This window comes from Enterobacter sp. 18A13 (genome assembly GCF_007035975.1).
Classification (GTDB): Bacteria; Pseudomonadota; Gammaproteobacteria; order Enterobacterales; family Enterobacteriaceae; genus Enterobacter; species Enterobacter vonholyi.
Genome location: NZ_AP019634.1, coordinates 4,283,964 through 4,341,634, shown reverse-complemented (window position 1 = coordinate 4,341,634; position 57,671 = coordinate 4,283,964). Strand labels below are relative to the sequence as shown.

The following is a 57,671-nucleotide window of genomic DNA, read 5'->3' as shown; positions in this document are numbered from 1 at the left end:
CGGGCGAAGTCCTGCGGCGGCAACGGTAGATCGCGCGAAAGAATCAGCCAGCTCAGGGCCGCTTCGGTAATACCGGCAGCGCCCAGCGTATGGCCGGTAAGGTGTTTGGTTGAGCTGCACGGCACGCTTTCCCCGAAGAGATCGTGTACCACCTGCGATTCAATCTGATCGTTAAGCGGCGTGGCCGTGCCGTGCAGGTTGATGTAGCCGATATCCTCCGGCTGCATGCCCGCTTCGTTAAGCGCCTGAGTAATCGCCCTTATCGCTCCTTCGCCCTGCGGATGCGGGGCGGAAATATGGTACGCATCACTGGATTCACCCGTCCCGAGCAGCGCCACGTCGGCGGGCTCGCGGCTCAATACCATCAGCGCGGCGGCTTCTCCGATGGTGATCCCCTTGCGGTCGCGACCAAACGGTTCGCAGAGCGTAGGGGAGAAGGATTCAAGGCTATTAAAGCCGTTGACGGGCATCCGGCTCAGGGTATCTGCTCCGCCGACGATGGCGATGTCAACCAGCCCGGCTTCGATCAGACGTTTGCCGCCGATCATCGCCCGCGCGCTGGAAGAGCAGGCTGTTGAAATCGTATAGGCCGGGCCTTCGAGCTGAAGCCAGCTGGCGAGGAAGCGGGACGGATCGCCAAGCTCCTGCTGCGGATACTGCCAGCGCGTGCTTGCTTCGCCATGGGTCATGCGCTGTACGTGCTCATCGCCTTCATCCAGCCCGGAGGTGCTGGTCCCCAGCACCACGGCCACGCGATCGCGACCGACGCGGGCGATAGCCTCGTCGACGGCTGGCTGAATCTGCGCCAGCGCGGCCAGCAGCAGCTGGTTATTGCGGGTGCGGTGTGCGGAGAAGGTGTCCGGGATGGGCGGCAATTCGCCTTCCACGCCGCCCAGAACGGCTTCGGGTGAGTCCTGCAACCAGCCGGTCCGGGCGTGCATACCCGGCGCCACGCCTGCCACCAGGTTCGCGGCAATCATATCAGGCGAGTTGCCCAGCGCGTTGACCATGCCAACAGCGGAAATATAAATCATCTCAGTCACCCAGATATTGAATGGTGATGTGGTATTTGAATACGTGTTGCTCGATGCTGATCGGCTCGCGTTTGCCTTTACGCTGCAGGTAGACAATCTCCGTCACCAGCTTGCCGCTGGCGTTACGCAGCTCGCGTCGATCGCCATTGTCCGTTAGCGTCCAGCCCTTCGGCAACTGCGGCTGCCAGGCGCTAATTGGCCAGTGGCTTAGCATCACGTCCGCCAGCACCTGGCTTGCGGGCGGCAGCTGCGGCACAACGATCGACTGTTCGGTATGAATACCGGTCTCATCGTACGTCGCCAGGAACAGACGAATGCCCACGGAAGAGAGCCCGGCCAGCGTCACCTTATGCGCATCCGCGTTGAGCATCACCAGCAGAGATTGCGTTTGTCCGTTAAAGCTGCCGGTCAGCAGCTGCTGGGAGCTTACCGCCGGGCTAATGCCGGGCGGCGGGAGCGTCACTCTGGTTCCCGGCTGGAGCCAGGCCTGAGGACGCGTCTCTTTGGTATCGGTCGAATGGCTGCAGCCCGCCAGCAGCAGCGCTGCGGTTAGCGCGACGGCGCGGTAAAAAGCGTTCATTTACGTTTTCTCTCTTTCTTATCCGGCATCGCCAGCGGCGCCAGCAGGAAGGCGGTAAAAATACCGCTCACCAGCACGATACCAAAGCTGCTGATGGCCTGGGTGGCGCTAAAGACGAGCATGCCCAGCGTCAGCAGCGTGGTCATCATGGCCAGCGTAATCGCCAGCATGGAGGTCAGCGGCGTACCGCGCGGGTTGCTGAAAAACAGCGTGTAGTTAATGCCAATGCCGAGCACCAGTACCAGCGCCAGAAGTGAAAACAGATTCACCGGGTGGCCCGTTGCGGCCAGGACCGACAGCCCGCAGGTCAGCGACAGCAAGGACGGCACCAGGCTTATCAGCCCTTTACGCCAGCCGAGGCGCTGCATCGCCCCGCAGGCAATCACCGCCAGCGCCGCAAACAGTAGCCCCGTCAGCAGCGTGCGGTAGAGGGCAAACAGGCTGTCAAAGCTGGCTTTGCGATCGACCCAGACGACGCCGTCATGGCGCACGGCCAGCTCACCGAGGTAAGCGCTGTTTTTCGCACCGTCCACCGGCACAAGCACGCCGCTTTCCCCTTCGGGCAGGGTCAGCCAGAGCAGACGCCAGCCTTCGCTCGCCGGGCTTTTAAGCCACGCGTCCACGCTGACCGGCATGGCGTCGAGATTCGGGGAGACGGCGTTGAGCCCGGCGTTTTTCAGCACGTTCATTACCGCAGGCGCGGCGTTCTGTAGAAGCGTAAGATCGCTTTTCTGGCGGGCCAGCGAGTTCAGCGGCAGGGTGCGCCAGCGGGCAATTTCTCCCGCTTTTTGCGCCTCCGCCAGCGCCGGGGTAAAGGCTTCCAGCCGCTCCAGCGTTTGCTGAGGCGAGGCGCCGTGAACCACAAACCATTTCTGATCGACGCTCTGTCCGGTCAGGGCGGTAATGGCCTTCTCCTGCGCCAGAATATCTTTCGGCAGCGCCTGCAGCTGGGCGATGTCGTCGTCCACCCTCAGCGTACTCATCCCCACGGCGGAGAGCAGCGCCAGCGCGACGGGCAAACCAACGGACAATTTTTTACTGCGCCGCCAGGCGGCCAGCCAGCGCAGCATCAGGACCATAAATGGAACCGGGCGCACCGGTAACCCGCGGCACAGCCACGGATGCCAGAAAATCACCGTCAGGCAGGAGGCGCTCAGCCCCACGGCGGCGAACACCGCCATCTGGCGGATCCCGGGGAAGGGGGCCAGCATCATAATCAGGTAGGCGGCGACCGTCGTCAGCAGCGCCATCAGCAGCGCATTGCGAACTTTGTCCAGGCTTTGCCAGGGGGAAAGCTCCGCGCCGTGCACCATCCGTTCGGTCAGGTAGTAGAGCGTGTAGTCGGCTGAAATACCGATGATGCTCATGCTCATCACCAGCGTCATCAGGTGCAGCTCGCCAAAGAGCAGCAGCGTTACCACCGTGCCCGCCAGCGCGCCGATGGCAATCGAGAGCACGCTCAGCAGCAGCGGACGCAGAGAGCGGAACACCGCCACGATGAGCAGGAACACGCCAAGCAGGGTGGCGATGCCCAGCGTTGAGACGTCGCGTTTGGCCTGCTGGCTGGCGTAATCGCTATAAAACACGGTCCCGCGGGAAAGCAGCTGTGCCTGCGGGTAACGGGCTTTGAGCGTCTCCTGCAGCGCGTTAAGCGTCGTCACGAGCCGGTGGGTCTGCTGCATATCAAATGACGAGCCCGCCAGCTCTCCGTGCAGAAGATACCAGTAGTTTCCCGCCTCATCTTTTGTGACCAGCCAGCCGTCCATCAGCCGTAGCTTCTGGCCGTTTTGCGCCAGAGCGAGCTGCGAGCCGCGCATCAGCATCAGGGGATCGTTTTGCAGCTCTTTGCCGCTGACGCCGGAAAAGGCCGAATAAAGCTGAGATAAAATCCACTGCGCCTGCGCTTCTCCGCCGTTTTGCAGGCGGGCGCGGGTGGCGGGATCGATCAGGCCATTTCGGTGCTGCCAGAAGAACTCTCCCCAGGCCTTTTGCTCTGCGGCGTCCATCGGGCCTTTGACCTCGCTAAGCGAATCAGTGCTTTGCAGCAGCGCCAGCCACTGCTGCGCCACGCGCGGATCGGGCTCTTTGCCGGGGCTGACCAGCCAGACCAGCTGGCGGTCGAGACGCTGCATAAACCCGTCGTTGAGCGCCGGCGGGATCGCCCCCAGCGTCTGCTTCGGCAGCATGGCCAGCACGCTGCTGTTCAGACGCGCGCCGGGCAGCAGCGACAGCAGCACGCCCATCAGAATCAGGCATAGCGTGGCCCACAGCAGCGCCGGGCGCAGGGATTTACGGTGCGGCAAAGCGTTGGCGTTCGTCATCGGTCAGGCTGGCGGGCGTCAGTTGGTGGCGTGAAAGGGCGATATCGGTACGGTCGCCCTGTTTGTCGTTGAGTCGAATCGTCTCCAGATAGGTCGCGCCGCCCAGATCGAGGGTGGCGAAAATCTTGTCCAGCGGCGTCGTTTTTGGCGTAAGCACCAGCGACCAGCGGCCCGCTCCCAGGTCTTTAAAATCAATGCGGAAGTTCTCTTCCAGCACCTTGCGGTCGGCCTGGAACAGGGCGCGCAGAAGATGATTGAACTGGAACATCTGCGGATTATTGTCGGCAGTGATGGTCTGCGGCGGCTGGCCGTTGATTGCCTGAACCATCCGCTTGTCGTCCAGCAGCAGCGTCATCGGAAACGGCGCTTTTTGATCCCACAGCAGGCCGCTGTCGCGGGCGATCAGCATTTCGCCCTGCGAGCGCAGCGGCTGCGGCATATCTTTTATCGTGCGAACCTGTTCGAAGTGCGCGCGCACCACGGGCTGCTCGGTGAAGCGCTGCTGCAGCTCATCCAGCGTCACGGCGCTTACCAGCGGGCTGAGGATTAGCGCCAGTAAAGGCAACCATTTCATGGCGTTACTCCCATACGTTCAAACAGTATTGCCGGGCTCACAAAGCACATTTCGCGGGTGGCTTCTTCCACCGCCACCTGGATGGTGTAACCGGTGGTCGTGCGTTTGCCGGTCTGCGCATCGAAAATTTGATAGGCAATGCGCAGGCGGTTTTCATACTCTTCAACGTGCGCGCGGACGCGAATACGCTGCTCAAAGGTCACCGCATCGCGGTATTTCACCCGCGTGTCGACGACGGGCCAGACGTAGCCGGAGGCCTTCATCTGGCGATAGCCATAGTCAAACTGATTGAGCAGCGCCTCGCGGGCGATCTCAAAGTAGCGGAAATAGTTACCGTGCCAGACCACGCCCATCATATCGACGTCGTGGAACGGAACGGTGATCTCGACTTCAGTCGTAAAGCGGGGATCGGTCAGCACCCTTTACTCCTTTTCACTGGACTCTGGCAGATGCCAGAAATCGAAAAAATTAAACCAGTCGAGCGGCGACATGAGGGCGTAATGCTCCAGCCGCTGCGCGTAGCGATCGACGGTATCCTGCAGCGCCTGCTGGCGTTCACCGCGCGGCAGGTGCAGCGGATCTGCAAACGGTTCACAGTGCAGGACGAGCTTACCCTGCTGGCGCAGGGCAAAAATCAGCACCACAGGGCAGCGCAGGATGGAGGCCAGGATAAACGGCCCCTGTGGGAACGGCGCTGGCTGCCCCATAAACGTACTCCAGATCACCCGCCACTCGCCGCCACGCTGCGGATTCACCGCGATGCGATCGCCCACAATCGCGACCCATTCTCCCCGCTCAAGCTTCTCTTTGATGGCGATCGCGGTGTCCGGGCCGATGTCGGTGACCGACATCAAATTCACGCTGGCCTCGGGCGCCATTTCGCTCATGATCTGCTTAAAGCGCTGGGCGTTCTCGCTGAAGACCAGGGCGGTGATAATTTTGCTGCCGTCCAGCTGGGCCAGGGCCCGGCAGGCTTCTACGTCGCCAAGATGCGAGGCCAGCAGCAGCTTGCCCTGCGGCGCCGCTATATTAAGCGTTTCGCTCGCGCCGGCGGCAAAGACCACGTCGCGATCAAACTTCAGCTCGCCGCGCCAGCTGGCGACCTTATCCAGCATCGCGTTGCCGAAGCGCATAAAATGGAAAAAGCTGTTGAGCCGCGGGGGAACGGGCATGTTCCGCTTATGCAGTTCTTGCTTGACCCTTCCAATCCACTGCCGCGAGGCCTGCCGTGCAGGACGTGCTATAAGCCAGTACACGCCGATCACCGGCCACAGCAGCACGGTAAAGGCCCGCCGACCCAGCAGTTTCCAGACGCGCAGCATCAGGCGCATCCCCCACAGACCCTTGACCTCGTCCTGCTGCGCCCAGTGCTGGCGGCGTCGACGGAAAAGCAGGCCGGGCATGCGGGGCAGCATGCCGAAGAAGAGTCGGGTATGCATCAGGGAGATCCGCACGTTATCTTTTAACGCATCGAAGTGGGACAAGCCGTCCTGCGGGTAGGTGACACGGGTGGGCAAAAAGACGCTGGTGTTGCCCTGCCAGTAAAGACGGACCATCACTTCGGTGTCAAAGTCCATCCGTTTACCGAGCGTTTCACGCGCTGCCAGCCGCAGCGTGGGCGAGACCGGGTAGACCCGAAAGCCGCACATGCTGTCTTTAAGCTGCAGGGATAAGGTCTCAATCCAGACCCAGACGTGGGTTATCCAGCGCCCGTAGAGTCGCGAGCGCGGAATGGAATCATCGTAAATGGGCTGGCCGGAAATCAGCGCGTCCGGGTGGCGCTCCGCCAGCGCCAGCAGTTTGGGGATATCTTCGATGGCGTGTTGGCCGTCCGCGTCCACCTGCACGGCGTGGGTATAGCCCGCGTGCGCGCACTCTTCCAGCCCCCTGATGACCGCGGCACCTTTTCCGGCGTTTTGCGCCAGACGGACCAGCGTCATCTGCGGCTGCTCAGCCGCCAGGCGCTCAAGCTCCTGACGGGTGACTGCGTCGCTGCCGTCATCCACCACCAGGCACGGCAGGCCGAACGGCGCGAGACGTGAGAGCACGCTGGCGATCATGGCGCCGTGGTTGTAGCACGGGATCAGCACGCAGGGGCGGAAGGTTACTGACATAGCCGAATTTTCCCGCTGCTGGCGGTATGGCGCTCAGCCCCTGCGTGACGCTGGTAGCTGAAGGTCAGCATCTGACGTTCAGCATGCCACTCAAGCATCAGCGTCACCGTGGTTTCCGGCAGCAGAGGTGCCTGGAACTTCACGTTTTGAATGCTGTGAAAGCGGTAGCCCGGTGCCAGTAACGTCGTGGCGTAGTGCATCACCCAGTCAAGCTGCGCAACGCCGGGCAGCAGCGGCTGTACGGCAAAATGGCCCTGAAACCAGAACAGCGCCGCGTCGAGATGCAAAACGATCTCCAGCTTCTCCGGCTGTGTCTGGTGGCGCTCAATTTCATGAATTTTCATGAAATAACTCCTCTAACTGCGCATAGACACGCTTGTTCATACTGTTTACCGGCATTTCATCGACAATACGCCAGTAGCGTGGAACGGCGACCGGCTCAAGCCACGGCAGCAGGGCGCGACGCCAGGCGAACTCCTGCGCTTTTTTATCCTGCATATAGCCGCGCTGACGAACCGCTTCGTCCAGGACCAGCAGGGCGCCAATACCCTGACGGCCCCCGCGCGTGACCGGCAGGGCCGCCGCTTCGCAAATGCCGTCGAGCTCCAGCAGGCGACGTTCGATCTCGTTAAGCGAGATGCGCTTTTCTTCAATTTTGACCACCCGCCCGCGACGCCCGGCGATGCTGAAAAGCCCCTCGCTGTCGAAGTGGAGGATATCGTCCAGCTGGAGTCCTTCAGCCTCGTGGATCAGTGGCGACGTGACGCGACAGGCGTCATCTTCCTGATGGAAGATAACGCCGGGGAACGCGAGCCACGGCACGTTATCCTGCTGGCGATGGCGCCAGGCGAGGATCCCGGTTTCGGTGCTGCCATAAATTTCATCCGGCCAGATGTTAAGCCAGTCAGCGGTGGTGGATACGTCGCACCAGGGCAGCATTCCGCCTGCTGAAATCAGCATTCTGACGGGCGGCGCGGGAAGCTCCGTATCCAGGCGCTTCAGGAACGCCGGGCTGCTGATGAACAGGTAATGCCTGTCATGAGGAAGGGCGGCCAGTTGTTCTGCGTAATAGAGCATCGCGGCATGCAGCGGCAGGCCCAGCGCCATCGGCAAGACGATACGGAATGTCAGGCCATACAGGTGTTGCGGTACGACCGAGGCGACAACGCTACAGCCGGTCAGACGCTCGCCGAAGCGGTCTGCCAGCAGACGGGCTTCGCGATCCAGACTGACGATGTGCTTAACCACCCGGCGCGGGGTGCCCGTGGAGCCGGAGGTGAACAGTTCAACAAAGCGGCTTTCGTCAATGTCCGGCAGGGGCGTCCAGTGGCGAGCAGTCTGATGGCTGGAGGCCACCACAATCAGCTTGCCATGGAAATCGAGAGTCCTGTCGCTCAGGACGCCGCTAAACAACGACTGCTGTTCTTCAAGCTGCGAGACGCGGCTATGGCCGGGAATGACTGGCGTTTTACCGGCATGCAGCGAGGCCAGCAGCGCAACGATAAACAGATAGCTGTTTTCAAAGCACAGCGCCCAGCGCTCGCCTTCCTGCTGACGCAGGGTGTCAACCAGCAAGGTCACGTCGTGGCGCAGCTGGCCCAGCGTCCAGGTACGATCGTCAAGCCAGGCAACGGGCATGTCGTCAGGGCGCGGGGCGTTCAACCACTGGCCCAGCGGAAGGGGGTTAGTCATTGTGCATCTCTTTTTTTATCACCCGCTGGCGGACCAGCCACTCGGTCGCCATCAGCGTTCCCATCAGGATATAAGCCACCATACCGTTCCACAGCGTCCACAGATGCAGGTCGCCGTGGAGAACGGTGAACAGCGCCATCGCGCCGTTTCCGATGAAAAAGCCGCACCAGACGAGGGTCACCCTGCGGGTATAGCGCACGCCCTCCGGGGGCAAATCCGGCTCGCGCAAGCGCGCCAGCCGTTCGACCAGCGGCATCGCGGTCCACAGCGAACCGCCAAACACGGCCAGCATCACAAGGTTGACGACCACCGGGTAGAACAGCAGCCACTGGTGGGTTTTCAGCAGGTAGCTTGCCGCGCAGAGCGCAATGCCCGCGAGCGCCACGCACTGCACCACATACCGCATCGGGCCACGGTTCCGCTGTGCCTGACGCAGCCGCAGCAGCAACATCAGCGCCATCACCGGTAACAGCCACTGCAGGCTGTTGTGCGTCAGCCCAAATCCAATCAGAAAAGGCCACGCCAGCAGCATCAGACCCGTCAGCAGTGGGATGAGCGGGAACGTCCGTCCACCACGCACGACGTCTTACTCTTCGCGCAGAAGCTGTTCGACGGCGTCTACCACATCCTGAACGGTACGAACCGATTTGAAGGTTTCCGGCTTGATTTTCTTACCGGTTTTCTTCTGCAGATGAACGATCATGTCCACCGCGTCAATGCTGTCCAGCTCCAGGTCTTCATAAAGACGGGCTTCGGGCGTAATGTCCTGCGGGTCGATTTCAAAGAGCTTGGTCAGAAGGCCGCAGACTTCCTGATAAATGGTTTCTTGTTCAGTCATCGTTCACATCTCAGGCGCGTTGAGCGTTGATAAAGGACGCCAGCGTGGCGACGGAAAAGAAGTGCTGGCGCATCTCTTCGCTTTCGGCAGAAAGCACCACGCCATACTGGTTTTTCACGGCCAGACCCAGTTCCAGCGCGTCAATGGAGTCCAGACCCAGTCCATCGCCAAACAGCGCGGCATCGGTATCAATATCCTCTGCGGTAAGCTCGTCCAGATTCAGCGTGGTGATAATGAGATTCTTAATTTCAAGATAAAGCGCTTGCATCATTAATTCCTGACAAAGATTGAAGGCCTGATGTTAATCGATGCTCCAGATGCCGGTTTAACTGCCTTGCCGCCAGCGCCGGTTCTTGTTCATTTGCATCGTAAAATTCGTCGATGTTCACGCGGTCGCGGACATCCACGGTGAAAACAGGTTTTTCTGGCGGTACATCATACCAGTGACTTTTTTTATCCAGCAGATGTTCGCTACAGTGGATCAGCACCACCCGCAGATCGCTGTTACAGCGCACGGCGATATTAGCCGCGCCGCGCTGGAGGGAGATAGCCTCGCCAAACCGGGTTCGCGTGCCTTCCGGGAAGATCAAAAGCGTGTCGCCCTGAGCCAGACGCTGCTGGCTGGCCGCGAGCAGGGGCTCGGCTTCGCTGTTAATCAGGTAATCCGCCGCGCGGATGACGCCGCTGACAAAGGGATTACGCAGCAGCGCGCTCTTCACCAGACAGTCGGTTTCTGGCATCACCGACGCCAGAATCACGTAGTCAATTAACGTGGGGTGGTTAGCTACCACCAGACAACCCCGATCGCTGCGCAGCGCGTCAAGATTGTGAATGCGATAGTCCAGTACCCCGAGTCCGCGCGCAACGGTCAGGAAGAAACGGAAGCTGGCCGCAATGCTGCGACGCGCCAGACGTCGACGGTTGGCGCGGTCGCGCTGGACGATCAGCAGCAGGTTGAACCAGACCAGCGACAGCAGCAGTCCGCCCACGCCAAACAGCGCGAAGCAGAATCCGGTCATCACCAGACGCCATAACCAGTTGATACGGGCAGCCAGGTGGTTCATGCGCGCGTCCATTGCCACAGCAAACGTTCGCCGGGCACTACAAACTGGCGTTCCTCGCTGAGATAGCGCTGCAGGAACATCAGGCTTTGCGGCAGGGCGGGTTCTTCACCCGCGCTGCCGCTGTGGGTTTCACACTGCAATTCCTGGCCGGATTCAATGACCAGCGCCAGTGCGTAGGGCCAGGTGGGCATCTGCTGCGGTAACGCCGGATGGTAAAATTCCGGCAGCGCGCCGTCAAAATCGACCAGCAAGACGCGGGAGTAGCCGGCATGCAGCAGGCTCAGCACTTCACATAAAGCCTGCTGGAAGGTGTCCAGCCCGGCAGAAATGGATGACGAGACGATGGGCTGGCGTGCGGTAATCGTGAGATTGCCCACCGCCGAGTTGTGCACGGACATGGCGAAGTCGGTGGGCGATACGGACTGGCCGGTTGCCAGAGCATGCAGAATACGGTAGTTGCGCTCCAGCTCACCGTGGCGACTGGAATAGACGACGGCATCAATGGCGTGGTTTTGCAGCATGGCAAGACCAATATCCACCGCCAGCTTGCTGCCTGAATTGAGGCGGCGCGCGGTCATCATGGGTAAAGCGGTCAACCGGGGAAGCGGGGCAGCTGGATCGACGGCCAGCTGCAGGCGAGACCACGCCTGCCACTCTGTGGCATCGCTGAGTCCTGGCGCTCTGGCCTGCCAGTCGATAATGTTCAGTGAAAATTTCATCTACGCGCGTCCGCGAAAAAAACCGTATTCAAAAGGCAGACTGGGCCACCCCGGCAGCTAAGCTGCTCTATTGTTCACGTTTGGTGCATATCAGCAGGGTATGACCGACCCCAAGGTTGTCCAGCCGCTGTTCAACGCTGAAACCTGCGCTCTCCAGGTAGCGATAAAACTTTTCTACGCTGTAAAACCGGCTATTGCCATTCGCCATACAGGTGAAATAGAGCGAGGTGGCATTCAGGCTGAAAGAGGCTGCTTCAAATTTCTGAGCATCCCAGAAAAGCTCCATGATGCACAAACGTGCGCCTGGCTTCATGGCCTGTGCGACGCGCGTCAGCATGGCGACAATCTGATCCGGAGAGAAACAATCCAGGAACTGGCTCATCCACCAGACGTCGGCGTCACCCGGCAATGTTGCTGGGCTAAGCATATCGACAGCATGGAATGCAATACGATGAGAAAAACCTGCTTTTGCGATGTTTTCCTGCGCCAGCGCTATCTGCTGCGGCAGATCGAGGATCGTCACGGCAACATTTTCGTCATAGCGGCAGCAGCGTAACGACCATTTACCCGTATTTCCGCCCACATCGTACAATTTTGTCGGCGAGCTTGCGAATATATATGGCAAAGCCGCGTCAAAAGCGGCGTCGGAATAGTAATGATCAAAGGCGAACCAGCTATCCTTCGCCGGAGCAGGTAATTGGGATAAAGCCGGGTAGATGGTTGGCCAGTTGCCAAACACGGCTAATCCGGCAGGTTTTTCTTCCTGCAGGGCGTCCGCCAGGTGAAATAGCCCCTGGTAACAAACGTCCTGGGTGAAATCCATATTTACGCGGGTCATTTCGTCGTGCAGTAAAAAATGGCCCACTTTCGCCAGGAAATAACGTCCATGCTGTTGGGTTACGATTCGACCGCTTAATCCCATATCCAGCAGTACGCTGACACCATAGCTACCTAGCGTGCTGTGTTCTGTTATTTCCTCAAGGCTGGCACCTTCTTTCCCTTGTTTATCTAGCCAGGCGAGAACGCCTGAGTTACGCAGACAAAGCGCAGTCTGGAATAACATCGGGGCAAAAGCGATGCGTTGCGCTTCGGTAATGGCATCCAGTGCGCTGAGTGTGTCCTTTTCGTACATTACTACGTAACCTTTGAGGATAATAAAGAGAGGTTATCGGGCCATACGCGGCCCGACTTTAGAAAAATATTACAGCGTGGCGCCTGCGGAGAGGTTCAGCTGAATATCGTGGTCGAGGTTATTCACCCAGCGGTTATAATTTTTGTGAATTTTACCGTCTGCCGCTTTCAGATTAAGGCTGTTTTCATAGTTGATTGAATAGCTTGTTGCCGTATACGGAATACTCACCTGGACCGAGTGATCGCGCGACTGCAGACGCCCCTTAATCATTCCCGGGCCCGCTTCCGTCATGATCCAGTCACGTTTTTGGCCTGCTTTCAAAATTGCCGTTTTTACCTGATCGGCAGTATGACCCGCGCTTACAATAGAGTGAACCTGAGCGATTGGGGCGGTACGCGCACAGCCTGCCAGTGCGCCAACGAATACGGCAGCAGCACACCATTTAACGATCTTTTTCATCAACAACTCCATATCAATATTAACAATTAAAGGTAGTGGTATTTACAAATAATATTCATCCGGCTTTCCGTTGGCGCCAGGCGTATTTTTAATCAATATTAATGTTTGCATTACGTTGAAGCGAAGACGGGAGTAATAACATGGAAAAATAAGTAACCATTTCATTTTTTATAATTTGCGTTAAATCATAAATTGCGTTTTAGCGTAATGCGCACGACGTAAATAAAAACAGGATGAATATCGCCTTAACGCAAATAAAATACCGCGACGGATTAAGGACGCGGTAATTTACGGTGTATTACTGATGGTTTAAACCTACCTGTACAGGTAGGTCGGTTATCCGGGTAATCGGCTTTTCGGCCTCCCCGGACCGAGCAGGATCGCCAGCTTGCTGCCGCCTTTGGTGGTTTCCATCCAGATTTTACATACGCTGGTCAGGGGAACCGACAGCAGCATACCGACCGGGCCCAGCAGCCATCCCCAAATCAGTAAGGATAAAAATACCACCAGCGTCGACATGCCCAGACGGTGTCCCATCATGCGCGGTTCAAGAATATTGCCCAGCACCATATGCACGACGAGGAACAGCGCGCCGACCAGCATGCATTCGTAGAAACCGTTGAACAGAAACGCCTGAATCATCGGCGGCACGGCGGAAAGCACCGCGCCAATATTCGGCACGTAGTTCAGCAGAAATGCCAGCACGCCCCACATCAGCGCGAACTGCACGTCCATCAGCATCAGGCCCAGCCAGACAATGACCCCGGTCCAGACGCTCAGAAGCGTTTTCAGCGCCAGATATTTTGAGACGCCCTTCAGTGCCCGGTGTAATCCGGCAATGTGAATTTGTGGGTTGTTCAGTGCAAAGCGCAGCTTATAGGGAACGTGGCGGACTTCGAACAGCATAAACACTACCGTCATGACCAGCAGCAGAATGCTGGCCATCGCGCCGGAAAGCCCCGTCATCAAGGTGGTGGCGTAGGTCATGACCTTCTCGGAGTCCATTCTGCGCAGCATCCGTTCGGGTGAAATATGCAGATTAAGAAAGGGTACCATCTCCTGCAGCGCGACAATTTTACGCGTCAGCTCTTTGTTGTACTGCGGCAGCATGGTGGAGAATTCGCTCAGCGATGCCGCCAGTACGCCGAAGAGCGCCGTCAGGCCAATCAGCATAACAATAACCACAATGGTGATGGCTACCGGGCGGCTGACTCCCCGACGTAAAAACCAGGTGACCAGAGGATTAAGCACAATGGCAAAAAAGAGCGCCAGCAGGAGCTGAACAATAATGTCGGCGGCAGCATGAATACCCGCAAGGATAACCACCAGACAGGCGAGTTTTAATAAGATGTGAAGTCCTGCTTTGTCGGACGGGTTAGCGATCATGCGTGTTCCTTAATATGATGACCCGGTAAGTGTAGTGCCCGGGCTTCGCTTCGTCTGGAGCCGTTAATCTGAAAGTCGGTGCTGATTTTCTTATTGCGCCGTGGTAATAGTGAAACACGGTTGTAAAAAATCCAGGTAAAACCCCATGCCCGAACCTGCCGCTGAACCGGCACTGAGCGGATTGCGCCTCAATCTGCGCATCGTTTCCGTTGTGATTTTCAACTTTGCCAGCTATCTGACCATTGGCCTGCCGCTGGCGGTCCTGCCGAGCTATGTCCATGACGTGATGGGCTTCAGCGCCTTCTGGGCGGGGCTGGTCATCAGCCTGCAATATTTCGCCACGCTCCTGAGTCGCCCCCATGCCGGGCGCTACGCGGACCTGTTCGGTCCAAAAAGCATTGTGGTGGTGGGTTTATGCGGCTGTTTCCTCAGTGGCCTGAGCTACCTGCTGGCTGCCGCAACCAGCCACTGGCCGCTGGTCAGCCTGGCGCTGCTCTGCCTGGGCCGCGTCATTCTCGGCATCGGACAAAGCCTGGCGGGAACCGGCTCGACGCTCTGGGGCGTGGGGGTGGTAGGTGCGCCGCACATTGGCCGGGTGATCTCCTGGAACGGGATTGTCACCTACGGTGCAATGGCGCTCGGGGCGCCGCTCGGCGTGGCCTGCTATGCGCTTGGCGGGCTGTATGGGCTGTCTATCGCTATTATGGCGGTCGCGCTGCTGGCAATTCTCTTTGCGCTGCCGCGTCCGAAAGTAAAGGCCAGCAAAGGCAAGCCGCTGCCGTTTCGTGCGGTGCTGGGGCGCGTCTGGCCGTACGGCATGGCGCTGGCGCTGGCAACCACCGGCTTTGGCGTAATTGCGACCTTCATCACCCTGTTCTACGACGCCAAAGGCTGGGACGGCGCGGCCTTTGCGTTAACCCTGTTTAGCTGTGCGTTTGTAGGTGCCCGCCTGCTTTTCCCTAACGGCATCAACCGTCTCGGCGGGCTGAATGTGGCGATGATCTGCTTTGCGATAGAGATTGTCGGGCTGCTGCTGACCGGAATTGCGATGGTGCCGTGGGTCGCCAAAGTGGGCGTGTTCCTCGCGGGGGCTGGCTTTTCCCTGGTCTTCCCGGCGCTGGGCGTGGTGGCGGTAAAAGCCGTGCCGCAGCAGAATCAGGGGGCGGCGCTGGCGACCTATACGGTATTCATGGATATGTCTTTAGGCATTACCGGCCCGCTGGCGGGGCTGGTGATGGCCTGGGCAGGCGTGCCGGTGATCTATCTTGCCGCGGCGGGTCTGGTTGTTATTGCGCTGCTGCTGACGTGGCGGCTAAAAAAATGGCCCCCGGTGCAGGCACCGGAGGCCACGTCATCGTCGTGAAGCGTTACTGGATCACGATGGTGTTAATGATGTTTTCAGCGGCCGTCTGCGCTTTCTGCTGATCTTCCGCTGGCAGGGTGATCTGCAGGGTCAGCAGTTTGTTATCGACCTTGCCCAGCACGACAGAGGAGTAAGCGGTCTGGCCTTTTGCGGAGATGATGCTGTCGAGCTGCTGCAGCTTATGGCCTTTCAGCTCGATGGATTTATTGGTCACGACCTGCAGCTGCGGGTCGCGGCCGCGCTGCTGATCTTCAAGACGTTTGGACAGGACGGCCAGGTCTTCGCTGGTGTCGTCGCCCACAATCACAATGACCGCTTTCTGCCCGGTTGCGTCGGAGTAAACGTGCATGTTGTTCGCCTGGGTGCCCAGCTTGCCGCTCTGGTCAGTCATATCGGCTGGCAGAGAGAAACTGAGTTTGCCATCCATCAGATTCACCGGCTGGCCGGTCGCATTGCTTTCTGCGGATGCGCCCTGAGCAGGCGTTTTCGTGTCGCTGTTATCACAGGCTGCAAGACCCACAACCAGCAGGCCAATCCCGACATATTTAACCAGATTGCGCATTGACTTCTTCCTTTCGATAAACGGCCATAACGGCTCATTCGCTCATCTTATCACAACTGATAAAGCGAACCCTTAACCAGCCTGCAATGCTGTGATTTCAGATTTATCTGCCAGCCTTTTCAGCAGCATATTGAGCAGCACGCCGTACATCGGCAGGAAGAAAACAATGCTGATGAGAACCTTAAAGCAGTAGTCCACCAGCGCGATTTCCATCCAGTGCTCGGCCATGAACGCATCCGGGCTGCGCCAGAAGGCGATGAAGAAGAAGGCCAGCGTATCGCTCACGTTACCGAACAGCGTGGAGGCGGTTGGCGCCATCCACCAGCGATGATTCTGACGCAGGCGGTTAAACACATGCACGTCGAGGATCTGCCCCAGCGCGTAGGCCATAAAGCTTGCCGCGGCGATACGGGCAACGAACAGGTTGAAGTGGGTTAACGCCTCAAAGCCCTGCCAGCTTCCCATATAAAACAGAGACGAAATCACGTACGAGATGAACAGCGCCGGGAGCATGACCGAAAAAATAATACGGCGAGCCAGCGGTGCGCCAAAAATACGCACGGTCAAATCCGTCGCGAGGAAAATAAACGGGAAACTAAACGCGCCCCAGGTGGTATGGAAACCAAAGATGGAGATCGGGAGCTGCACCAGATAGTTGCTGGAGGTGATCACCAGCAAATGGAAAAGCGAAAGCCAGAACAACGCTTTTACGCGCTGAGATTCAGAAAACTGCGTCATATTGTGACCTTTTTATACGTTGGGGTGAGGGAACCCAATAAAAACCGCAGCATGATACTGCTTTGTCAGGACATTGCAATGGTTAGTTTTTACGCAATCGTTAACCTGGTTTGCATTGATCGCAACCGGGCGTAAACTACAGCCGTTTTTATCAGACCGAGAAGATCATGACCGACCTGTTTTCCAGCCCAGACCACACTCTTGATGCCCAGGGCCTTCGCTGCCCGGAACCGGTAATGATGGTACGTAAAACCGTGCGCAACATGCAGACCGGTGAAACGCTGCTGATCGTTGCCGACGACCCGGCCACCACGCGCGATATTCCCGGTTTTTGTACCTTTATGGAGCATGAGCTGGTGGCGCAGCAGACGGAAACGCTGCCGTACCGGTATTTGATTCGTAAGGGTTGAGTGGGCGCCTCTGCTGCCTGATGCCCTCACCCCGGCCCTCTCCCACAGGGAGAGGGAGAAAGTCATCCCTTCATCCACGCCCGAATGCCGTCCAGGAACATCTGCGTTGCCATCATTACCAGAATCAGCCCCATCAGGCGCTCCAGCGCGTTTACCCCTTTCTCACCCAGCAGGCGCAGGAACAGGGATGACTGCAGCAGGATAATAAACGTTCCGCCCCAGGCAATCAGCAGGGCAATCACCAGATGGCTCATCTGGTTCGGATACTGGTGCGACAGCAGCATCAGCGTGGCCAGAATGGTCGGCCCGGCAACGAGGGGAATCGCCAGCGGCACAATAAACGGCTCTTCACCCGCAGGCAGGCCGCTGCTGCTGCCTTCCGCGCTCGGGAAAATCATCTTAATCGCAATCAGGAAAAGAATAATCCCGCCGGAAATCGACACGGTTTCGGCGCGCAGGTTCAGGAATGCGAGGATTTTTTCACCCGCAAACAGGAAGATAAACATCACCAGCAGGGCGATGAGCAGCTCGCGGATCATGATCGCCCGGCGGCGCTTCGGTTCGGTGTGCTTCAGCACCGACATGAAGATCGGCAAGTTACCCAGTGGATCCATAATCAGGATCAATAAAACCGCCGCGGAAATGATTTCACTCATCTTTAAATTATCCCTGATACTTAGTAGTGTTATTTCGATGATTAGCGCTTTTTCTGATTGCCGGGCAATCATCGATTAATTTCGCTTGCGACTTTGGCAGCATTTTGTAATGTGAAGCATATCCCAGTTCAATACTGGCTTGCACAATCAGCACACACCCTCAGCAGGAAAAAAATGCTATGAAAAACGTTGGTTTTATCGGCTGGCGCGGTATGGTCGGCTCTGTACTCATGCAACGCATGGTTGAAGAGCGCGATTTCGACGCTATCCGCCCGGTCTTCTTCTCCACTTCCCAGCTCGGCCAGGCTGCTCCGTCCTTTGGTGGTACCACAGGCACGTTGCAGGATGCTTACGATCTGGAAGCGCTGAAGGCACTCGACATTATTGTGACGTGCCAGGGCGGCGATTATACCAACGAAATCTATCCAAAGCTGCGTGAAAGCGGCTGGCAGGGCTACTGGATTGACGCGGCTTCTTCGCTGCGCATGAAAGATGATGCCATCATTATTCTCGACCCGGTGAACCAGGGCGTGATCACCGATGGCCTGAACAACGGCGTAAAAACTTTTGTTGGCGGCAACTGCACCGTCAGCCTGATGCTGATGTCCCTCGGTGGCCTGTTCGCTCAGGATCTGGTGGAGTGGGTCTCCGTGGCGACCTACCAGGCCGCGTCCGGCGGCGGCGCGCGCCATATGCGCGAGCTGCTGACCCAGATGGGCCAGCTGCACCAGAGCGTTGCGACCGAGCTGGCAAACCCGGCATCCGCTATTCTGGATATCGAGCGTAAGGTCACCCAGCTGACCCGCAGCGGCGAGCTGCCGGTGGATAACTTTGGCGTACCGCTGGCCGGCGGTCTGATCCCGTGGATCGACAAACAGCTTGATAACGGCCAGACCCGCGAAGAGTGGAAGGGCCAGGCAGAGACCAACAAAATCCTCGCGACCGCGAACACCATTCCGGTTGACGGTCTGTGCGTGCGTATCGGCGCGCTGCGCTGCCACAGCCAGGCCTTCACCATTAAACTAAAAAAAGATGTGTCTATTCCGACCGTGGAAGAACTGCTGGCCGCGCATAACCCATGGGCGAAAGTGGTGCCAAACGATCGTGATATCACCATGCGCGAGCTGACCCCGGCTGCCGTTACCGGCACGCTGACCACGCCGGTTGGCCGTCTGCGCAAGCTGAACATGGGGCCGGAGTATCTCTCCGCGTTCACCGTCGGTGACCAGCTCCTTTGGGGCGCCGCCGAGCCGCTGCGCCGCATGCTGCGCCAGCTGGCGTAATAATTTGTTAACTACCGGGGGTGATTTTCACCCCTTTTTTTTGCGTACTACACGGAGTAACACGCGTATGTCTTATTTTTTATCAGGAGTCATCTAGAGCGTTGGCTATGCTTTAAGGAAGAGTCATTTCTTACCTGAGGTTCGAACGGAGCAGAATGGATGCACATTTTTGTGCTGTCCCGTTCAGGTCACATTAAAAGTCGTCCCGGAGCGCTTAAAAAGGACGACATAAAAAACAGGATGAATACCATGTCCGATCGTGTGGATAGAGACGTGATTAATGCGCTTATTGCGGGTCATTTCGCTGACCCCTTTTCTGTGCTTGGGATGCATCGTACTGAGGCGGGTCTGGAAGTTCGGGCGCTATTACCGGATGCCACAGAAGTCTGGGTGATTGAACCCAAAACTGGCCGCAAGGTTGGTAATCTTGAATGCCTCGATTCGCGTGGCTTCTTCTCGGGCGTAATGCCCCGTCGTAAAAACCCTTTTCGCTATCAGCTCGCCGTTCTCTGGCACGGTCAGCAAAACCTGATTGACGATCCTTACAGCTTTGGTCCGCTCTTAAAAGAGATGGACGCCTGGCTGCTCTCCGAAGGAACGCATCTTCGCCCTTATGAAACGCTGGGTGCCCATGCCGATACCATGGATGGCATTACCGGCACGCGGTTCGCCGTGTGGGCGCCTAACGCCCAGCGCGTCTCCGTTGTAGGCCAGTTCAACTACTGGGACGGTCGCCGACACCCGATGCGCCTGCGCCGGGAAACCGGCATCTGGGAGCTGTTTATCCCCGGGGCGCACCCCGGGCAGCTTTATAAATTCGAGATGATCGACGCCAACGGCAAGCTACGCATTAAAGCCGACCCGTATGCCTTCGAAGCGCAGATGCGCCCGGATACCGCGTCGTTGATTTGCGGCCTGCCTGAGAAGGTCGTCCAGACGGAAGAGCGTAAACAGGCCAACCGCTTTGATGCGCCGATCTCCGTCTATGAAGTTCATCTCGGCTCCTGGCGCCGCCACACCGATAACAACTTCTGGCTGAGCTACCGGGAGCTTGCCGACCAGCTGGTGCCGTACGCCAAATGGATGGGCTTTACTCACCTTGAGCTGCTCCCGGTCAATGAACACCCGTTCGACGGCAGCTGGGGCTATCAGCCCACCGGGCTGTATGCGCCAACGCGCCGCTTCGGCACGCGCGACGACTTCCGCTATTTCATTGATGCCGCGCACGCCGCCGGGCTGAACGTCATCCTCGACTGGGTGCCGGGCCATTTCCCTGCGGATGATTTCGCGCTGGCAGAATTTGACGGTACGAAGCTGTACGAGCACAGCGATCCGCGCGAAGGCTATCACCAGGACTGGAATACGCTGATCTACAACTACGGTCGCCGTGAGGTCTCAAACTACCTGGTCGGGAATGCCCTGTACTGGATCGAGCGGTTTGGCATTGATGCCCTGCGCGTCGATGCGGTGGCGTCGATGATCTACCGCGACTACAGCCGCAAAGAGGGGGAGTGGATCCCGAACGAGTTTGGCGGCCGCGAAAACCTGGAAGCCATTGAGTTCCTGCGCAATACCAACCGCATTATCGGCGAGCAGGTGGACGGTGCCGTGACCATGGCGGAAGAGTCGACCGACTTTGCGGGCGTCTCCCGTCCGCCGTCATTGGGCGGCCTGGGGTTCTGGTATAAGTGGAACCTGGGCTGGATGCACGACACGCTCGACTATATGAAGCTGGATCCGGTTCACCGTAAGTATCATCACGATAAGCTGACGTTCGGGATGCTCTACAACTACACCGAAAACTTCATGCTGCCGCTGTCGCACGATGAGGTGGTGCACGGCAAAAAATCCATTCTCGACCGCATGCCGGGCGACGCGTGGCAGAAGTTTGCCAACCTGCGCGCCTATTACGGCTGGATGTTTGCCTTCCCGGGTAAGAAACTGCTGTTCATGGGCAATGAGTTCGCTCAGGGTCGCGAGTGGAACCACGACGCCAGCCTCGACTGGCATCTGCTGGAAGGCGGCGACAACTGGCACCACGGGGTGCAGCGTCTGGTGCGCGATCTGAACCTGACCTATCGCCACCACAAAGCGCTGCACGAGCTGGACTTCGATCCGTACGGCTTTGAGTGGCTGGTGGTGGACGACCATGAGCGCTCGGTGTTTGTCTTTGTGCGTCGTGACAAGGCCGGTAACGAGATCATCGTCGCCAGCAACTTCACCCCGGTGCCGCGCGAACACTACCGCTTCGGCATTAACCAGCCGGGCAAATGGCGTGAAATTCTGAATACCGATTCGATGCACTACCACGGCAGCAACGCCGGTAACGGCGGGCTGGTACAGAGTGACGCCATAGAAAGCCACGGGCGACCCAACTCCCTGAGCCTGACGCTGCCGCCGCTTGGCACCATCTGGCTGATGCGGGAGGGCGAATGACGCAGCTTACGGCAGGTAAACCCGAACCGCTCGGGGCGCGTTTTGACGGAAAGGGTGTCAATTTCACCCTCTTTTCCGCTCACGCCGAGCGGGTTGAACTGTGCGTGTTTGACGGGGAAGGTAACGAGCACCGTTACGATTTACCCGCGCGCACGGGGGATACCTGGCACGGCTACCTGGCCGGAGGACGGCCAGGCATGCACTATGGCTTTCGCGTACATGGTCCGTGGGATCCGGCGCAGGGTCACTGGTTTAACCCGGCGAAGCTGCTGATTGACCCGTGCGCGCACCGCGTGGACGGCGAATTTAAAGATGACCCGCTCTTCCACGTGGGCTACGGCGAGCCCGACCACCGCGACAGCGCGCCCGTCGCGCCAAAAAGCGTGGTGGTGAACGATCTTTATGACTGGGAAGACGATGCCCCGCCGCACACGCCGTGGGGCAATACCGTCATTTATGAAGCCCACGTTAAAGGGCTGACGTACCTGCACCCGTCGATCCCCAAAGAGATGCGCGGCACCTATAAGGCGCTCGGGCATCCCACCATGATCGCCTACCTGAAACATCTCGGTATCACCGCCCTGGAACTGCTTCCCGTTGCCCATTTTGCCAGCGAGCCGCGCCTGCAGCGGCTGGGGCTCAGCAACTACTGGGGCTACAACCCGCTGGCGATGTTCGCGCTCGAGCCGCGCTATGCCGTCCATCCGGAAAAAGCGCGGGACGAGTTCCGCGATGCGGTGAAGGCTCTCCACGCGGCGGGCATTGAGGTCATTCTGGACGTGGTGCTCAACCACAGTGCAGAAAGCGATCTCGACGGTCCGACGCTCTCCATGCGCGGAATTGATAACCGTAGCTATTATTGGATCAGGCAGGATGGCGATTATGAGAACTGGACCGGCTGCGGTAACACGCTCAACCTCAGCCATCCGGCGGTCACGCATTTTGCGTATGAATGCCTGAAATACTGGGTGGAGACGTTCCACGTCGACGGTTTTCGTTTCGACCTGGCGCCCGTGATGGGGCGCACGCCGGCGTTCAGCCGGCAGGCGCCGCTGTTCGAGGCGATAAAAAACTGTCCGGTGCTCTCGCAGGTGAAGCTCATTGCCGAGCCGTGGGACATTGGCGAAGGCGGTTATCAGGTCGGGAATTTCCCGCCGCTGTTTGCCGAGTGGAACGATCACTACCGCGACGCCGTGCGCCGCTTCTGGCTGGAACGCAATCTGTCGCTGGGGGAATTTGCCGGGCGCTTTGCCGCGTCGAGCGATCTCTTTAAGCGCGACGGCAAACGCCCGTCGGCTACCGTCAACCTGTTGACGGCGCACGACGGTTTTACGCTCAGGGACTGCGTTTGTTTCAATCAGAAACACAATGAGGCAAACGGCGAAGAGAATCGCGATGGCACTAACAATAACCATAGCTTTAATCATGGTATAGAAGGGTTAGGCGGAAGCCTCGACGTCATCGAGCGGCGACGCGCCAGCGTTCATGCGCTGCTGACAACGCTTTTACTGTCGCAGGGCACGCCGATGCTGCTGGCAGGCGATGAGCATGGTCACAGCCAGCACGGTAATAACAATGCGTATTGCCAGGACAACACCTTAACCTGGCTCGACTGGGGGGAAGCCAACAGCGGGCTGATTCATTTCACCGCTGCGCTGATCCATCTTCGCCAGCAGATCCCCGCGCTGACCGCCAACAGCTGGTGGGAAGAGGGTGACGGCAACGTTCGCTGGCTGAATAAAGACGCGCAACCGTTAAGCGCGCAAGAGTGGCAACACGGCGTACCACGCCTGCAAATCCTGCTGTCGGATAAATGGCTGGTCACGCTGAACGCGACGGATGACGTCGCAGAGATTGTTTTACCTGACGGGGAGTGGCGCGCCGTTCCCCCCTTTGCCGGAGCGGATAATCCGGTAGTAATGGCTGTCTGGCACGGGCCTGCGCACGGAGTGTGCGTATTCCAAAGATGATAAAAAAGGAGTTAGTCATGGTTAGATTAGAGAAGAACGATCCCTTAATGTTGGCACGCCAGCTACCATTAAAAACGGTTGCCCTGATCCTTGCGGGTGGGCGTGGTACCCGTCTGAAAGATTTGACCATCAAGCGCGCCAAACCGGCTGTTCACTTTGGTGGTAAGTTCCGCATCATCGACTTTGCGCTCTCCAACTGTCTGAACTCGGGCATTCGCCGCATCGGCGTCATTACGCAGTATCAGTCGCACACGCTGGTTCAGCATATCCAGCGCGGCTGGTCATTCTTCAGCGAAGAGATGAACGAGTTTGTCGATCTCCTTCCTGCTCAGCAGCGCGTTCACGGCGAGAACTGGTACCGCGGTACGGCGGATGCGGTGACCCAGAACCTCGACATTATTCGTCGCTATAACGCGGAATACATCGTGATCCTCGCCGGGGACCACATCTACAAGCAAGATTACTCCCACATGCTGATCGACCACGTCGAAAAAGGGGCGCGCTGCACCGTGGCGTGTCTGCCTGTGCCCGTTGCCGAAGCGACGGCGTTTGGCGTCATGCACGTGGATGCCGACGACAAAATTATCGACTTCGTTGAAAAACCGGCGAACCCGCCAACGATGCCGGGCGATGACACCAAATCGCTCGCCAGCATGGGGATCTATGTCTTTGACGCAGATTATCTTTATGAGCTGCTGGAAGAAGACGACAAAGACGAAAACTCCAGCCACGACTTCGGTAAAGACATCATTCCGAAAATCACGAAAGCTGGCATGGCGTATGCACATCCATTCCCGCTGTCCTGCGTACAGTCCGATCCGAATGCGGAACCCTACTGGCGCGATGTGGGAACGCTGGAAGCTTACTGGAAAGCGAACCTCGATCTGGCATCGGTCACGCCTGAACTGGATATGTATGACCAGAACTGGCCGATTCGTACCCATATGGAGTCGCTACCGCCGGCCAAATTCGTGCAGGACCGCTCCGGCAGCCACGGTATGACGCTGAACTCGCTGGTGTCCGGCGGGTGCATTATCTCCGGTTCGGTCGTGGTGCAGTCGGTGTTGTTCCCGCGCGTGCGGATAAATTCATTCTGTAATATCGATTCGGCAGTCTTGTTGCCGGATGTTTGGGTAGGGCGCTCGTGTCGTCTGCGTCGTTGCGTGATCGACCGTGCCTGCGTCATCCCTGAAGGGATGGTCATTGGGGAGAATGCGGAAGAAGACGCGCGTCGTTTCTACCGTTCGGAAGAGGGGATCGTGTTAGTCACACGGGAAATGTTGCGGAAGCTGCAGATCAAACAGGAGCGATGATGCAGGTTTTACACGTATGTTCTGAGATGTTCCCGTTATTAAAAACGGGCGGACTGGCAGATGTGCTTGGCGCATTACCGGCGGCGCAAATCGCCGGAGGCGTGGATACCCGAGTCCTGCTGCCCGCCTTTCCGGATATCCGGCGCGGTATACCCGATGCAAAAGTGGTGACCCGCCGTGAAACGTTTGCCGGACGCATTACCCTGCTGTTTGGACATTACAATGGCGTAGGGATTTACCTGATCGACGCGCCGCACTTATACGATCGCCCGGGCAGCCCGTATCACGATACGAACCTGTTCGCCTACACCGACAACGTGCTGCGCTTTGCGCTGCTCGGCTGGGTTGGAGCAGAAATGGCGACGGGGCTGGATCCGTTCTGGCGTCCGGATGTGGTGCACGCGCACGACTGGCACGCCGGGCTTGCCCCGGCGTATCTCGCCGCGCGCGGCCACCCGGCGAAATCGGTCTTTACCGTGCATAACCTTGCCTATCAGGGGATGTACTACGCCCATCACATGAATGACATCGATCTGCCATGGTCGTTCTTTAACATGCACGGTCTGGAGTTTAACGGGCAGATCTCGTTCCTGAAGGCGGGGCTGTACTACGCCGATCACATCACGGCGGTGAGCCCGACCTACGCGCGTGAGATCACCCAGCCGGCGTTTGGCTACGGCATGGAAGGGTTGCTGCAGCAGCGCCATCGCGAAGGCCGCCTGTCGGGTATTCTGAACGGCGTGGATGAACAGATCTGGAGCCCGGAAACCGATCTCCTGCTGGCGGCGCGCTATGGCCGTGATTCCGTGGAAGACAAAGCGGAAAACAAACGCCAGCTGCAGATTGCGATGGGCCTGAAGGTGAACGACAAAGTGCCGCTGTTCGCCGTCGTGAGCCGCCTGACCAGCCAGAAAGGGCTGGATCTGGTGCTGGAGGCGCTGCCCGGTTTACTGGAGCAGGGCGGACAGCTGGCGCTGCTCGGCGCGGGCGATCCGGTGCTGCAGGAAGGTTTCCTTGCCGCCGCTGCGGAACACCCGGGGCAGGTGGGCGTGCAGATTGGCTACCACGAGGCGTTCTCGCACCGAATTATGGGCGGCGCGGACGTCATTCTGGTGCCAAGTCGTTTCGAACCCTGCGGCCTGACGCAGCTTTATGGTCTGAAATACGGCACGCTGCCGCTGGTGCGCCGCACGGGCGGACTGGCGGATACCGTATCCGACAGCTCTCTGGAAAATCTGGCGGACGGTATCGCCAGCGGGTTTGTCTTTGAGGACAGTAATGCCTGGTCGCTGCTTCGGGCGATTCGGCGTGCTTTCGTCTTGTGGTCCCGTCCATCACTCTGGCGTTACGTTCAGCGTCAGGCGATGTCCATGGACTTTAGCTGGCACGTCGCGGCGCAGTCATACCGCGATCTCTATCAACGCTTGATGTAACGAGGCGAAGTTACTGATATGAACGCTCCATTTAGCTACTCTTCACCCACGCTCAGCGTTGAGGCGTTAAAGCACTCCATCGCCTACAAGCTGATGTTCACCATCGGGAAAGATCCGGTTATTGCCAACAAGCACGAGTGGCTGAACGCCACCCTGTTTGCCGTGCGTGACCGCTTAGTTGAACGCTGGCTGCGCTCAAACCGCGCCCAGCTCTCGCAGGAGACGCGTCAGGTTTACTACCTGTCGATGGAATTTTTGATTGGCCGCACGCTGTCCAACGCGCTGCTGTCGCTCGGTATTTATGACGATGTCAAAACCGCACTCGAAGAGATGGGGTTAGATTTAGAAGAACTGATCGACGAAGAGAACGACCCGGGCCTCGGCAACGGCGGTCTGGGGCGTCTCGCCGCCTGCTTCCTCGACTCGCTGGCGACGCTGGCGCTGCCGGGCCGCGGCTACGGTATTCGCTACGACTACGGTATGTTCAAACAGAACATCGTCGACGGGCGTCAGAAAGAGTCGCCGGACTACTGGCTGGAGTACGGCAACCCGTGGGAGTTCAAGCGCCACAACACGCGCTACAAGGTGCGCTTTGGCGGGCGTATCCAGCAGGAAGGGAAAAAGTCCCGCTGGGTAGAAACGGAAGAGATCCTGGCCGTGGCCTACGACCAGATTATCCCCGGCTACGATACCGACGCCACCAACACGCTGCGCCTGTGGAGTGCCCAGGCCAGTAGCGAAATTAACCTCGGGAAATTTAACCAGGGTGACTACTTCGCGGCGGTGGAGGATAAAAACCACTCCGAGAACGTGTCCCGCGTGCTGTACCCGGATGACTCGACCTACTCGGGTCGCGAGCTGCGCCTGCGTCAGGAGTATTTCCTCGTTTCGGCGACCATTCAGGACATCCTCAGCCGCCACCATCAGCTGCACAAAACCTACGCCAACCTGGCGGAGAAAACCGCGATCCACCTTAACGACACCCACCCGGTGCTCTCAATTCCGGAACTGATGCGCCTGCTGATCGACGAGCATAAGTTCAGCTGGGATGACGCCTTTGAGGTGACCTGCCAGGTGTTCTCCTACACCAACCACACGCTGATGAGCGAAGCGCTGGAGACGTGGCCGGTGGACATGCTCGGCAAAATCCTGCCGCGCCATCTGCAGATTATCTTTGAGATTAACGACTACTTCCTCAAGACGCTGCAGGAGCAGTATCCGAACGATACCGGCCTGCTGAGCCGCGCGTCCATCATTGATGAGTCGAACGGTCGTCGCGTGCGCATGGCCTGGCTGGCGGTTGTCATCAGCCACAAGGTCAACGGCGTGTCCGAGCTCCACTCGAATCTGATGGTGCAGTCGCTGTTTGCGGACTTCGCGAAGATCTTCCCGACGCGGTTCTGCAACGTGACCAACGGCGTCACGCCGCGCCGCTGGCTGGCGCTGGCCAACCAGCCGCTCTCTGAGGTACTGGACGAGAATATCGGCCGCACCTGGCGTACCGATTTGAGCCAGCTGAGCGAGCTGGAACAGCATATTGATTTCCCGACGGTGAACAAAGCCGTACGCGAAGCCAAGCTGCTGAACAAAAAGCGTCTGGCGGTCTGGCTGGCGATGCACCTCAACGTGGTCGCTAACCCGAAAGCGCTGTTCGACGTGCAGATCAAACGCATCCACGAATACAAGCGTCAGCTGATGAACGTGCTGCACGTGATCACCCATTACAACCGCATCAAGGCCGATCCAACGGCCGAATGGGTGCCGCGCGTGAAGATCTTCGCCGGTAAGGCGGCTTCCGCCTACTACATGGCGAAGCACATTATTCATCTCATCAACGACGTGGCGAAGGTGGTTAACCAGGATCCGGACATTGGCGACAAGCTGAAGGTGGTGTTCATTCCGAACTACAGCGTCAGCCTTGCGCAGCTGATCATCCCGGCGGCGGATCTCTCTGAACAGATTTCGACGGCGGGTACTGAAGCATCGGGTACCAGTAATATGAAGTTTGCCCTCAACGGCGCGCTGACCATCGGCACGCTGGACGGGGCGAACGTCGAGATGCTGGAGCACGTGGGCGAAGAAAATATCTTCATCTTCGGTAACACGACGGAAGAGGTGGAGGCGCTTCGCAGGAAAGGCTACTCGCCGCGTCAATATTACGAAGAGGATGAAGAGTTGCGTCAGGTGCTGACGCAGATCGCGACCGGCGTGTTTAGCCCGGATGAACCGAGCCGCTATCGCGATCTGGTGGATTCGCTGATTAACTTTGGCGATCACTACCAGGTGCTGGCGGATTATCGCAGCTACGTGGACTGTCAGGATAAGGTTGACGAGCTGTACCGTCAGCAGGAGAAGTGGACCAGCGCCGCGATGTACAACATCGCCAATATGGGCTATTTCTCGTCAGACCGGACCATCAAGGAGTATGCCGAGACGATCTGGCATATTGATCCGGTGAGATTGTAAAAGCAAAACGGCAACCTCGGTTGCCGTTTTTAGTGTTTGTTCCCTCTCCCTGTGGGAGAGGGGCAGGGTGAGGGCATCAGTCCGCACCGGTCGAATTACGACGCCAGCGACAGCTCACGCTTCCCCGCATTTTGCAGTAACCACTGCGCCACGCGAGACTGCTGCTCGGCGTTGAGCCACATCCCTTCCTTGGTACGGCGCCAGATAGCATCGTCCAGACGACGCACCCACTCGTGCTCAACCAGGTAACGCAGTTCGGCTTCGTACAGCTCGTGGCCGAAATGCTCGCCCAGATCCGCCATGTCCTTCGCATCGCCCAGAATCAGCTCGGTATTGCTGCCGTAGGTGCGGGCATAGTGGCGCGCCATTCCTTCGGTGATGAACGGGAACCGACGGCGCAGCTTCGCGGCGTAATCATCGCGGTTATCGCCGATATCACCGCCGGGCAGTACCGCGCCCTTGGTCCATGCCGGGCCAATGCCTTTATAGTACGGCGCCAGTTTTTCCAGCGCGTGCTCGGCCAGCTTGCGGTAGGTAGTGAGCTTACCGCCAAACACGGAAAGCAGCGGCGCCTGACCGTCAACGTCGTGAATATCGAGCGTATAGTCGCGGGTAATGGCCTGCGGTGAGTCAGATTCGTCATCGCACAGCGGACGCACGCCGGAGTAGGTCCAGACAACGTCGTCGCGCGACAGCTGTTTCTTAAAGTGCGCGTTATACACTTTGAGCAGGTAGTTCACTTCGCTCTCGTCGATCTCGACGTTCTTCGGATCGCCTTTGTATTCCACGTCGGTAGTACCGATGATCGAGAATTCGTCCATCCACGGGATCACAAACACGATGCGCTTGTCTTCGTTCTGCAGGATGTAAGCCTGCTTCTGGGTATGCACGCGCGGCACCACAATGTGGCTGCCCTTGATCAGGCGAATGCCGTATGGAGAAGGCAGATGCATGCCGTCGTCGAAGAACTGCTTCACCCACGGGCCGGTAGCGTTCACCAGGCCGCGCGCTTTCCAGCTGAATTTCTCGCCGGTATCAATGTCTTCCGCTTCCACAATCCACAGGCCATTTTCACGACGGGCAGCGGTTGCGCGGGTGCGGGTTTTCACCTCGCCACCTTTCTTCTCAACCATCTGCGCATTCGCCAGTACCAGGCGGGCATCATCCACCCAGCAGTCGGAATATTCGAATCCGCGCACGATTTCCGGCTTAAGGACCGATTCTGAGCCAAAACGCAACCCTTTCGAACCCGGGAGGCTGGTGCGTTTACCCAGATGATCGTACATAAACAGACCGATGCGAATCATCCACGCCGGACGCAGATGCGGGCGATGGGGCAGGCGGAAGCGCATCGGAATCGCCAGATGCGGGGCCATTTTCAGCAGCACTTCACGTTCGGCCAGCGCTTCACTGACCAGGCGGAATTCGTAGTGTTCCAGGTAGCGCAGGCCACCGTGAATCAGTTTGGAGCTGGCGGACGACGTCGCGCAGGCGAGATCGTTAGCTTCCAGCATCAGTACGGACAAACCGCGTCCTGCGGCATCGACCGCAATACCGGCACCGTTGATGCCACCGCCTATCACAATCAGATCTTTGGTTTCCATAACACCCTCATGCACTTTCGTTAAAGCTCAGAAATGTTCGATATCGCTCATAATAGCAAAGGAACGCGCTTTTGGTAACATCAAAAAAACAATTTAGAGTGATATGGATAACATAATGGCGTTTACCCGCCGCCAGGACGTACACTACGGGGTAAAATCTTGTCGTTGACCACTGTAAAGAGAACACCATGGATCAGTTTGAATGTATTAACGTAGAAGAAGCCCACCAGAAGATGCACCAGGGAAAAGCGGTGCTGGTGGACATCCGCGATCCGCAGAGTTTTGCGATGGGCCATACGCCGGGCGCGTTCCATCTCACCAACGACACGCTGAGCGCGTTTATGCGCGATAACGACTTCGACACGCCGGTGATGGTCATGTGTTACCACGGCAACAGCAGCAAAGGCGCGGCGCAGTATCTGCTTCAGCAGGGTTACGACGCAGTTTACAGCGTCGACGGTGGTTTCGATGCCTGGCATCGTCATTTCCCGGCGGAAGTGGAATACGCTTTTGAGCGCTGATCCCGCTATACTGTCCTCTTTTGTGTGGAAATAAGCGACCGCTGCCCATGTTGATGATCACCTCTTTTACTAACCCGCGCGTCGCCCAGGCGTTTGTCGACTATATGGCGACGCAGGGCGTTATTCTGACTATTCAACAACATACGCAGACCGACGTCTGGCTGGCCGATGAGAGCCAGGCCGGACGGGTAAACGAGGAGCTGGCGCGTTTTCTTGAGAACCCTGGCGACCCGCGCTATCTGGCGGCCAGCTGGCAGTCCGGCCAGACCGGCAGCGGATTGCACTACAGCCGCTTTCCCTTCCTCGCCACTATTCGCGAGCGCGCGGGCCCGTTTACGCTGCTGCTGATGGCGGCCTGTATCATCGTCTTCATTATCATGAACGTGGTCGGCGACCAGAGCGTAATGATTGCCCTGGCGTGGCCCTATGACTCGTCTCTTGAGTTTGACGTCTGGCGCTACTTTAGCCACGCGCTGATGCACTTCTCGGTGATGCATATCCTCTTTAACCTGCTCTGGTGGTGGTATCTCGGCGGTGCCGTTGAAAAGCGTCTGGGCAGCGGCAAGCTGATCGTTATCACTATTATCAGCGCCCTGTTAAGCGGCTACGTGCAGCACAAGTTCAGCGGGCCGTGGTTCGGTGGGCTGTCGGGTGTCGTATATGCCCTGATGGGCTACGTCTGGCTTCGTGGGGAGCGCGATCCGCAAAGCGGCATCTATCTGCAACGCGGATTAATAACCTTTGCGTTAATATGGCTAATTGCCGGATGGTTTGATCTGTTTGGTATGTCTATCGCCAACGGTGCGCACGTCGCCGGGCTGGCCGTGGGGCTGGCGATGGCCTTTGCCGACACGCTCCATGCGCGAAAACGAACATAATTCTCAGGGATAATTGATGAAACAAACACAACGTCATGACGCCATTATCGAACTGGTAAAAAAACAGGGATACGTCAGCACCGAAGAGCTGGTGGAGCAGTTTGCCGTCAGCCCACAAACCATCCGTCGTGACCTGAACGACCTGGCCGATCAGAACCGTATTCTTCGCCACCACGGCGGCGCGGCGCTGCCGTCCAGCTCGGTCAACACCTCCTGGCACGACCGTAAGGCGACGCAGACGGCAGAGAAAGAGCGCATTGCCCGCAAGGTCGCCAGCCAGATCCCGAACGGCGCGACGCTGTTTATTGATATCGGCACCACGCCGGAAGCGGTCGCCCATGCGCTGCTGGATCACGAGAATCTGCGCGTGGTCACCAACAACCTGAACGTGGCCAATACCCTGATGCAGAAAGACGACTTCCGCATCATCCTCGCGGGCGGCGAGCTGCGCAGCCGCGACGGCGGGATTATCGGCGAAGCCACCCTCGACTTTATCTCGCAGTTCCGCCTCGACTTCGGCATTCTGGGGATCAGCGGTATCGACAGCGACGGCTCGCTGCTGGAGTTTGATTACCACGAGGTGCGCACCAAGCGCGCGATTATTGAAAATTCACGCCACGTGATGCTGGTGGTGGACCATTCGAAGTTTGGCCGAAATGCGATGGTGAACATGGGCAGCATTAGCATGGTGGATGCGGTCTATACCGACGTGATGCCGCCGGCGGGCGTGATGCAGGTAATTAAAGATAATAATTTGCAGTTAGAGTTGTGTTGAAAAGCCGTGCGCCCTCTCCCTGTGGGAGAGGGCCGGGGTGAGGGCGTCAGGCCGCACAAATCTAAACGCCGTACCCCATCATCTTCAACAGCTGCTGTGCATGCTGTACTGCATCCTGACGATGCGCCACGCCCAGCTTCTGGTACAGATTGCGGATATGCGTTTTGATGGTGGTCGCCGCCACCGCAAGCTCACCGGCAATCTGCTCGTTGCTGTAGCCTGAATAAATCAGCCCCAGAACCTGCCATTCGCGCTGGGTGAGCGGGCTGGTGCGGATAAGTTCCGGCACTTCCGGGTGGTTCAGCAGACGTTCAACAAAGTTCTCATCGAAATGCGCGAACTTGTGCCGATGATGCTGGTTAATCTCGCGCAGAATGCGCTGGGCGCGATGCTGATCCAGTTCCGGCAGCGTGTTGAGCTGAATCAGCTGGCGCAGCTGCTGCGCCATCACTTCCCCTTCAATTACAAAGTGGCTGATAAACCCGGTGCGGTTAGCCAGCTGCAGCGCTTCCAGAAGCACACGCTGGGCATCATTTTTACGACCCGCCTGCCAGTAAAGCTGGTTTTGCAGCAGCAGGTTGCGGTTCAGGTCGCTCATCAGGCGCAGGCTGCGCGCGTTCTCGTTCAGCTCCTCCAGCACAATCTCTGCGGGCTCTAATTCACCGAGCAGGATCTGCGCGCGGGCAATATTGCGCCACTGGCTCTGCAGGAAGTGGTTGTTGGCAAATTCCGGTTTTGGCGTCTGGCGCAGCCAGTTGGCGGCGGATTTTTTATCGCCGGTCATCTGCCAGTAAATCACCCGGACCTTGTCGGCGTTTGACACCCAGTCGCTATGATACTGGCCGTTGCCGAGCAGGTTTTCCAGGCGGTTAAGATGGTTGCGGGCGTTGTCGAGATCGCCGCGCGCCAGCGAGCACTGCACCAGCAGCGCCAGGCACTGCAGCTGCTGCTGAGGCTGGAAGCTGGAAAGAACATCCACACCCTGACGGGCGCAGCTTTCCGCTTCATCCAGACGCGACCATGCCCACAGCAGCTGAGCGCGAATACGCAACAGGAACTCGTGCATCGGCAGCTGTTCCAGATGTTGTTCACGAATCAGCTGGAACGCTTTTTCCTGGTTTTCCCAGGCGGCCTGCAGGAACCCCTGCGCGAATAAAATCTCGCTCTGTTGGATAAGGCTCCACAGGGCGTAATGCCAGACATCATGACGACGCGCCATCTGTTCGGTTTGCTGCATCAGTGAAAGCGAACGCGTGAGGTCGCCCTTGCAGTGCAGCACTTCGCCGTGCACGGAGGTCGCAACGATGCGGCTATAGAAGTTGGCCAGCGGCAGTTCATCCAGCGCGACCATCGCCAGCCGTTCAGCTTCGTCCGGGTCGCCATCGTTAATCGCCACCTGAGCGCGCAGCGCGTTGAACTCGCCGTGCAGGGTGGTATCCATTTCGCTTTCCATCTCCTGCTCGGCGCGCGCCAGCAGAGTGTTCACTTCGCTGTAGCGATGCTGGCTCTGCATCAGCCAGGCCTGCAGCAGCACCAGACGCGGATTCTCAAGCAGGCTTTCCCACGGCAGGGCTTTGAGGGATTCTTCCAGCAGCGTCAGCTCGCTGTGGTTAAACAGGCCCCACGCATGATTGAGGAGGATATCGCGCAGCATGCTGGCATCACCGGCGGCCAGCGCGTGGTGGATGGCTTCGCTTGGGAAGCCTTGCGCCATCCAGCTTTCGGCAGCGGCGCGGTGGATCTCCGGCAGTTCAACCGCCAGCTCCCACTGACAGCGCTGGCGCAGGAAGCTGCCAAACAGCGGATGATAGCTAAACCACTCGCCCGGATCGTCCATGCGCGTCAGGAAAAGGCCCTGACGTTCAATCTCTTCGAGCTGCAGCTGGCCGTTTTCACAGCCCGTCACCCGCACGATGAGCGCATCGTTCATGGAGCGCAGCAGAGAGCTTTTCAGCAGGAAATTACGCGTTGAGGGATCGACGCTGTCCAGCACCTCATCCACGAGATAGTCAGAAAGGTGGCTGGCGTTAATGCCCGCCAGGCGCCGCGCAGACTGATGCGCCGGACTGTTGTTTTGCCGGGCAGAGAGCGCGATGAGCTGCAGCGCCGTGGCCCAGCCGGCAACGTCATCACACAGGCGGCTGCTTTCGGCGGCCTCAATCGGTGAGTTCAGGCGGCAGTCAAAGAACTGTTTCGCTTCCTGATGGGTAAAGGCCAGCTGCTGGCTGCCCACTTCCAGGAGCTGATCGCGCACGCGCAGGTTGGCAATACCCAGCTGCGGCAGGTTGCGTGACAGCACTACTAAGGTCAGGTTTTCCGGCTGATGGCGCAGGAAGAAACGCATCGATTCATGAATTACCGGGTTAGTGATGAGATGGTAATCATCAATCACCACGTAAAGCGGGCGATGCCATTCGGCCAGTTCGATAAACAGCTGAGAGAAAAGGGAGGACAGGCTGGCGTACTGGCGCTTTTGCACCATCACCTCACTGGCGACACAGTGTCCATGGGTTGCTTGCTGTATGGCGGCAATCAGATAGCTGGCAAAACGCTCCTGCTGGTTATCGCCCTCGTCGAGAGAGTACCATCCAAGATCGCTCTTACCCGCGGCCCATTGCGAAATGAGCGTTGTTTTTCCATAACCTGCAGGGCTCGTAACCAGCGCCAGTCGGAAATTATGCGCGCCGGAAAGTTTAGCCAACAGACGCTCGCGGACCACTGTATGGTCAAGGCGAACCGGGCGACTTAATTTAGACGGAATCAACATAGGTTTCACTTCACTGTGGGGAACGAGAGATTTTATTTTTTTTGCGCTTCGTAATTAATGGATATAAGGTCGGCCAATAAGTTAACTATTGCAAGTTATGTCTGGATTTGGTGGCTGTGAATTTGCACTCTGTCACAAAACATTCAGGCAGAGGAGGGAACTTTCTGAAAAGGTCTTTGATGCCCCGTCAATGCTGGCTTGTATGGCTGTGCTGCGGCTGCGCTGAAACTGGTTTCAGAAAGGGATAGTGACGTCGAATTTAATATACTTCTGGTAAAGTTAAGGGAGATTAATAATCTCCTTAGCGATTTCCCGATTGCCGAGATATTATTCTACGTAAGTAATTATTTCGGCGGGGTTTAATTTCACCCGAAACCGCATTTCATTTCTTTGACATTCTCCTCGGTTACTTTTTTATCTTCCGGGCACACTCGAACTATGCTCTGAGAGTGGCCTCGATCACACTTTTATGCTCATCCCCGTTACTCCTCCCTGTCTAATCCCCCACAGGAGGAGGAAGAGGGGAAATGAGCCAGGCACACTAGCGCCAACTTGTGTTTTCTTTCTAAAGGATGCCGATCCCCTATGTCACAGCCTACTTTCAACAAAGCTCAATTCCAGGCTGCCCTGACGCGTCAGTGGCAGCGTTTTGGCCTTCATGCTGCAAACGAGATGACGCCTCACCAGTGGTGGCAGGCAGTGAGCGGTGCGCTCGCAGAGCAGCTGGATGCTCAACCCCTGGCAAACCCGGTAAAAGGCCAGCGCCATGTAAACTACATTTCAATGGAATTCCTGATTGGCCGTCTGACGGGCAACAACCTGTTGAACCTCGGCTGGTATCAGGAGGTCGGTGACGTTCTTAAAGAACACGACATTAACCTGACCGACCTGCTGGAAGAAGAGATTGACCCGGCGCTGGGCAACGGCGGCCTGGGACGCCTGGCGGCCTGCTTCCTGGACTCCATGGCGACCGTCGGCCAGTCGGCGATTGGCTATGGTCTGAACTATCAGTACGGCCTGTTCCGTCAGTCGTTTGCCGACGGGCATCAGATGGAAGCGCCGGACGACTGGCATCGCAATACCTATCCGTGGTTCCGCCACAACGCGCAGCTGGACGTACAGGTTGGCATTGGCGGGAAAGTGACAAAGCAGGGTCTCTGGGAACCGGCATTCACTATCACTGGCGAAGCCTGGGATCTGCCGGTGCTTGGCTACCGTAACGGCGTGGTGCAGCCGCTGCGTCTGTGGCAGGCGAAGCACGCGCATCCGTTTAACCTGACCAAATTCAACGACGGCGATTTCCTGCGCGCCGAGCAGCAGGGCATCGATGCCGAGAAGCTGACCAAAGTCCTCTATCCGAACGACAACCACCTGGCCGGTAAAAAGCTGCGCCTGATGCAACAGTACTTCCAGTGCGCCTGCTCCGTGGCGGACATTCTGCGTCGCCATCACCTGGCGGGCCGCAAGCTGGCGCAGCTGCCGGACTTTGAAGTGATTCAGCTCAACGACACGCACCCGACCATTGCCATCCCGGAGCTACTGCGCGTGCTGATCGACGAGCACCAGCTGAGCTGGGATGACGCCTGGGCCATCACCAGCCGTACCTTTGCCTACACCAACCACACCCTGATGCCAGAAGCGCTTGAGTGCTGGGATGAGAAGCTGGTGAAAACGCTGCTGCCGCGCCACATGCAGATCATCAACAAGATTAACGACCAGTTTAAAAAGCTCGTGGATAAAACCTGGCCGGGCAACAAGTCGGTCTGGGCGAAGCTGGCGGTGGTTCACGACAAGCAGGTGCGCATGGCGAATATGTGCGTTGTCAGCGGGTTTGCGGTGAATGGCGTGGCGGCGCTGCACTCGGATCTGGTGGTCAAAGATCTCTTCCCGGAATACCACCAGCTGTGGCCAACCAAATTCCACAACGTGACCAACGGCATCACGCCGCGTCGCTGGATCAAGCAGTGCAACCCGCTGCTGGCCGGCCTGCTGGATAAGATCCTGAAGAAAGAGTGGGCCAACGATCTGGACCAGCTCATCAACCTGGAAAAATACGCTGACGACGCGAAATTCCGCGAGCAGTACCGGGCGATCAAGCTTGAGAACAAGGTTCGCCTGGCGGAGTTTGTGAAAGTGCGTACCGGGATTGAGATCAACCCGAACGCCATATTCGATATCCAGATCAAACGTCTGCACGAGTACAAACGCCAGCATCTGAACCTGCTGCACATTCTGGCGCTGTACAAAGAGATCCGCGAGAACCCGCAGGCCGACCGCGTGCCGCGCGTGTTCCTGTTCGGTGCGAAAGCGGCGCCGGGCTACTACCTGGCGAAAAACATTATCCTCGCCATCAATAAAGTGGCGGCGGCGATCAACAGCGATCCGAAAGTGGGCGACAAGCTGAAGGTAGTGTTCCTGCCGGACTACTGCGTCTCGGCGGCGGAAATGCTGATCCCGGCGGCGGATATCTCCGAGCAGATCTCAACCGCAGGAAAAGAAGCCTCCGGTACCGGCAACATGAAGCTAGCGCTGAACGGCGCGCTGACCGTCGGCACGCTCGACGGGGCGAACGTCGAAATCGCCGAGAAGGTGGGCGAAGAGAACATCTTTATCTTCGGCCATACGGTGGAAGAGGTGAAAGCCATCAAGGCCAAAGGCTATGACCCGGTGAAATGGCGTAAGAAAGACAAAGTCCTCGATGCGGTGCTGAAGGAGCTTGAGAGCGGTAAATACAGCGACGGCGATAAGCACGCGTTTGACCAGATGCTGCACAGCATGGACAAACACGGCGGTGACCCTTACCTGGTAATGGCGGACTTCACGGCCTACGTTGAAGCGCAAAAGCAGGTCGACGTGCTGTATCGCGACCAGGAAGCGTGGACCCGCGCGTGCATCCTGAATACCGCCCGCTGCGGTATGTTCAGCTCTGACCGCTCAATCCGTGATTATCAGGCCCGTATCTGGCAGGCAAAACGCTAAGGAAGCGCGATGGAGAGTAAACGTCTGGACAGTGCCGCGCAGGCGGCGGGAATTAGCCTCAGTTACATCAATGCGCACGGCAAACCGCAGTCTATTGGTGCGGACACCAAAAGACGTTTGCTGGATGCCATGCACAAAACCGACGCGAAAGCGTCGGCTGCTCCGGTGCCGAACGTGAAGGTATTCACCGCAGGCAAAAAGATGCCGCTGGCGGTGGAGGGGCGCGGCGAGTTTAGCTGGCTTCTTACCACCGAAGAGGGGCATCAGCATAAAGGCCACGCCACCGGCGGCAAAACGTTAAACCTTCCGGCAAAGCTGCCGGAGGGGTATCACACCTTAACGCTCACCCAGGACGATCTGCGTTTCCACTGCCGGGTGATCGTCGCGCCAAAACGCTGCTACGAGCCGCAGGCGCTGCTTGAAGGCAAAAAGCTGTGGGGCGCCTGCGTGCAGCTCTACACTCTGCGTTCCGACAGCAACTGGGGCATCGGTGATTTTGGCGATCTGAAAAAGATGCTGGCATCCGTGGGCGAGCGCGGCGGCGCGTTTATCGGTCTCAACCCGATCCACGCGCTCTATCCAGCCAACCCGGAGAGCGCCAGCCCGTATAGTCCGTCGTCCCGTCGCTGGCTGAACGTTATTTATATCGACGTTAACGCCTTAGATGATTTCAAAAACAGCAAAGAGGCGCAGGCGTGGTGGAAACTCAGCACCACACAGCAGGCGCTGAAGCAGGCGCGCGAAGCCGACTGGGTGGACTATTCCACCGTCACGGCGCTGAAAATGGCCGCGCTGCGTCTGGCGTGGAAAGGCTTTTCGCAGCGCGATGACGAGCAGATGGCGGCGTTCCGCCAGTTCGTGACGCAGGAGGGCGAGAGCCTGTACTGGCAGGCGGCGTTCGATGCGCTGCACGCATATCAGGTAAAAGAGGACGAAATGCGCTGGGGCTGGCCGGTCTGGCCCGAAGCGTATCAGAGCGTCGACACGCCTGAAGTGAAAGCGTTCTGTAAAAAAAATGCCGATGAAGTGGACTTCTACCTGTGGCTGCAGTGGCTGGCTTACAGCCAGTTTGCCGCCTGCTGGCAGGTGAGCCAGGGCTATAAAATGCCGATTGGCCTGTACCGCGATCTGGCCGTGGGCGTGGCGGAAGGCGGCGCGGAGACCTGGTGTGACCGTGAGCTTTACTGTCTGAAAGCCTCTGTCGGCGCGCCGCCGGATATCCTTGGCCCGCTGGGCCAGAACTGGGGATTGCCGCCGATGGATCCGCACGTCATGGCGGAGCGCGCCTACGAGCCGTTTATCGACCTGCTGCGCGCTAACATGCAGAACTGCGGCGCGCTGCGTATTGACCACGTAATGTCCGTGCTGCGTCTGTGGTGGATCCCGTACGGTGAAACGGCCGATCACGGGGCGTATGTGCAGTATCCGGTTGACGATCTGCTGTCGATCCTGGCCCTGGAAAGCAAGCGCCATCAGTGCATGGTGATCGGTGAAGATCTCGGTACCGTGCCGGTGGAAATTGTCAGCAAGCTCCGCGACAGCGGCGTCTACTCCTATAAAGTGCTCTATTTTGAAAACGACCATGAGAAAACCTTCCGCGCGCCGCAAGCGTACCCTGAACAGTCAATGGCAGTCGCGACGACGCATGACCTTCCTACGCTTCGTGGCTATTGGGAAAGCGGCGATCTGACCCTTGGCAAAACGCTGGGCCTGTATCCTGATGAGGAGGTGTTACACGGCCTGTATCAGGATCGCGAGCTTTCCAAACAGGGGCTACTGGATGCGCTGCACAAGCAGGGCTGTCTGCCGAAACGTGCGGGACATAAAGCGTCATTGATGTCGATGACCGCGACCCTCAATCGCGGTTTGCAGCGCTATATTGCCGACAGCAACAGCGCGCTGCTGGGGCTGCAGCCGGAAGACTGGATTGATATGGCGGAGCCGGTGAACATCCCAGGCACCAGCTATCAGTACAAGAACTGGCGTCGAAAGCTGTCCACCACGCTTGAGGCGATGTTTGCCGATGATGGGGTGAACAGGCTGATCAAGGATTTGGATAAGCGGCGAAAAGCTGCTGGTAAGAAGTAATAAAAAACCCGCCAGTGGCGGGTTTTTTATTATCAGGCGGTGCTCATGCAGGTCGGGTAAGGCGTAGCCGCCACCCGACTTAGGGTATCAGACCACCATGTTGAGCAGCAGCACCCCGACCAGACCACACACCGAAATAATGGTTTCCAGCGCGGACCAGGACTTGATGGTTTCACCGATCGTCAGGTTGAAGTACTCCTTGAACAGCCAGAAGCCAGGGTCGTTAACGTGAGAGAAAATCACGCTACCGGAACCGACGGCGATAACCATCAGCTCAGGGCTTACGCCCGTGGTCGCAATCAGCGGGGCAACGATACCGCCTGCGGTGATCGCCGCAACGGTCGCTGAACCCAGCGCAATACGCAGAACCGCGGCAATAGACCAGGCCATCAGGAGCGGCGATACGTTGGTTTCATGCATCATGGCGGCGATGTATTTGTCCACGCCGCTGTCGACCAGAACCTGCTTGAATGCACCGCCACCGCCGATGATCAGGAGCATCATGGCAATGATTTTGATTGAAGAGGTCAGCGTGTCGTTGATCTGATCCATGGAGCGGCCACGGTTCAAACCGAAGGTGAACATCGCGATCAGCACGGCAATCAGCGTTGCCATCACCGGGTCACCCAGGAATTCCGCCACGGACAGGAACGCATGACCTTTAGGCAGGATCATCTCCGCCACGGCGCGCATCGCCATCAGGATCACCGGTACCAGGGAGGTCCAGACGCTGACGCCAAAGCCCGGCATCTCTTCTTCGGTGAAGGTTTTGGCGCTGTACAGACCTTCCGGAATCGGCTTATCAATGCCTTTCAGGAAGCGGGCATAAACCGGGCCGGCCAGAATCACCGTCGGGATCGCCAGAATCGTACCGAACAGCAGAGTTTTACCCATATCCGCGTGGAAGATGGTCGCGATAGCGGTTGGACCCGGGTGCGGCGGCAGGAAGCCGTGGGTCACGGACAGCGCCGCAGCCATTGGCACGCCGACATACAGCAGCGGGATGCTCGCGGCAGCCGCAATGGTGAACACCAGCGGCAGCATCAATACGAAGCCCACTTCATAGAACAGCGCGAAACCAACGGTAAAGCCGGTTAACACCACTGCCCACTGAATGTTCTTCTTACCGAATTTGTCGATAAGCGTGGTGGCAATACGCTGCGCGCCCCCGCAGTCCGCCAGCATTTTACCGAGCATGGCGCCGAAGCCCATGATCAACGCCAGGCTGCCGAGCGTGCCGCCAACACCGGCTTTAATCGAGCTGATAACTTTCACCAGCGGCATCCCCTGCATCAGACCGACTGCAAGTGCCACCAGAACCAGAGCGATAAATCCGTTCATTTTGAAACGGATCATCAAGAGCAGTAATAACACAACACCGATAGCAACGATGACTAATGGCATGATTTACCTGGCCTTTGAATTGTTATGGGTAACGTCATTGTTTCAACGACAAATTCCGATTGTCCCAACTGGGAACAGAGAAGTAACGGCACTAATACTGATGCCTTTTAAACGATTAAGTTTAGTCGGCTGTTATGGGTGTGCTTAGTGCCCATGAGAATGATACGGGTAACATGACGTGATTGAGAATCACCCTGGCAGGCAAAATGTGAATTATGAGACGCAGGTCAACATATAGAGGGGAGCGAAGAGGGGGAGCGGGGTTTTGTAGGCCCGGTAAGCGCAGCGCCACCGGGCAATACAGATGGGCAATGAATCAGTAGTAAGAGTGCTCGCCGCGCTGGTGTTCGGTCAGGTCACGCACGCCTTTCAGTTCCGGGAACTCGTTCAGCAGCTGCTTCTCGATCCCTTCTTTCAGGGTGACATCGACCATTGAACAACCGTTACAACCGCCGCCAAACTGCAGAATGGCAAAACCTTCGTCGGTGATTTCCATCAGGGAAACACGGCCGCCGTGGCCCGCCAGCTGTGGGTTGATCTGGGATTGCAGCAGATACTCAACGCGCTCCATCAGAGGGGCATCGTCAGACACTTTACGCATTTTCGCGTTCGGCGCTTTCAGGGTCAGCTGAGAACCCAACTGATCGGTGACGAAGTCGATCTCCGCATCTTCAAGATACGGTGCGCTCAGCTCATCAACATAGGCGGTGAGCTGTTCAAACTTAAGGGCAGTGTCAGTAGCTTCCACAGCGTCCGGAGGACAATAAGAAACACCACATTCTGCATTCGGCGTGCCTGGATTGATCACAAACACACGGATCTGCGTCCCTTCTTCCTGATTTGCCAGCAGTTTGGCAAAGTGCGCTTGTGCAGAATCGGAAATACGGATCATAGCTTTGGCCTAATAGTTGACTAAATTACCTGGGTATAATCATACGCCCATTGAAGAAGGGCTACAAGGTACGGCACAGACACCATACCTGAACCGACGCGGCGCCGCTTTGCAAAAGCAGTCGGGAAAGTTCAGCAACGGTACTGCCTGTGGTGACAACATCATCCACAATCGCGATATGGAGCCCGTCGACCGGCAATTCAAGGCGAAAGGCATTTTTGAGGTTTCTTTTGCGAAGCCGGGCGCTGAGCTGATGCTGGATGGCGGTGGCATGAACACGTGTCAGCGCGCGGGCATCATACCGACAGCCGAGCCACCGTGCGAGGGGACGGCAGAGCAGGTCACTCTGGTTATAGCCGCGCCGCCAGTGACGACGTCGGTAAAGGGGGACACTCACCACCATGTCGATTTTCGGCAGTGCCCGCTGACGTCGCGCCTGCAAAACCGCCAGCAACAGCAGGCGAGCAAGGGGCTGTGCCAGCGAGCTCTGCCCGGAAAACTTCAGCGCATGGATCAGCCTGTTCAGCGGTGGAACATAATCATCCACCGCCACCATCGCGCTCCACGGCGGGGACTTTTTCAGGCAACGGCCACAGGGCAAAGCGGGATTCGTGGCCGGTAAACCACATTGTGGGCAGATCCCGATACGCCATTGCAGCGATCGCGTACAGACGGAGCAGATGCCCCACCCGCCTAGTGCCAGCGGCATTCGGCATAGCCAGCATAACCCAGGTACTGTTAGCATGTGCAACCTCCATGTGAAAAAAGAGAACAGTAACTGATGAAGACGCTGTGGTGGCAGACCGTCGGGACAGGAAATTGCCATCTTGTGCTGCTGCACGGATGGGGACTGAATGCTGAAGTATGGCGTTGCGTAAGCGAGGAACTCGCCTCGCATTTCACGCTGCATCTGGTGGATTTGCCGGGTTATGGCCGCAGCCGCGGTTTTGGGGCCATGTCGCTTGATGAGATGGCGGAGCAGGTTCAGAACGCTGCTCCGCAAAATGCCATCTGGCTGGGCTGGAGCCTGGGCGGGCTGGTGGCGAGCCAGATTGCGCTGTCGAGACCTGACCGCGTAAAAGCGCTAGTGACCGTGGCGTCGTCGCCCTGTTTTAGCGCGCAGGACGCGTGGCCAGGGATAAAACCCGAGGTACTGGCGGGCTTTCAGCAGCAGCTGAGCGACGATTTCCAGCGGACCGTAGAGCGGTTCCTCGCGCTGCAGACGATGGGTACCGAAACCGCGCGTAAGGATGCCCGAACGCTGAAGCAGACCGTGCTTTCGCTGCCGATGCCGGAGGTTGAGGTGCTAAACGGCGGACTTGAGCTCCTGAAAACGGTTGACCTGCGCGAGCCGCTGGCCGCGCTGACGGTGCCGCACCTGCGTATCTACGGTTATCTCGATGGGATTGTGCCGCGCAAAGTGGTTCCGCTGCTGGATTCGCTTTGGCCGGAGAGTGAATCGCAGATCGTTGCCAAAGCCGCACATGCCCCGTTTATCTCTCATCCGACGGAATTTTGTTCAGCGCTGATTGCGTTAAGTCAACGTTTCGACTGATTATTTTCTATCCTGCCTGGAAAAAGTAACACACCGCAACCATACTCCAGATGTCGTTGCGGTTGTTCTGCCTTCGATAATCAAAACAACAATCCTATGGAGAGTCAGGCTATGAAACTTGTTACAGGTATTGTCACTTCTCTGGTTATTGGGTCACTGTCATTTGGCGTCTTTGCGGCAAAAGAGCTGGAAAAAGATAAAGTTGCCAGCATGAATCTGACGAAAATTGGTGAGATTTCTACGTCTGACACCACCGCGCCGATGGATGCTCGCAGAGAGCTGTCGAAGAAAGCGGATGAGCTGGGCGGAACGTACTACGTCGTCACCAGTGCAGAAAAACAGACCAAAAACGTACGCGCAACGGCGGACGTCTACAAGTAATACGATAAAGCCGGGCAGCGATGCCCGGCTTTGTTAACGCAGCGTCCACCACTCCCTGAGGCAGGCCTTTCCTTCCGGACAGCTTTTACAACTGCCGGAGAGACAGCCGTCAGCGTCTTCCTGAATCCGCACGGCTTTCCCCATGGCTTCCAGTCTTTCCAGCATGGCATCGATCATCGGCTGCGGCGTATGCAGGCTGAGGCTCAGCTGTTTCGCCTCCATCCGCCCCTGCAGTGCCAGCATGTCACGAACCTGAATCAACGATGCCATGGGGTGTGCTCCTTAGTGACAGTCGCTCGCCGGGCTGCAGCAGCAGGTCGCGGCGGTTTTACGGTTTGCCAGCAGGTCGATGTCGACGCGGCTGCGTGCCCGCCGCAGCAGACCGAGCACTATCACGTTAAACAGCACAACCGCGAGAATGCAGACCAGGCTGTAGCGCGGGTGCTGGCTGAAATTGACGGTTTGATAAAACAGCGTCGCCAGCGAGTAAGCGATATTCAGCCCCCACAGGATAGAGAAGCCCATCCAGCCGCGGCTGGACTCGCGAGCAATCGCCCCCATCACGGAGATGCACGGAATGTAGAGCAGAACAAAGATGAGGTAGCTATAGGCGGCGGACGCGCTGCCAAATTTCTCGCTCATCACCCCCATGGCACCCGTCGCCATTTCACCGTCGCCTTTGCTCGCTTCAATCGGGTTCGCCAGCACGCTCAGGCTGAAGGTGTCCTTCAGGCTCTGCCAGGTTTCCTCTACGGCACCCAGCAGTTCATCACCGAGATGAAACTCTGCCGGATTAAATTCCTGCTCCTGAATGTTCTCGGCGGTGTAGAGCGTGTTCAGGGTACCGACAACCACCTCTTTTGCCATTGCGCCGGTAAACAGCCCGACGGTTGCCTGCCAGTTATCCTCATGCACGCCAATCGGTTTGAAGACCGGCGTGATGACGCGGCTGACGGAGGCGAGGGCAGAGTCGTTAATGTTATCTGCCGCCTGTCCGCTGAGGGTGAAGCTGTTCAGCGCGCTCAGGAAAATACTGACGATGACAATCACCTTACCTGCGCGCAGGACGAAGCCTTTCAGGCGCTGCCAGGTCTGGATCGCCAGGCTTTTCAGATGGGGGACGTGGTACACCGGCAGCTCCATCACGAACGGTGACGCTTCACCGCGCATGATAGTGTGTTTCAGCATTAAGCCGGTGAGGATCGCCATCACGATGCCCAGCACGTAGAGCGAGAAGACCGCCAGCGCGCCCTGCTGGCCAAAGAAGGCTGCCGCAAAGACCGCGAAGATCGCCAGTCGGGCACCGCAGGACATAAACGGCGCCATCATAATGGTCATCAGACGCTCGCGCGGCGCATCCAGGGTGCGTGCGCCCATCACCGACGGCACGTTACAGCCGAAGCCGACGATCAGCGGGACGAAGGATTTACCCGGCAGGCCCAGCGCCTGCATCAGACGATCCATCACGAACGCCGCGCGCGCCATGTAGCCGGAATCTTCCAGGAACGAGAGGAACAGGTACATCATGCCGATCTGCGGCACCAGCGGCAGAACGGTATTAATACCGCCGCCGATCCCCTGCGCGAGGAAGATGGTGAGCCATTCCGGGAAGTGCAGGGTGTAACCTACCCACTGGATCCCGTGGACGAAGACCGCGACGGAACCGGCGTCAAAAATCGGCTGCAGTGCGCCACCGATGTTAATGGCAAGCAGGAACATCACGTACATCACCAGCAGAAAGATCGGCAAACCCAGGAAGCGGTTAAGCACGACCTTATCCACCGCCGCCGTAAAGCGGCTGGGTTCCACCGTCAGCGCGTTACTCACCACGTCGCAAATCGAGGCGATGGCCTGGTAACGGGCATCAGCGATGTGCAGCGCCGGATCGTCCAGCTCGTCGCTAAGACGAGCCACCGTCGCGTCCAGCTTATCGGCCGCATGCCCGGCGTAAGCGCGGCTGTAGATATCCCCTTCCAGCATCTGCAGGCCAAGCCACAGGCGCTGTTTCGCTGGCATACCGGTGTCCATCTCCTGCGCCAGCACGTTGGCTTCACGCAGGAGGGGCTTCGCGTAATGCACCAGCTCAACGTCGCGATTTCCCGCGTGACGGTCAATGGCCAGCTTCAGCGCATCAATACCGCGAGCCCGCGTCGAAACCAGTGGAACGACCGGGCATCCCAGGCGCGCGGAGAGGGCATCGACGTCGATGCGCAGCTTTTGTTTCTCTGCGATGTCGAGCATGTTGAGCGCCACGATGCAGGGGATACCCAGCTCCAGCAGCTGCAGCGTCAGATAGAGGTTACGCTCGAGGTTTGAGGCATCGACCACGTTGATCAGCAGATCCGCGTCGCCGCCAAGAATATAGTGACAGGCGATTTGCTCATCGAGCGAGGTTTGTGACGAAATGGTGGTTAAGGAGTAGGTGCCGGGAAGGTCAACCAGCGTCACCTTGTTGTCTGTCGTCGTGAACTGGCCCTCTTTACGCTCAACCGTCACGCCCGCCCAGTTGCCTACGCGCTGGCGTGCCCCGGTCAGCTGGTTAAAAAGGGTGGTCTTGCCGGAATTAGGATTGCCAATTAAGCCAATAGTTAACTTTTTCATTTTTTTAGACTCACTGAAACCGCTGGCTTGTTATCGGGATAAGGCTTCGACTTCTATTAACGCGAGGTCTTTCTTACGCAGGACCAGATTCACGCGGCGGGTTTCGATATGAACCGGATCGCCCAGCGGCGCCACGCGCACGACCTGGAATGACGAGCCGGGCAGCATGCCCAGCGACAGCAGCTTTTGCCGATAGGCAGGGCTAATTTCGCGGGTAAAACCGGTAATCTTCCATGCACTGTCTGGAGTGAATTGCATAACGCCTGATTCCACGAAAGGTTAAATTATCTACTATGGGATGATAATGAGAATAGTTTTTATCAGCAATATTAAAACTGTGACGGAATGTTGTTTGCGGTATTAATTTACGGCCTGTTTGACCTTGCTCAATATTTGCTGAATTGCCTGGAAAACGAAAAGGGGAGTATTTGTTAACGGGGTGATAATTAGTGGTTTAAATATGGCTATGCAATCGGTTTCATATATTTCGATATGATTATTCCCCTCATCCCGGCCCTCTCCCTTCTGGGGAGAGGGTTAGGGTGAGGGGCATTTACAACCTTAGCGTTTTTTACCCATCGCAGCCGCCAGCGCATCCATCATCGCGCTGTTGCCTGCAGGCTGAGTATCACGTCCGCGCGGTTTTGCCGCTTTCGCGGCGGGACGCTGCTGTTCGCGGCCTCCGCCATTGCCGCCGCGGCGCGCGTTGGTGTCGCCCGGCTGCTCGTCCAGACGCATGGTCAGCGCGATACGCTTGCGCTGCAGATCCACTTCCAGCACTTTGACCTTCACGATGTCGCCCGCTTTGACCACGGTGTGCGGGTCTTCAACGAACTTGTCGGCAAGGGATGAGATATGCACCAGACCATCCTGATGCACGCCGATATCCACGAACGCGCCAAAGTTGGTGACGTTGGTCACCGCGCCTTCCAGCACCATGCCGGGCAGCAGGTCGTTCATGGTTTCCACGCCGTCGGCAAAGGTCGCCGTTTTGAACTCAGGACGCGGATCGCGGCCCGGCTTTTCCAGCTCTTTAATAATGTCGGTGACGGTTGGCACACCAAATTTGTCGTCGGTGAAATCAACGGCTTGCAGGTTGCGCAGGGCGCTGCTGTCACCCATGAGATCTTTCAGCGCCTGCTGGGTGGCGGCCAGGATGCGTTCCACCACAGGGTACGCCTCCGGGTGCACGGTGGAGGCATCCAGCGGGTTATCGCCGTGGTTGATGCGCAGGAAGCCCGCACACTGCTCAAAGGCTTTTGGCCCCAGACGGCTCACCTTCAGCAGCTGCTGACGGTTCTGGAACTGGCCGTTCTCATCACGCCAGGCGACGATGTTCTGCGCCATCATGCGGGTTAAGCCCGCCACGCGGGTCAGCAGGGGAACGGAGGCGGTGTTCAGGTCAACGCCGACGGCGTTTACGCAGTCTTCCACCACCGCATCCAGCTTGCGCGCCAGCTGAGTCTGGCTCACGTCATGCTGATACTGGCCCACGCCGATGGATTTCGGATCGATCTTCACCAGCTCCGCCAGCGGATCCTGCAGGCGGCGAGCGATAGAAACTGCCCCGCGCAGGGAAACGTCCAGGTCCGGGAATTCCTGGGCCGCCAGCTCGGACGCGGAATAGACGGATGCCCCGGCCTCGCTGACGATCACTTTCTGTGCCGTCACTTTCGGGAACTGCTTCTGCACGTCGAGGTAAAAACGCTCGGTTTCACGAGAGGCCGTACCGTTGCCGATGGCAACCAGCTCGACGTTGTATTTTTCGCAAAGCGCCGCCACCACGACGGCCGCTTTCGCTGCCTGGCCGGTGTGCGGATAAATGGTATCGGTCGCCACCAGCTTGCCGGTGCCGTCAACCACAGCGACCTTCACGCCGGTACGCAGACCCGGGTCGAGACCCATTGTCGCGCGCAGGCCGGCAGGGGCGGCCATCAGCAGGTCGTGCAGGTTACGGGCGAAGACGTTAATCGCTTCATCTTCGGCGCGTTCGCGCACGGTGCCCATCAGCTCGGTTTCGAGGTGCATCAGCACCTTGATGCGCCAGGTCCAGCTTACTACGCCTTTACGCCAGCTGTCCGCCGGGGCGTTGTTCAGGCGCAGGCCGAGATGGTCGATAATGATCTGCTCGCAGTGGCTCTCTTTCGGCGGCTCGTCAAACTGCGGATCGGCGTTCAGGGAGAGCTGGAGCACGCCTTCGTTGCGGCCGCGGAACATTGCCAGCGCGCGGTGGGAAGGGGTGGTGGAAATCGGTTCGTGGTGATCGAAATAGTCGCGGAATTTCGCGCCTTCTTCCTCTTTACCCGCGACGACGGTAGAGACGATGTGGGCATTCTTCCACAGGTAATCACGCACTTTAGCGAGCAGCGCGGCGTCTTCGGCGAAGCGCTCCATCAGAATGTAGCGTGCGCCGTCGAGGGCGGCCTTGGTGTCCGCCACGCCTTTGTCAGCGTCGATAAATTTCGCCGCTTCGGTTTCCGGATCGTGCGATGGCTCGTTCCACAGCAGGTCGGCCAGCGGCTCAAGGCCCGCTTCAATCGCAATCTGCCCGCGCGTGCGGCGCTTCGGTTTGTACGGCAGATAGAGATCTTCTAATTCGGTTTTGCTCAGGGTGCCGTTAATGGCGCTTTCCAGATCGCTGGTCAGTTTGCCCTGTTCGCCGATGGATTTGAGGATCGCCTGACGACGTTCTTCCAGTTCGCGCAGATAACCGAGACGGGTCTCCAGGTTACGCAGCTGCGTGTCATCCAGACCGCCGGTGACTTCCTTACGATAGCGTGCAATAAACGGCACGGTGTTCCCTTCATCAAGCAGGCGAACGGCAGCTTCTACCTGTTCGGCTCTGGCCTGAATATCACCCGCAATAATGCGGCAGAGCGAATCATTCATCATGGCTTTATCATCTGTTGAGTCGAAAAAATCAGGGGATAGTTATACGGGCTGACACGGCAAAATGCCAGCCGGGGAGGGCGCTCTCGGACTATTTTACGTAGACGATCTCATTGACGTACCAGCTGGCTTCACCAGCTGGAGTCTGAACGATGGCCAGATCGCCCACTTCCTTTTTCAGCAGCGCGCGGGCCATCGGGGAGTCGATGGAGATGTAATCCTTACGACCAAAAATTTCATCGTAGCCGACAATGCGAAAACGCAGGGTGTCACCATCGTCGTTTTCAATCTCCACCCACGCGCCGAAGAACACTTTGCCCTCCTGCTGCGGAGAGTAATCGACAATTTTAAGATTCTCGAGGCACTTCGTCAGATAGCGAACCCGGCGGTCAATTTCGCGTAGCCGCTTTTTGTTGTACTGGTAGTCAGCGTTTTCGCTGCGATCGCCCAGGCTTGCCGCCCAGGTCACCTTTTTGGTTACTTCAGGACGCTCTTCGCGCCAGAGGTAATCCATCTCTTTTTTGAGCTTTTCGTACCCTTCGCGGGTGATCAGGGGCGTTTTCATGGTAAAGCCTTTGCTGCCTGCCGGTTAACTGTCTTGCGCACAATACGTACCACACAGTGTAACAGACAGGATTAATAATGATTTATGTGATGAAATGAGCAGATAAGCTGCTGTTAAATATGCTTTGTAACAATTTCGACTAGAATTTATACCAGAATTAACTGGTCGAATACGTGCACTTTTTTAGAATACGCTGTTACAAAGACTATCCGAACCTTTGGGAGTACACACAATGCAAGAGAACTACAAAATTCTGGTCGTGGATGACGACATGCGCCTGCGTGCGCTGCTGGAGCGTTATCTGACCGAGCAGGGCTTCCAGGTTCGTAGCGTCGCGAACGCTGAGCAGATGGACCGTCTGCTGACCCGTGAATCTTTCCACCTGATGGTTCTCGACCTGATGCTGCCTGGCGAAGACGGGCTTTCTATTTGCCGCCGTCTGCGCAGCCAGAGCAACCCGATGCCGATTATCATGGTGACGGCGAAGGGCGAGGAAGTTGACCGTATCGTGGGCCTCGAAATCGGCGCGGACGACTACATTCCAAAACCGTTTAACCCGCGTGAACTGCTGGCACGTATTCGCGCCGTGCTGCGCCGTCAGGCGAACGAGCTGCCGGGCGCGCCGTCGCAGGAAGAAGCCGTTATTGCCTTCGGCAAGTTCAAGCTGAACCTCGGCACGCGCGAGATGTTCCGTGAAGATGAGCCAATGCCGCTCACCAGCGGCGAGTTTGCGGTACTGAAAGCGCTGGTCAGCCACCCGCGTGAACCGCTTTCCCGTGACAAGCTGATGAACCTGGCGCGCGGTCGCGAATACTCCGCAATGGAACGCTCTATCGACGTGCAGATCTCCCGTCTGCGCCGCATGGTGGAAGAAGATCCGGCGCATCCTCGTTATATTCAGACCGTATGGGGTCTGGGCTACGTGTTCGTCCCGGACGGCTCTAAAGCATGAGGCGAATGCGCTTCTCGCCGCGAAGCTCGTTTGCCCGCACCCTGTTACTGATCGTCACCCTGCTGTTCGTCAGCCTGGTGACGACCTACCTGGTGGTGTTGAACTTTGCGATCCTGCCGAGCCTCCAGCAGTTCAATAAGGTCCTGGCCTACGAAGTCCGTATGCTGATGACCGATAAGCTGCAGCTGGAGGACGGCACGCAGCTCGTCGTTCCTCCGGCGTTTCGCCGTGAAATCTACCGTGAACTGGGCATTTCGCTCTATTCCAACGAAGCGGCGGAAGACGCTGGCCTGCGCTGGGCGCAGCACTACGAATTCCTCAGCCAGCAGATGGCGCAGCAGCTGGGCGGTCCAACGGAAGTGCGCGTTGAGGTCAACAAAAGCTCGCCCGTCGTCTGGCTGAAAACCTGGCTGTCACCCAATATTTGGGTTCGCGTTCCGCTGACCGAAATCCATCAGGGCGATTTCTCACCGCTGTTCCGCTATACCCTGGCGATTATGCTGCTGGCGATAGGCGGCGCGTGGCTATTTATCCGTATACAGAACCGACCTCTGGTCGACCTGGAGCACGCTGCGCTGCAGGTCGGTAAAGGGATTATTCCTCCTCCGCTGCGCGAGTATGGCGCCTCGGAAGTCCGTTCAGTGACGCGTGCCTTTAACCATATGGCGGCAGGCGTGAAGCAGCTGGCGGATGACCGTACGCTGCTGATGGCGGGCGTCAGCCACGACCTGCGCACGCCGCTAACGCGTATTCGTCTGGCGACGGAGATGATGGGAGAAGAGGACGGTTACCTTGCCGAGTCCATCAATAAGGACATTGAAGAGTGTAACGCCATCATTGAGCAGTTCATCGACTACCTGCGCACCGGGCAGGAGATGCCAATGGAGATGGCGGATCTGAACGCGGTGCTGGGCGAAGTCGTGGCGGCGGAAAGCGGCTACGAGCGCGAGATTGATACCGACCTTCAGGCCGGTGAAATTCAGGTTCGTATGCACCCGCTCTCCATTAAACGTGCGGTCGCCAACATGGTGGTCAACGCGGCGCGCTACGGCAACGGCTGGATTAAGGTCAGCAGCGGGTCTGAGCTCAACCGCGCCTGGTTCCAGGTGGAAGACGACGGTCCAGGCATCAAGCCCGAGCAGCGTAAGCATCTGTTCCAGCCGTTTGTGCGCGGCGACAGCGCGCGCAGCACCAGCGGTACGGGCTTAGGCCTGGCGATAGTGCAGCGTATTATTGATAACCATAACGGGCTGCTGGAGATTGGAACCAGCGAGCGCGGTGGGTTGAGCATTCGCGCCTGGCTGCCGGTACCGGTGACGCGGGGGCAGGTGAAAGAGAGTTGAAAAAAGGGTGGCACGAGCCACCCTTTTTTGTAGGTCGGGTAAGGCGAAGCCGCCACCCGACATGGACTACAGTTTTGGACCCGCACTCACTAGCGCAGCACCCGCCGGGGTATCGGTATACTTCTCGAAGTTCTCGATAAACAGCTTCGCCAGCGATTCCGCCTTCTCACGCCACTGCTCCGGAGAACCGTACGTATTGCGCGGGTCGAGGATATGCGTATCCACACCCGGCAGCGACGTTGGGATCGCCAGGTCAAACATCGGCAGCGTGAAGGTTTCGGCGTCGTCCAGAGAACCATCCAGAATGGCGTCGATAATGGCGCGGGTATCTTTGATAGAGATACGTTTGCCGGTGCCGTTCCAGCCGGTGTTCACCAGGTATGCCTGCGCGCCGGATGCCTGCATGCGTTTCACCAGCACTTCAGCATACTGCGTCGGGTGCAGCGACAGGAAGGCTGCGCCGAAGCAGGCGGAGAAGGTTGGGGTTGGCTCCGTCACGCCGCGCTCGGTACCCGCCAGCTTGGCGGTGAAACCGGAAAGGAAGTGGTACTGCGTTTGGCTGGCCGTCAGGCGAGACACCGGAGGCAGAACGCCGAACGCATCCGCCGTCAGGAAAATAACCTTCGTGGCATGACCCGCTTTTGACACCGGCTTCACGATATTGTCGATGTGGTAGATCGGATAAGAGACGCGGGTGTTTTCCGTTTTCGACGCATCGTCGAAGTCGATGGAGCCGTCGGCACGCACGGTGACGTTTTCCAGCAGCGCATCGCGACGGATCGCGTGGAAGATATCCGGCTCGGCCTCTTCAGACAGGCGAATGGTCTTCGCGTAGCAGCCGCCTTCAAAGTTGAATACGCCATCGTCATCCCAGCCGTGTTCGTCATCGCCAATCAGGCGACGTTTTGGATCGGTGGACAGGGTGGTTTTACCGGTGCCGGACAGGCCGAAGAAGACCGCCACGTCGCCTTTTTCACCGACGTTAGCAGAGCAGTGCATGGAGGCAATGCCCCGTAGCGGCAGCAGGTAGTTCATGACGGAGAACATCCCTTTCTTCATTTCGCCGCCGTACCAGGTACCGCCGATCAGCTGGATACGCTCGGTCAGGTTGAAGGCCACAAAGTTTTCGGAGTTCAGACCCTGCTCTTTCCACTGTGGGTTGGTGCATTTCGCGCCGTTCATCACGATGAAATCAGGGGTGAAGTCCTGCAGCTCTTCGTCGGTTGGACGGATAAACATGTTTTTCACGAAATGCGCCTGCCAGGCCACTTCGGTGATAAAACGCACGGAGAGACGGGTATCGGCGTTAGCGCCGCAGAAAGCGTCGACAATAAACAAACGCTTGCCGGAAAGTTGATGGGTGACGAGCCCTTTCAGGTGCTGCCAGGTTTCCGGGGAGAGCGGTTTGTTGTCGTTCTTCCCTTTGCCCTTGTCAGCCCACCACAGCGTATCGCGGGTGGTTTCGTCTCGGACGATATACTTATCTTTCGGCGAACGACCGGTAAAGATACCGGTATCGACGGCGATAGCACCAAGATTCGTCAACACACCACGCTCGTATCCTTCCAGTGCTGGATTGAGCTCTTCCTGATACAGCGTATCGTAGTCGGGGTTGTAGACGATTTCCTGGACGTCGTGAATACCATAAGCCTTGAGATCTTGCGGGGTTAAACCAGTAACACGCATATCACTGCTCCTTAGCCAATATGTACTGCCTGAAATTGTAGGGTTTTTCTGAGGTTGTTTACCGCGACGGGGCTCATAGATTCACGCATCTGGACAAAACCCTTACTAACGGAAAACGCTGCGACTCCAGTCACGGCGCAGGCGGATTATCGCAGGAATCGCTTTTTGGGTGGGGAAAATGTTCCGAAAAGGTTAAAGGCTGGTGATTTTATCGGAAAGAATGTGAATGTAATCGCATACACGTAAGAAAATTACGTAAGAGTTACATTGGGAAAACGATTCAGCTTGGGTGGAGTTTTTTGCCCCTCAGCCCAGCCCTCTCCCCTTTGGGGAGAAGGTTAAGGTGAGGGGAAGAGAGGTTTAATGAACCTGCGGATCCGCCGGGGAGGCGTTGTTGCGGATCTCAGCGATATCCATCGAATTGAATACATAGTGCGTACCGCAGTAGTCACAGTGCATATCAATTTCGCCGTCTTCCGCCATGATGCTGTCGATCTCTTCATCCGGCAGGGTTTTCAGTGCGCCAGCGCAGCGCTCGCGGGAGCAGGTGCACTTAAACTCCACGGACTGCGGGTCGTAGACGGTCACTTCTTCTTCGTGGTACAGACGCCACAGCACGTCTGTCGCCGACAGGTTGAACAGCTCTTCCGCCTTGATGGTTTCGGTCAGCGTCGCCAGGTGCTCAAAATCATTGGTCTGAGCGTCCTGGGCAGGCAGAACCTGCAGCAGCATACCGCCCGCAGCAGGCTGGCCGTCCACTTCACCGGTGCGGATGAACAGACGCGTCGGCAGCTGCTCGGAGCGCATGAAGTAATCTTCCAGGCAGGCTGCCAGGGTATCGCCTTCCAGACCGACCACGCCCTGATAGCGCTCACCTTCCTCTGGGGAGATGGTGATCACCAGGTAGCCATTACCTACCAGCGTTTTGAGGTCAGCATTCTCGGGCACGTCGCCCTGAACGCGCGCCACGCCGCGCATCTGCTGCTGGTTATTGCCGTTGATGACCGCCAGCGTCATCGGGCCGTCGCCCTGCAGCTGCACGGTGATATCCCCGGCAAACTTCAGCGTTGCGGTAAGCAGGCTGGTGGCAACCAGCAGTTCGCCCAACAGGGTCTTCACCGGCAGCGGGTAATTGTGGTTTTCCAGAATCTGTTTCCAGGTTTCGGATACGGTGACCAGCTCGCCGCGCACGGCGAATTGTTCAAACAGATAGCGGTGTAATTGGTCGTGTTGGGCCATTTTCATCTCTCGTGCGGGTGAGGTTAATCAGTCTCACCGTGTTTAAATTTCATCAGATCGCGGCGCTCTTTTTTGTCCGGCCGCCGGTCCGGGTGTGGCATCGTCAGCGCGTTCATTTTGCGCGCCAGCGCGGTCTTCTCGCGCTTTTCAATGCTCTCCGCCGTCTCTTCATAAAGCATTACGGCTTCCGCTGCGGGTCGACGTTGTTCGGTAATGGCTTTAACCACCACCGTACGTTCATCGTTGCCCTGACGCAGCGTTAAGGTGGCATTCAGCTCAACCATCTTGCTCGGTTTGCTGCGCTGGCCGTTGTAATGCACTTTTCCGCCGTCAACCATCTCGCGGGCAAGGGCGCGCGTTTTATAAAAACGCGCTGCCCACAGCCATTTATCCAGTCTTACCCCGTCTGAGGGTTTTTCTTTCATGGCGTCTCCTTCACGGTCAGTGAGGGGATCATCTGGCGATAGTCGTTCAGTCCCGGGTGGCGCAGATAGCTTTTTTCAGCCAGGCCAGAGTCAGGATTGGTGACGCCCAGACAGTAGCGAATGCCAAACCTTGCGGCAGAATCCAGAATGGGCTCGCTGTCATCAATGAACAACGTACGTTCCGGCTGCAAACCCGTCTCTTCCTTAACCGCATGCCACAACCGCTGATCCTCTTTCGGATAACCAAATGTGTGGGTGGAAAGAAATAAATCAAGGTGCGACGCCAGACCCGTATGTTCCAGCTTCACCGCCAGATTATGTGGATGCGCGTTGGTCAGCAAGATACGGCGCTTGCCGCTTGCTTTCAGCGCATCCAGAAAGGGCACTGTATCTTCGCGCAGAACGGCGCGCGGGCCCTGGGCGGTAGTCATGGCACAAATATCCAGACCGAGGCGCTCGCTCCAGTAGTCAAGACAGTACCAGTTTAGCGTATGTTGCACGGCGCTATATTGTGAACGAATGAATGCCTGCGCTTCTGCCGGGGAGATCCCCTGCTGTTCGCCATAGGTTTCTGGAACCAGCGTTTGCCAGAAATAGTTATCAAAGGCGAGATCGAGCAGCGTGCCGTCCATATCCAGCAGAACGGTATCAACCTCCTGCCAGGCGATATCAAGATGCATTAGGGGAACTCCAGCCAGATGAAACGTGCGCGACAGGGTAGCACATCTTGTCGCGCAACGACGTTATCAGATCAGGCTCTCAGACGAGGGGAGCAGCTTAGGATTGAGGCAGTTTTCGTAATATTGCTGGATGTCGGCAAGCCGCGTGCGCGAGCGCTGGTAGCGGCGCAGGGCCATAAAACCGTTCCAGAAAATGGCGATCAGCATCGCGGTCATCAGCAGCGAGGTGCCGATGTAGCGCCACAGCCCAGCGCTATCCGGCATCCGGTGCAGGCCGATATGGCGAGTGCCGTTGGCGTCGGTATAAATACTCGTGACAATCCCTTCTGCGCTGAACGGCGTTTGCATCAGCATCTGCGCCAGGCGCTGGAATTGGCTCCACTGCTCCTGCGCCGGATAATCATAAAGCGCCACCTGCGGATAAGGCTGATCGACCAGGTCGCTGCCCTCATCGCTTGCAATTACAAAGCCGCCCGGTGCCGGGCTGTTCAGCGCCTGAGCCGCACGGGTGGTCTCGCGCATCATGAACGGTGACGTCGAGGTAGCGACCAGGTTATCCAGAGATTCAGCGCTAACCGGCCGCAGCAGCACGTTGACGCCATCCAGTCGTCCCGCTTCGGCGCGTTTCACCAGCGAGTCCCAGTCTTTACTGTTCCCGAGGTTTACCAGGGCATTTTTAAGACGTATGCACTCATCCTGAGAGGAACAAAGATCCTGCGTTTTCAGAACGATGTCACCAAAATCATCCAGCAGAACCATGCCTGATTTTTGAATGGCCGAGCGCAGCGCGGGGCTGACGCGTGAATCATCGTCCGGTTTCGGGTGCAGCTGGCGGTTAACCGTCTGGGTAAGAGCCGTGGCTTTATTCACGACTTCGGATTCCGGCAGCGGCAGCGGCGGTGCG

At 57.7% G+C, this 57,671-nt stretch carries 51 protein-coding genes (2 of these 51 cut by a window edge); 17 read left to right on the top strand and 34 right to left on the bottom strand.

What is annotated here, in order from left to right; translation table 11 throughout:
* The 16 genes from FOY93_RS21030 to FOY93_RS20955 form a co-directional block, all read right to left on the bottom strand.
* Positions 1-1,034, bottom strand: the 5' portion of a protein-coding gene (locus FOY93_RS21030; RefSeq protein WP_127732530.1) for a beta-ketoacyl-[acyl-carrier-protein] synthase family protein. 136 nt of this gene lie to the left of the window's left edge; the window shows 1,034 of its 1,170 coding nt (coding positions 1-1,034); its start codon is at positions 1,032-1,034; its stop codon lies beyond the left edge, outside the window.
* A gap of 1 nt (position 1,035) precedes the next feature.
* The gene (locus FOY93_RS21025; protein WP_115876832.1) at positions 1,036-1,614 is read right to left on the bottom strand and encodes a DUF3261 domain-containing protein; all 579 of its coding nucleotides are present in this window, start codon (positions 1,612-1,614) and stop codon (positions 1,036-1,038) included.
* Complete coding sequence (locus tag FOY93_RS21020) at positions 1,611-3,935, bottom strand: MMPL family transporter (protein ID WP_143345628.1); 2,325 nt, start codon at positions 3,933-3,935, stop codon at positions 1,611-1,613. The genes FOY93_RS21025 and FOY93_RS21020 overlap by 4 nt, the downstream gene beginning before the upstream one ends.
* Positions 3,904-4,509, bottom strand: coding sequence for a LolA family protein (locus tag FOY93_RS21015; protein WP_115876834.1), 606 nt, complete (start codon positions 4,507-4,509; stop codon positions 3,904-3,906). The genes FOY93_RS21020 and FOY93_RS21015 overlap by 32 nt, the downstream gene beginning before the upstream one ends.
* Complete coding sequence (locus FOY93_RS21010; protein WP_023309526.1) at positions 4,506-4,928, bottom strand: acyl-CoA thioesterase; 423 nt, start codon at positions 4,926-4,928, stop codon at positions 4,506-4,508. The genes FOY93_RS21015 and FOY93_RS21010 overlap by 4 nt, the downstream gene beginning before the upstream one ends.
* Before the next feature lie 3 nt (positions 4,929-4,931).
* Positions 4,932-6,623, bottom strand: a complete 1,692-nt coding sequence (locus FOY93_RS21005; protein WP_143345627.1) for a glycosyltransferase family 2 protein — start codon at positions 6,621-6,623, stop codon at positions 4,932-4,934.
* On the bottom strand, positions 6,614-6,967 hold the full coding sequence (locus FOY93_RS21000) for an ApeI family dehydratase (RefSeq protein WP_111963741.1): 354 nt from the start codon (positions 6,965-6,967) through the stop codon (positions 6,614-6,616). Before FOY93_RS21000 ends, FOY93_RS21005 begins: the two co-directional genes overlap by 10 nt.
* A complete protein-coding gene (locus FOY93_RS20995; protein WP_143345626.1) occupies positions 6,954-8,315 on the bottom strand; it encodes a class I adenylate-forming enzyme family protein in 1,362 nt (453 codons plus the stop codon). The genes FOY93_RS21000 and FOY93_RS20995 overlap by 14 nt, the downstream gene beginning before the upstream one ends.
* The gene (locus FOY93_RS20990) at positions 8,308-8,895 is read right to left on the bottom strand and encodes a COG4648 family protein (protein ID WP_133295273.1); all 588 of its coding nucleotides are present in this window, start codon (positions 8,893-8,895) and stop codon (positions 8,308-8,310) included. Before FOY93_RS20990 ends, FOY93_RS20995 begins: the two co-directional genes overlap by 8 nt.
* Before the next feature lie 6 nt (positions 8,896-8,901).
* On the bottom strand, positions 8,902-9,153 hold the full coding sequence (locus FOY93_RS20985; protein WP_024908875.1) for an acyl carrier protein: 252 nt from the start codon (positions 9,151-9,153) through the stop codon (positions 8,902-8,904).
* A 10-nt stretch (positions 9,154-9,163) separates the two neighbouring features.
* Positions 9,164-9,421, bottom strand: coding sequence for a phosphopantetheine-binding protein (locus FOY93_RS20980; RefSeq protein ID WP_008503081.1), 258 nt, complete (start codon positions 9,419-9,421; stop codon positions 9,164-9,166).
* A complete protein-coding gene (locus tag FOY93_RS20975) occupies positions 9,402-10,217 on the bottom strand; it encodes a lysophospholipid acyltransferase family protein (RefSeq protein ID WP_133295272.1) in 816 nt (271 codons plus the stop codon). Before FOY93_RS20975 ends, FOY93_RS20980 begins: the two co-directional genes overlap by 20 nt.
* Positions 10,214-10,936, bottom strand: coding sequence for a beta-ketoacyl synthase chain length factor (locus FOY93_RS20970; RefSeq protein ID WP_133295271.1), 723 nt, complete (start codon positions 10,934-10,936; stop codon positions 10,214-10,216). Before FOY93_RS20970 ends, FOY93_RS20975 begins: the two co-directional genes overlap by 4 nt.
* A 67-nt stretch (positions 10,937-11,003) precedes the next feature.
* A complete protein-coding gene (locus FOY93_RS20965; RefSeq protein WP_111963746.1) occupies positions 11,004-12,068 on the bottom strand; it encodes a methyltransferase in 1,065 nt (354 codons plus the stop codon).
* 69 nt (positions 12,069-12,137) lie between these two features.
* Positions 12,138-12,527, bottom strand: coding sequence for a lipoprotein (locus FOY93_RS20960; RefSeq protein WP_111963747.1), 390 nt, complete (start codon positions 12,525-12,527; stop codon positions 12,138-12,140).
* 336 nt (positions 12,528-12,863) lie between these two features.
* Complete coding sequence (locus FOY93_RS20955; RefSeq protein ID WP_023309517.1) at positions 12,864-13,913, bottom strand: AI-2E family transporter; 1,050 nt, start codon at positions 13,911-13,913, stop codon at positions 12,864-12,866.
* Positions 13,914-14,058: 145 nt separating this feature from the next.
* On the opposite strand from FOY93_RS20955, the gene FOY93_RS20950 reads away from it, so the two are divergent.
* The gene (locus FOY93_RS20950) at positions 14,059-15,276 is read left to right on the top strand and encodes an MFS transporter (protein ID WP_133295270.1); all 1,218 of its coding nucleotides are present in this window, start codon (positions 14,059-14,061) and stop codon (positions 15,274-15,276) included.
* A gap of 4 nt (positions 15,277-15,280) precedes the next feature.
* Here the strand turns inward: FOY93_RS20950 and FOY93_RS20945 are convergent, their stop codons facing one another.
* A complete protein-coding gene (locus tag FOY93_RS20945) occupies positions 15,281-15,838 on the bottom strand; it encodes a DcrB family lipoprotein (protein WP_008503073.1) in 558 nt (185 codons plus the stop codon).
* A gap of 72 nt (positions 15,839-15,910) precedes the next feature.
* Entirely contained in the window at positions 15,911-16,576 is a 666-nt protein-coding gene (locus FOY93_RS20940; protein WP_111963750.1) for a 7-cyano-7-deazaguanine/7-aminomethyl-7-deazaguanine transporter, read from the bottom strand.
* Positions 16,577-16,743: 167 nt separating this feature from the next.
* Between FOY93_RS20940 and tusA the strand changes: the two genes are divergently transcribed.
* A complete protein-coding gene (gene tusA / locus FOY93_RS20935; RefSeq protein ID WP_017693840.1) occupies positions 16,744-16,986 on the top strand; it encodes a sulfurtransferase TusA in 243 nt (80 codons plus the stop codon).
* 62 nt (positions 16,987-17,048) lie between these two features.
* On the opposite strand, the gene yhgN is transcribed toward tusA, so the two are convergent.
* Positions 17,049-17,642 carry an NAAT family transporter YhgN gene (yhgN, locus tag FOY93_RS20930; RefSeq protein ID WP_003861574.1) on the bottom strand — a complete coding sequence of 198 codons (594 nt, stop codon included), beginning with the start codon at positions 17,640-17,642 and terminating at the stop codon, positions 17,049-17,051.
* Between the two features lie 179 nt (positions 17,643-17,821).
* Between yhgN and asd the strand changes: the two genes are divergently transcribed.
* The 6 genes from asd (at position 17,822) to glgP (ending at position 28,543) form a co-directional block, all read left to right on the top strand.
* Positions 17,822-18,925, top strand: a complete 1,104-nt coding sequence (asd, locus tag FOY93_RS20925) for an aspartate-semialdehyde dehydrogenase (RefSeq protein ID WP_033146834.1) — start codon at positions 17,822-17,824, stop codon at positions 18,923-18,925.
* A 249-nt stretch (positions 18,926-19,174) separates the two neighbouring features.
* Positions 19,175-21,361: a 1,4-alpha-glucan branching enzyme gene (glgB, locus tag FOY93_RS20920; protein ID WP_133295269.1), complete on the top strand. Its 2,187-nt coding sequence runs from the start codon at positions 19,175-19,177 to the stop codon at positions 21,359-21,361.
* Positions 21,358-23,331: a glycogen debranching protein GlgX gene (gene glgX / locus FOY93_RS20915; RefSeq protein ID WP_115876841.1), complete on the top strand. Its 1,974-nt coding sequence runs from the start codon at positions 21,358-21,360 to the stop codon at positions 23,329-23,331. Before glgB ends, glgX begins: the two co-directional genes overlap by 4 nt.
* A gap of 17 nt (positions 23,332-23,348) precedes the next feature.
* Positions 23,349-24,644, top strand: a complete 1,296-nt coding sequence (gene glgC, locus FOY93_RS20910) for a glucose-1-phosphate adenylyltransferase (RefSeq protein WP_008503066.1) — start codon at positions 23,349-23,351, stop codon at positions 24,642-24,644.
* A complete protein-coding gene (gene glgA, locus FOY93_RS20905) occupies positions 24,644-26,077 on the top strand; it encodes a glycogen synthase GlgA (RefSeq protein WP_008503065.1) in 1,434 nt (477 codons plus the stop codon). The genes glgC and glgA overlap by 1 nt, the downstream gene beginning before the upstream one ends.
* Before the next feature lie 18 nt (positions 26,078-26,095).
* Positions 26,096-28,543, top strand: coding sequence for a glycogen phosphorylase (gene glgP, locus FOY93_RS20900; protein ID WP_133295268.1), 2,448 nt, complete (start codon positions 26,096-26,098; stop codon positions 28,541-28,543).
* A gap of 95 nt (positions 28,544-28,638) precedes the next feature.
* On the opposite strand, the gene glpD is transcribed toward glgP, so the two are convergent.
* Entirely contained in the window at positions 28,639-30,147 is a 1,509-nt protein-coding gene (gene glpD, locus FOY93_RS20895; RefSeq protein WP_136195950.1) for a glycerol-3-phosphate dehydrogenase, read from the bottom strand.
* A 188-nt stretch (positions 30,148-30,335) separates the two neighbouring features.
* Here glpD and glpE point away from each other — a divergent pair, with 188 nt between their 5' ends.
* From glpE to FOY93_RS20880, 3 genes are read left to right on the top strand one after another with little or no spacing between them, the layout of a single operon-like run.
* The gene (gene glpE, locus FOY93_RS20890; RefSeq protein ID WP_115876843.1) at positions 30,336-30,668 is read left to right on the top strand and encodes a thiosulfate sulfurtransferase GlpE; all 333 of its coding nucleotides are present in this window, start codon (positions 30,336-30,338) and stop codon (positions 30,666-30,668) included.
* 47 nt (positions 30,669-30,715) lie between these two features.
* Entirely contained in the window at positions 30,716-31,546 is an 831-nt protein-coding gene (gene glpG, locus FOY93_RS20885; protein ID WP_143345625.1) for a rhomboid family intramembrane serine protease GlpG, read from the top strand.
* Between the two features lie 16 nt (positions 31,547-31,562).
* A complete protein-coding gene (locus FOY93_RS20880; protein WP_008503060.1) occupies positions 31,563-32,321 on the top strand; it encodes a DeoR/GlpR family transcriptional regulator in 759 nt (252 codons plus the stop codon).
* A 61-nt stretch (positions 32,322-32,382) separates the two neighbouring features.
* On the opposite strand, the gene malT is transcribed toward FOY93_RS20880, so the two are convergent.
* A complete protein-coding gene (malT, locus tag FOY93_RS20875; RefSeq protein WP_008503059.1) occupies positions 32,383-35,088 on the bottom strand; it encodes an HTH-type transcriptional regulator MalT in 2,706 nt (901 codons plus the stop codon).
* A gap of 585 nt (positions 35,089-35,673) precedes the next feature.
* On the opposite strand from malT, the gene malP reads away from it, so the two are divergent.
* On the top strand, positions 35,674-38,067 hold the full coding sequence (gene malP, locus FOY93_RS20870; protein ID WP_143345624.1) for a maltodextrin phosphorylase: 2,394 nt from the start codon (positions 35,674-35,676) through the stop codon (positions 38,065-38,067).
* Positions 38,068-38,076: 9 nt separating this feature from the next.
* Entirely contained in the window at positions 38,077-40,155 is a 2,079-nt protein-coding gene (malQ, locus tag FOY93_RS20865) for a 4-alpha-glucanotransferase (RefSeq protein ID WP_143345623.1), read from the top strand.
* A gap of 87 nt (positions 40,156-40,242) precedes the next feature.
* Here the strand turns inward: malQ and gntT are convergent, their stop codons facing one another.
* The 3 genes from gntT to gntX all read right to left on the bottom strand — a co-directional run bounded on the left by gntT (position 40,243) and on the right by gntX (position 43,196).
* The gene (gene gntT, locus FOY93_RS20860) at positions 40,243-41,559 is read right to left on the bottom strand and encodes a gluconate transporter (RefSeq protein ID WP_024907902.1); all 1,317 of its coding nucleotides are present in this window, start codon (positions 41,557-41,559) and stop codon (positions 40,243-40,245) included.
* A 316-nt stretch (positions 41,560-41,875) separates the two neighbouring features.
* A complete protein-coding gene (gene nfuA, locus FOY93_RS20855) occupies positions 41,876-42,451 on the bottom strand; it encodes a Fe-S biogenesis protein NfuA (protein ID WP_008503055.1) in 576 nt (191 codons plus the stop codon).
* A 61-nt stretch (positions 42,452-42,512) separates the two neighbouring features.
* Complete coding sequence (gntX, locus tag FOY93_RS20850; RefSeq protein ID WP_127732505.1) at positions 42,513-43,196, bottom strand: DNA utilization protein GntX; 684 nt, start codon at positions 43,194-43,196, stop codon at positions 42,513-42,515.
* Between the two features lie 36 nt (positions 43,197-43,232).
* On the opposite strand from gntX, the gene bioH reads away from it, so the two are divergent.
* Together bioH and FOY93_RS20840 are read left to right on the top strand one after the other, a co-directional pair.
* Entirely contained in the window at positions 43,233-44,006 is a 774-nt protein-coding gene (bioH, locus tag FOY93_RS20845) for a pimeloyl-ACP methyl ester esterase BioH (RefSeq protein WP_143345622.1), read from the top strand.
* 111 nt (positions 44,007-44,117) lie between these two features.
* A complete protein-coding gene (locus FOY93_RS20840; RefSeq protein ID WP_048976276.1) occupies positions 44,118-44,387 on the top strand; it encodes a YdgH/BhsA/McbA-like domain containing protein in 270 nt (89 codons plus the stop codon).
* 33 nt (positions 44,388-44,420) lie between these two features.
* On the opposite strand, the gene feoC is transcribed toward FOY93_RS20840, so the two are convergent.
* From feoC to greB, 5 genes are all read right to left on the bottom strand, one after another.
* Positions 44,421-44,657, bottom strand: coding sequence for a [Fe-S]-dependent transcriptional repressor FeoC (gene feoC, locus FOY93_RS20835; RefSeq protein ID WP_143345621.1), 237 nt, complete (start codon positions 44,655-44,657; stop codon positions 44,421-44,423).
* Between the two features lie 12 nt (positions 44,658-44,669).
* Positions 44,670-46,988: a Fe(2+) transporter permease subunit FeoB gene (feoB, locus tag FOY93_RS20830; protein ID WP_143345620.1), complete on the bottom strand. Its 2,319-nt coding sequence runs from the start codon at positions 46,986-46,988 to the stop codon at positions 44,670-44,672.
* Between the two features lie 30 nt (positions 46,989-47,018).
* The gene (feoA, locus tag FOY93_RS20825; RefSeq protein ID WP_008503050.1) at positions 47,019-47,246 is read right to left on the bottom strand and encodes a ferrous iron transporter A; all 228 of its coding nucleotides are present in this window, start codon (positions 47,244-47,246) and stop codon (positions 47,019-47,021) included.
* A 303-nt stretch (positions 47,247-47,549) separates the two neighbouring features.
* A complete protein-coding gene (locus FOY93_RS20820; protein ID WP_115876851.1) occupies positions 47,550-49,880 on the bottom strand; it encodes a Tex family protein in 2,331 nt (776 codons plus the stop codon).
* Between the two features lie 88 nt (positions 49,881-49,968).
* Positions 49,969-50,442, bottom strand: coding sequence for a transcription elongation factor GreB (greB, locus tag FOY93_RS20815; protein ID WP_111963763.1), 474 nt, complete (start codon positions 50,440-50,442; stop codon positions 49,969-49,971).
* 232 nt (positions 50,443-50,674) lie between these two features.
* On the opposite strand from greB, the gene ompR reads away from it, so the two are divergent.
* Positions 50,675-51,394: an osmolarity response regulator transcription factor OmpR gene (ompR, locus tag FOY93_RS20810; protein WP_001157751.1), complete on the top strand. Its 720-nt coding sequence runs from the start codon at positions 50,675-50,677 to the stop codon at positions 51,392-51,394.
* Positions 51,391-52,737 (top strand): two-component system sensor histidine kinase EnvZ, encoded by a 1,347-nt coding sequence (gene envZ, locus FOY93_RS20805; RefSeq protein ID WP_023309494.1) that lies wholly within the window; start codon positions 51,391-51,393, stop codon positions 52,735-52,737. The genes ompR and envZ overlap by 4 nt, the downstream gene beginning before the upstream one ends.
* A gap of 66 nt (positions 52,738-52,803) precedes the next feature.
* Here envZ and pckA read toward each other — a convergent pair whose 3' ends face one another.
* The 5 genes from pckA to FOY93_RS20780 all read right to left on the bottom strand — a co-directional run.
* The gene (pckA, locus tag FOY93_RS20800) at positions 52,804-54,423 is read right to left on the bottom strand and encodes a phosphoenolpyruvate carboxykinase (ATP) (protein WP_023309493.1); all 1,620 of its coding nucleotides are present in this window, start codon (positions 54,421-54,423) and stop codon (positions 52,804-52,806) included.
* A 360-nt stretch (positions 54,424-54,783) separates the two neighbouring features.
* Positions 54,784-55,668, bottom strand: coding sequence for an Hsp33 family molecular chaperone HslO (gene hslO / locus FOY93_RS20795; protein WP_161495995.1), 885 nt, complete (start codon positions 55,666-55,668; stop codon positions 54,784-54,786).
* Between the two features lie 17 nt (positions 55,669-55,685).
* The gene (gene hslR, locus FOY93_RS20790) at positions 55,686-56,087 is read right to left on the bottom strand and encodes a ribosome-associated heat shock protein Hsp15 (RefSeq protein WP_115876852.1); all 402 of its coding nucleotides are present in this window, start codon (positions 56,085-56,087) and stop codon (positions 55,686-55,688) included.
* Positions 56,084-56,767: a GMP/IMP nucleotidase gene (gene yrfG / locus FOY93_RS20785; protein ID WP_143345619.1), complete on the bottom strand. Its 684-nt coding sequence runs from the start codon at positions 56,765-56,767 to the stop codon at positions 56,084-56,086. The genes hslR and yrfG overlap by 4 nt, the downstream gene beginning before the upstream one ends.
* Positions 56,768-56,833: 66 nt before the next feature.
* On the bottom strand, positions 56,834-57,671 hold the 3' portion of the coding sequence (locus FOY93_RS20780; RefSeq protein WP_143345618.1) for an intracellular growth attenuator family protein. It continues 1,298 nt past the right edge of the window; 838 of the gene's 2,136 nt are visible here — the last part of the coding sequence; the start codon falls outside the window, past its right edge — the gene reads right to left on this strand; it ends in the stop codon at positions 56,834-56,836.

Coding starts and splice junctions, on each gene's coding strand:
- FOY93_RS21025 (WP_115876832.1), bottom strand. CDS start 1,614: ATGAACGCTTTTTACCGCGCCGTCGCGCTAACCGCAGCGCTGCTGCTG.
- FOY93_RS21020 (WP_143345628.1), bottom strand. CDS start 3,935: ATGACGAACGCCAACGCTTTGCCGCACCGTAAATCCCTGCGCCCGGCG.
- FOY93_RS21015 (WP_115876834.1), bottom strand. CDS start 4,509: ATGAAATGGTTGCCTTTACTGGCGCTAATCCTCAGCCCGCTGGTAAGC.
- FOY93_RS21005 (WP_143345627.1), bottom strand. CDS start 6,623: ATGTCAGTAACCTTCCGCCCCTGCGTGCTGATCCCGTGCTACAACCAC.
- FOY93_RS21000 (WP_111963741.1), bottom strand. CDS start 6,967: ATGAAAATTCATGAAATTGAGCGCCACCAGACACAGCCGGAGAAGCTG.
- FOY93_RS20995 (WP_143345626.1), bottom strand. CDS start 8,315: ATGACTAACCCCCTTCCGCTGGGCCAGTGGTTGAACGCCCCGCGCCCT.
- FOY93_RS20985 (WP_024908875.1), bottom strand. CDS start 9,153: ATGACTGAACAAGAAACCATTTATCAGGAAGTCTGCGGCCTTCTGACC.
- FOY93_RS20980 (WP_008503081.1), bottom strand. CDS start 9,421: ATGCAAGCGCTTTATCTTGAAATTAAGAATCTCATTATCACCACGCTG.
- FOY93_RS20975 (WP_133295272.1), bottom strand. CDS start 10,217: ATGAACCACCTGGCTGCCCGTATCAACTGGTTATGGCGTCTGGTGATG.
- FOY93_RS20970 (WP_133295271.1), bottom strand. CDS start 10,936: ATGAAATTTTCACTGAACATTATCGACTGGCAGGCCAGAGCGCCAGGA.
- FOY93_RS20965 (WP_111963746.1), bottom strand. CDS start 12,068: ATGTACGAAAAGGACACACTCAGCGCACTGGATGCCATTACCGAAGCG.
- FOY93_RS20960 (WP_111963747.1), bottom strand. CDS start 12,527: ATGAAAAAGATCGTTAAATGGTGTGCTGCTGCCGTATTCGTTGGCGCA.
- FOY93_RS20955 (WP_023309517.1), bottom strand. CDS start 13,913: ATGATCGCTAACCCGTCCGACAAAGCAGGACTTCACATCTTATTAAAA.
- FOY93_RS20950 (WP_133295270.1), top strand. CDS start 14,059: ATGCCCGAACCTGCCGCTGAACCGGCACTGAGCGGATTGCGCCTCAAT.
- FOY93_RS20945 (WP_008503073.1), bottom strand. CDS start 15,838: ATGCGCAATCTGGTTAAATATGTCGGGATTGGCCTGCTGGTTGTGGGT.
- FOY93_RS20940 (WP_111963750.1), bottom strand. CDS start 16,576: ATGACGCAGTTTTCTGAATCTCAGCGCGTAAAAGCGTTGTTCTGGCTT.
- tusA (WP_017693840.1), top strand. CDS start 16,744: ATGACCGACCTGTTTTCCAGCCCAGACCACACTCTTGATGCCCAGGGC.
- yhgN (WP_003861574.1), bottom strand. CDS start 17,642: ATGAGTGAAATCATTTCCGCGGCGGTTTTATTGATCCTGATTATGGAT.
- asd (WP_033146834.1), top strand. CDS start 17,822: ATGAAAAACGTTGGTTTTATCGGCTGGCGCGGTATGGTCGGCTCTGTA.
- glgB (WP_133295269.1), top strand. CDS start 19,175: ATGTCCGATCGTGTGGATAGAGACGTGATTAATGCGCTTATTGCGGGT.
- glgX (WP_115876841.1), top strand. CDS start 21,358: ATGACGCAGCTTACGGCAGGTAAACCCGAACCGCTCGGGGCGCGTTTT.
- glgC (WP_008503066.1), top strand. CDS start 23,349: ATGGTTAGATTAGAGAAGAACGATCCCTTAATGTTGGCACGCCAGCTA.
- glgA (WP_008503065.1), top strand. CDS start 24,644: ATGCAGGTTTTACACGTATGTTCTGAGATGTTCCCGTTATTAAAAACG.
- glgP (WP_133295268.1), top strand. CDS start 26,096: ATGAACGCTCCATTTAGCTACTCTTCACCCACGCTCAGCGTTGAGGCG.
- glpD (WP_136195950.1), bottom strand. CDS start 30,147: ATGGAAACCAAAGATCTGATTGTGATAGGCGGTGGCATCAACGGTGCC.
- glpE (WP_115876843.1), top strand. CDS start 30,336: ATGGATCAGTTTGAATGTATTAACGTAGAAGAAGCCCACCAGAAGATG.
- glpG (WP_143345625.1), top strand. CDS start 30,716: ATGTTGATGATCACCTCTTTTACTAACCCGCGCGTCGCCCAGGCGTTT.
- FOY93_RS20880 (WP_008503060.1), top strand. CDS start 31,563: ATGAAACAAACACAACGTCATGACGCCATTATCGAACTGGTAAAAAAA.
- malT (WP_008503059.1), bottom strand. CDS start 35,088: ATGTTGATTCCGTCTAAATTAAGTCGCCCGGTTCGCCTTGACCATACA.
- malP (WP_143345624.1), top strand. CDS start 35,674: ATGTCACAGCCTACTTTCAACAAAGCTCAATTCCAGGCTGCCCTGACG.
- malQ (WP_143345623.1), top strand. CDS start 38,077: ATGGAGAGTAAACGTCTGGACAGTGCCGCGCAGGCGGCGGGAATTAGC.
- gntT (WP_024907902.1), bottom strand. CDS start 41,559: ATGCCATTAGTCATCGTTGCTATCGGTGTTGTGTTATTACTGCTCTTG.
- nfuA (WP_008503055.1), bottom strand. CDS start 42,451: ATGATCCGTATTTCCGATTCTGCACAAGCGCACTTTGCCAAACTGCTG.
- gntX (WP_127732505.1), bottom strand. CDS start 43,196: ATGCTAACAGTACCTGGGTTATGCTGGCTATGCCGAATGCCGCTGGCA.
- bioH (WP_143345622.1), top strand. CDS start 43,233: ATGAAGACGCTGTGGTGGCAGACCGTCGGGACAGGAAATTGCCATCTT.
- FOY93_RS20840 (WP_048976276.1), top strand. CDS start 44,118: ATGAAACTTGTTACAGGTATTGTCACTTCTCTGGTTATTGGGTCACTG.
- feoC (WP_143345621.1), bottom strand. CDS start 44,657: ATGGCATCGTTGATTCAGGTTCGTGACATGCTGGCACTGCAGGGGCGG.
- feoB (WP_143345620.1), bottom strand. CDS start 46,988: ATGAAAAAGTTAACTATTGGCTTAATTGGCAATCCTAATTCCGGCAAG.
- feoA (WP_008503050.1), bottom strand. CDS start 47,246: ATGCAATTCACTCCAGACAGTGCATGGAAGATTACCGGTTTTACCCGC.
- FOY93_RS20820 (WP_115876851.1), bottom strand. CDS start 49,880: ATGATGAATGATTCGCTCTGCCGCATTATTGCGGGTGATATTCAGGCC.
- greB (WP_111963763.1), bottom strand. CDS start 50,442: ATGAAAACGCCCCTGATCACCCGCGAAGGGTACGAAAAGCTCAAAAAA.
- ompR (WP_001157751.1), top strand. CDS start 50,675: ATGCAAGAGAACTACAAAATTCTGGTCGTGGATGACGACATGCGCCTG.
- envZ (WP_023309494.1), top strand. CDS start 51,391: ATGAGGCGAATGCGCTTCTCGCCGCGAAGCTCGTTTGCCCGCACCCTG.
- pckA (WP_023309493.1), bottom strand. CDS start 54,423: ATGCGTGTTACTGGTTTAACCCCGCAAGATCTCAAGGCTTATGGTATT.
- hslO (WP_161495995.1), bottom strand. CDS start 55,668: ATGAAAATGGCCCAACACGACCAATTACACCGCTATCTGTTTGAACAA.
- hslR (WP_115876852.1), bottom strand. CDS start 56,087: ATGAAAGAAAAACCCTCAGACGGGGTAAGACTGGATAAATGGCTGTGG.
- yrfG (WP_143345619.1), bottom strand. CDS start 56,767: ATGCATCTTGATATCGCCTGGCAGGAGGTTGATACCGTTCTGCTGGAT.